52 protein-coding genes, 2 pseudogenes and 1 riboswitch (2 of these 55 cut by a window edge) are annotated in these 57671 nt (G+C 47.4%); of the genes and pseudogenes, 42 read left to right on the top strand and 12 right to left on the bottom strand.

Features of this window, described 5'->3' with window-relative positions; all coding sequences use genetic code 11:
• Nucleotides 1-420: the end of a phenylacetate--CoA ligase family protein gene (locus J2S00_RS13390; RefSeq protein ID WP_307340681.1), read on the top strand. Its footprint begins 741 nt before the window's first position; 420 of the gene's 1161 nt are visible here — the last part of the coding sequence; its start codon lies beyond the left edge, outside the window; the stop codon is at nucleotides 418-420.
• Nucleotides 421-806: 386 nt separating this feature from the next.
• On the opposite strand, the gene J2S00_RS13395 is transcribed toward J2S00_RS13390, so the two are convergent.
• On the bottom strand, nucleotides 807-1007 hold the full coding sequence (locus J2S00_RS13395) for a hypothetical protein (RefSeq protein ID WP_307340684.1): 201 nt from the start codon (nucleotides 1005-1007) through the stop codon (nucleotides 807-809).
• A gap of 225 nt (nucleotides 1008-1232) precedes the next feature.
• Nucleotides 1233-1565: a hypothetical protein gene (locus J2S00_RS13400; RefSeq protein ID WP_307340687.1), complete on the bottom strand. Its 333-nt coding sequence runs from the start codon at nucleotides 1563-1565 to the stop codon at nucleotides 1233-1235.
• Between the two features lie 139 nt (nucleotides 1566-1704).
• Between J2S00_RS13400 and J2S00_RS13405 the strand changes: the two genes are divergently transcribed.
• From J2S00_RS13405 to J2S00_RS13490, 18 genes are all read left to right on the top strand, one after another.
• Complete coding sequence (locus tag J2S00_RS13405; RefSeq protein WP_307340689.1) at nucleotides 1705-2004, top strand: enoyl-CoA hydratase/isomerase family protein; 300 nt, start codon at nucleotides 1705-1707, stop codon at nucleotides 2002-2004.
• 106 nt (nucleotides 2005-2110) lie between these two features.
• Nucleotides 2111-2341, top strand: coding sequence for an AMP-binding protein (locus tag J2S00_RS13410; RefSeq protein WP_307340691.1), 231 nt, complete (start codon nucleotides 2111-2113; stop codon nucleotides 2339-2341).
• A gap of 129 nt (nucleotides 2342-2470) precedes the next feature.
• Nucleotides 2471-3853 carry a short-chain fatty acid transporter gene (locus tag J2S00_RS13415; RefSeq protein WP_307340693.1) on the top strand — a complete coding sequence of 461 codons (1383 nt, stop codon included), beginning with the start codon at nucleotides 2471-2473 and terminating at the stop codon, nucleotides 3851-3853.
• Nucleotides 3854-3971: 118 nt separating this feature from the next.
• Nucleotides 3972-4997: a carbon-nitrogen hydrolase family protein gene (locus J2S00_RS13420; RefSeq protein WP_307340695.1), complete on the top strand. Its 1026-nt coding sequence runs from the start codon at nucleotides 3972-3974 to the stop codon at nucleotides 4995-4997.
• 13 nt (nucleotides 4998-5010) lie between these two features.
• A complete protein-coding gene (locus J2S00_RS13425) occupies nucleotides 5011-6354 on the top strand; it encodes a nitrilase-related carbon-nitrogen hydrolase (protein ID WP_307340698.1) in 1344 nt (447 codons plus the stop codon).
• Between the two features lie 31 nt (nucleotides 6355-6385).
• Nucleotides 6386-6889, top strand: a complete 504-nt coding sequence (locus J2S00_RS13430; RefSeq protein ID WP_307340701.1) for an amidase family protein — start codon at nucleotides 6386-6388, stop codon at nucleotides 6887-6889.
• 194 nt (nucleotides 6890-7083) lie between these two features.
• Nucleotides 7084-8526, top strand: coding sequence for a sigma-54 interaction domain-containing protein (locus tag J2S00_RS13435; protein ID WP_307340704.1), 1443 nt, complete (start codon nucleotides 7084-7086; stop codon nucleotides 8524-8526).
• A gap of 239 nt (nucleotides 8527-8765) precedes the next feature.
• Nucleotides 8766-9530, top strand: coding sequence for an SDR family NAD(P)-dependent oxidoreductase (locus J2S00_RS13440; RefSeq protein ID WP_307340709.1), 765 nt, complete (start codon nucleotides 8766-8768; stop codon nucleotides 9528-9530).
• A 56-nt stretch (nucleotides 9531-9586) separates the two neighbouring features.
• Nucleotides 9587-11200 (top strand): class I adenylate-forming enzyme family protein, encoded by a 1614-nt coding sequence (locus J2S00_RS13445; protein ID WP_307340712.1) that lies wholly within the window; start codon nucleotides 9587-9589, stop codon nucleotides 11198-11200.
• 20 nt (nucleotides 11201-11220) lie between these two features.
• The gene (locus J2S00_RS13450) at nucleotides 11221-12426 is read left to right on the top strand and encodes an acyl-CoA dehydrogenase (protein ID WP_307340715.1); all 1206 of its coding nucleotides are present in this window, start codon (nucleotides 11221-11223) and stop codon (nucleotides 12424-12426) included.
• Between the two features lie 11 nt (nucleotides 12427-12437).
• Nucleotides 12438-13505 carry a phosphotransferase family protein gene (locus J2S00_RS13455; RefSeq protein ID WP_307340717.1) on the top strand — a complete coding sequence of 356 codons (1068 nt, stop codon included), beginning with the start codon at nucleotides 12438-12440 and terminating at the stop codon, nucleotides 13503-13505.
• A 4-nt stretch (nucleotides 13506-13509) separates the two neighbouring features.
• Nucleotides 13510-14280 (top strand): 2-phosphosulfolactate phosphatase, encoded by a 771-nt coding sequence (locus J2S00_RS13460; protein WP_307340719.1) that lies wholly within the window; start codon nucleotides 13510-13512, stop codon nucleotides 14278-14280.
• A 234-nt stretch (nucleotides 14281-14514) separates the two neighbouring features.
• The gene (locus tag J2S00_RS13465) at nucleotides 14515-15669 is read left to right on the top strand and encodes an iron-containing alcohol dehydrogenase (protein WP_370875878.1); all 1155 of its coding nucleotides are present in this window, start codon (nucleotides 14515-14517) and stop codon (nucleotides 15667-15669) included.
• Nucleotides 15670-15685: 16 nt separating this feature from the next.
• A complete protein-coding gene (locus tag J2S00_RS13470) occupies nucleotides 15686-16087 on the top strand; it encodes an acyl-CoA thioesterase (protein WP_307340723.1) in 402 nt (133 codons plus the stop codon).
• 24 nt (nucleotides 16088-16111) lie between these two features.
• A complete protein-coding gene (locus J2S00_RS13475; RefSeq protein WP_307340725.1) occupies nucleotides 16112-16861 on the top strand; it encodes an SDR family NAD(P)-dependent oxidoreductase in 750 nt (249 codons plus the stop codon).
• Between the two features lie 29 nt (nucleotides 16862-16890).
• Nucleotides 16891-17733: a 3-hydroxyacyl-CoA dehydrogenase family protein gene (locus tag J2S00_RS13480; protein ID WP_307340727.1), complete on the top strand. Its 843-nt coding sequence runs from the start codon at nucleotides 16891-16893 to the stop codon at nucleotides 17731-17733.
• Between the two features lie 32 nt (nucleotides 17734-17765).
• The gene (locus tag J2S00_RS13485) at nucleotides 17766-18536 is read left to right on the top strand and encodes an SDR family NAD(P)-dependent oxidoreductase (RefSeq protein ID WP_307340729.1); all 771 of its coding nucleotides are present in this window, start codon (nucleotides 17766-17768) and stop codon (nucleotides 18534-18536) included.
• A gap of 84 nt (nucleotides 18537-18620) precedes the next feature.
• Entirely contained in the window at nucleotides 18621-19607 is a 987-nt protein-coding gene (locus J2S00_RS13490; RefSeq protein WP_307340937.1) for a quinone oxidoreductase family protein, read from the top strand.
• A gap of 65 nt (nucleotides 19608-19672) precedes the next feature.
• Here the strand turns inward: J2S00_RS13490 and J2S00_RS13495 are convergent, their stop codons facing one another.
• Nucleotides 19673-21592 carry a sigma 54-interacting transcriptional regulator gene (locus J2S00_RS13495; RefSeq protein ID WP_307340732.1) on the bottom strand — a complete coding sequence of 640 codons (1920 nt, stop codon included), beginning with the start codon at nucleotides 21590-21592 and terminating at the stop codon, nucleotides 19673-19675.
• Nucleotides 21593-21937: 345 nt separating this feature from the next.
• On the opposite strand from J2S00_RS13495, the gene J2S00_RS13500 reads away from it, so the two are divergent.
• The 4 genes from J2S00_RS13500 to J2S00_RS13515 all read left to right on the top strand — a co-directional run bounded on the left by J2S00_RS13500 (nucleotide 21938) and on the right by J2S00_RS13515 (nucleotide 26650).
• Nucleotides 21938-22723 carry an enoyl-CoA hydratase-related protein gene (locus J2S00_RS13500; RefSeq protein ID WP_307340735.1) on the top strand — a complete coding sequence of 262 codons (786 nt, stop codon included), beginning with the start codon at nucleotides 21938-21940 and terminating at the stop codon, nucleotides 22721-22723.
• Nucleotides 22724-22735: 12 nt separating this feature from the next.
• Nucleotides 22736-23920 carry a CaiB/BaiF CoA transferase family protein gene (locus J2S00_RS13505; RefSeq protein WP_307340738.1) on the top strand — a complete coding sequence of 395 codons (1185 nt, stop codon included), beginning with the start codon at nucleotides 22736-22738 and terminating at the stop codon, nucleotides 23918-23920.
• A gap of 63 nt (nucleotides 23921-23983) precedes the next feature.
• Nucleotides 23984-25141, top strand: coding sequence for a tripartite tricarboxylate transporter substrate binding protein (locus J2S00_RS13510; protein ID WP_307340741.1), 1158 nt, complete (start codon nucleotides 23984-23986; stop codon nucleotides 25139-25141).
• 69 nt (nucleotides 25142-25210) lie between these two features.
• Nucleotides 25211-26650: an amidase gene (locus tag J2S00_RS13515; protein ID WP_307340743.1), complete on the top strand. Its 1440-nt coding sequence runs from the start codon at nucleotides 25211-25213 to the stop codon at nucleotides 26648-26650.
• A 179-nt stretch (nucleotides 26651-26829) separates the two neighbouring features.
• On the opposite strand, the gene J2S00_RS13520 is transcribed toward J2S00_RS13515, so the two are convergent.
• The gene (locus J2S00_RS13520) at nucleotides 26830-27033 is read right to left on the bottom strand and encodes a hypothetical protein (RefSeq protein ID WP_307340747.1); all 204 of its coding nucleotides are present in this window, start codon (nucleotides 27031-27033) and stop codon (nucleotides 26830-26832) included.
• Nucleotides 27034-27336: 303 nt separating this feature from the next.
• Between J2S00_RS13520 and J2S00_RS13525 the strand changes: the two genes are divergently transcribed.
• The 9 genes from J2S00_RS13525 (at nucleotide 27337) to J2S00_RS13565 (ending at nucleotide 36416) form a co-directional block, all read left to right on the top strand.
• Nucleotides 27337-29016 carry a 2-oxoacid:acceptor oxidoreductase family protein gene (locus tag J2S00_RS13525; protein ID WP_307340750.1) on the top strand — a complete coding sequence of 560 codons (1680 nt, stop codon included), beginning with the start codon at nucleotides 27337-27339 and terminating at the stop codon, nucleotides 29014-29016.
• A 16-nt stretch (nucleotides 29017-29032) separates the two neighbouring features.
• Entirely contained in the window at nucleotides 29033-29863 is an 831-nt protein-coding gene (locus tag J2S00_RS13530; RefSeq protein ID WP_307340754.1) for a thiamine pyrophosphate-dependent enzyme, read from the top strand.
• A gap of 62 nt (nucleotides 29864-29925) precedes the next feature.
• Complete coding sequence (locus tag J2S00_RS13535) at nucleotides 29926-31020, top strand: Glu/Leu/Phe/Val family dehydrogenase (RefSeq protein WP_307340756.1); 1095 nt, start codon at nucleotides 29926-29928, stop codon at nucleotides 31018-31020.
• A 30-nt stretch (nucleotides 31021-31050) separates the two neighbouring features.
• Nucleotides 31051-31809 (top strand): SDR family NAD(P)-dependent oxidoreductase, encoded by a 759-nt coding sequence (locus J2S00_RS13540; RefSeq protein ID WP_307340939.1) that lies wholly within the window; start codon nucleotides 31051-31053, stop codon nucleotides 31807-31809.
• 147 nt (nucleotides 31810-31956) lie between these two features.
• A complete protein-coding gene (locus tag J2S00_RS13545; protein WP_307340759.1) occupies nucleotides 31957-32310 on the top strand; it encodes a EutQ-related cupin domain-containing protein in 354 nt (117 codons plus the stop codon).
• A 63-nt stretch (nucleotides 32311-32373) separates the two neighbouring features.
• On the top strand, nucleotides 32374-32535 hold the full coding sequence (locus J2S00_RS13550) for a hypothetical protein (RefSeq protein ID WP_307340761.1): 162 nt from the start codon (nucleotides 32374-32376) through the stop codon (nucleotides 32533-32535).
• Entirely contained in the window at nucleotides 32532-34058 is a 1527-nt protein-coding gene (locus J2S00_RS13555; RefSeq protein ID WP_307340764.1) for a sodium/proline symporter, read from the top strand. The genes J2S00_RS13550 and J2S00_RS13555 overlap by 4 nt, the downstream gene beginning before the upstream one ends.
• Nucleotides 34059-34352: 294 nt before the next feature.
• The gene (gene ystJ / locus J2S00_RS13560) at nucleotides 34353-35624 is read left to right on the top strand and encodes an NADP-dependent malic enzyme (protein ID WP_307340766.1); all 1272 of its coding nucleotides are present in this window, start codon (nucleotides 34353-34355) and stop codon (nucleotides 35622-35624) included.
• Between the two features lie 132 nt (nucleotides 35625-35756).
• Nucleotides 35757-36416 carry a GntR family transcriptional regulator gene (locus J2S00_RS13565; RefSeq protein ID WP_307340769.1) on the top strand — a complete coding sequence of 220 codons (660 nt, stop codon included), beginning with the start codon at nucleotides 35757-35759 and terminating at the stop codon, nucleotides 36414-36416.
• Here the strand turns inward: J2S00_RS13565 and J2S00_RS13570 are convergent.
• From J2S00_RS13570 to J2S00_RS20085, 3 genes and pseudogenes are all read right to left on the bottom strand, one after another.
• A complete protein-coding gene (locus J2S00_RS13570; RefSeq protein ID WP_307340773.1) occupies nucleotides 36413-36736 on the bottom strand; it encodes a hypothetical protein in 324 nt (107 codons plus the stop codon). The genes J2S00_RS13565 and J2S00_RS13570 overlap by 4 nt on opposite strands.
• A gap of 24 nt (nucleotides 36737-36760) precedes the next feature.
• Nucleotides 36761-37120, bottom strand: a complete 360-nt coding sequence (locus J2S00_RS13575) for a hypothetical protein (RefSeq protein WP_307340777.1) — start codon at nucleotides 37118-37120, stop codon at nucleotides 36761-36763.
• 310 nt (nucleotides 37121-37430) lie between these two features.
• Nucleotides 37431-37604: pseudogene (locus tag J2S00_RS20085) on the bottom strand (type II toxin-antitoxin system antitoxin); the annotation flags it as partial.
• Nucleotides 37605-38264: 660 nt separating this feature from the next.
• Here J2S00_RS20085 and J2S00_RS20035 point away from each other — a divergent pair.
• Together J2S00_RS20035 and J2S00_RS20040 are read left to right on the top strand one after the other, a co-directional pair.
• Nucleotides 38265-38657, top strand: coding sequence for an IS110 family transposase (locus tag J2S00_RS20035; protein ID WP_307340783.1), 393 nt, complete (start codon nucleotides 38265-38267; stop codon nucleotides 38655-38657).
• A 93-nt stretch (nucleotides 38658-38750) separates the two neighbouring features.
• Nucleotides 38751-39037, top strand: a pseudogene (locus J2S00_RS20040) (transposase); the annotation flags it as partial.
• A gap of 522 nt (nucleotides 39038-39559) precedes the next feature.
• Here the strand turns inward: J2S00_RS20040 and adhP are convergent.
• Nucleotides 39560-40576, bottom strand: coding sequence for an alcohol dehydrogenase AdhP (adhP, locus tag J2S00_RS13595; protein ID WP_307340786.1), 1017 nt, complete (start codon nucleotides 40574-40576; stop codon nucleotides 39560-39562).
• Nucleotides 40577-40796: 220 nt separating this feature from the next.
• Here adhP and J2S00_RS13600 point away from each other — a divergent pair, with 220 nt between their 5' ends.
• From J2S00_RS13600 to J2S00_RS13615, 4 genes are all read left to right on the top strand, one after another.
• The gene (locus tag J2S00_RS13600; RefSeq protein WP_307340789.1) at nucleotides 40797-41945 is read left to right on the top strand and encodes an iron-containing alcohol dehydrogenase; all 1149 of its coding nucleotides are present in this window, start codon (nucleotides 40797-40799) and stop codon (nucleotides 41943-41945) included.
• A gap of 12 nt (nucleotides 41946-41957) precedes the next feature.
• The gene (locus J2S00_RS13605) at nucleotides 41958-43268 is read left to right on the top strand and encodes a sensor histidine kinase (RefSeq protein WP_307340791.1); all 1311 of its coding nucleotides are present in this window, start codon (nucleotides 41958-41960) and stop codon (nucleotides 43266-43268) included.
• Nucleotides 43237-44664 (top strand): sigma-54-dependent transcriptional regulator, encoded by a 1428-nt coding sequence (locus tag J2S00_RS13610; RefSeq protein ID WP_307340792.1) that lies wholly within the window; start codon nucleotides 43237-43239, stop codon nucleotides 44662-44664. The genes J2S00_RS13605 and J2S00_RS13610 overlap by 32 nt, the downstream gene beginning before the upstream one ends.
• A 212-nt stretch (nucleotides 44665-44876) precedes the next feature.
• The gene (locus tag J2S00_RS13615; protein WP_307340793.1) at nucleotides 44877-45992 is read left to right on the top strand and encodes a polysaccharide deacetylase family protein; all 1116 of its coding nucleotides are present in this window, start codon (nucleotides 44877-44879) and stop codon (nucleotides 45990-45992) included.
• Nucleotides 45993-46060: 68 nt separating this feature from the next.
• Here the strand turns inward: J2S00_RS13615 and metH are convergent, their stop codons facing one another.
• Genes metH through J2S00_RS13635 form a run of 4 tightly spaced genes read right to left on the bottom strand, consistent with a single transcriptional unit; the run spans nucleotide 46061 to nucleotide 53663 of the window.
• Nucleotides 46061-49507 carry a methionine synthase gene (metH, locus tag J2S00_RS13620; RefSeq protein WP_307340795.1) on the bottom strand — a complete coding sequence of 1149 codons (3447 nt, stop codon included), beginning with the start codon at nucleotides 49505-49507 and terminating at the stop codon, nucleotides 46061-46063.
• Nucleotides 49488-51350, bottom strand: a complete 1863-nt coding sequence (locus tag J2S00_RS13625; protein ID WP_307340798.1) for a bifunctional homocysteine S-methyltransferase/methylenetetrahydrofolate reductase — start codon at nucleotides 51348-51350, stop codon at nucleotides 49488-49490. Before J2S00_RS13625 ends, metH begins: the two co-directional genes overlap by 20 nt.
• Nucleotides 51334-52521 carry a cystathionine beta-lyase gene (metC, locus tag J2S00_RS13630; protein WP_307340800.1) on the bottom strand — a complete coding sequence of 396 codons (1188 nt, stop codon included), beginning with the start codon at nucleotides 52519-52521 and terminating at the stop codon, nucleotides 51334-51336. The genes J2S00_RS13625 and metC overlap by 17 nt, the downstream gene beginning before the upstream one ends.
• A 14-nt stretch (nucleotides 52522-52535) precedes the next feature.
• A complete protein-coding gene (locus tag J2S00_RS13635; RefSeq protein ID WP_307340802.1) occupies nucleotides 52536-53663 on the bottom strand; it encodes a methionine biosynthesis PLP-dependent protein in 1128 nt (375 codons plus the stop codon).
• Between the two features lie 100 nt (nucleotides 53664-53763).
• Nucleotides 53764-53891, bottom strand: a riboswitch (SAM riboswitch).
• Nucleotides 53892-54321: 430 nt separating this feature from the next.
• Here J2S00_RS13635 and cysP point away from each other — a divergent pair.
• The 4 genes from cysP to cysC form a co-directional block, all read left to right on the top strand.
• Nucleotides 54322-55404: a sulfate permease gene (cysP, locus tag J2S00_RS13640; RefSeq protein WP_307340807.1), complete on the top strand. Its 1083-nt coding sequence runs from the start codon at nucleotides 54322-54324 to the stop codon at nucleotides 55402-55404.
• Between the two features lie 2 nt (nucleotides 55405-55406).
• Nucleotides 55407-56123, top strand: coding sequence for a phosphoadenylyl-sulfate reductase (locus J2S00_RS13645; RefSeq protein WP_307340811.1), 717 nt, complete (start codon nucleotides 55407-55409; stop codon nucleotides 56121-56123).
• Between the two features lie 81 nt (nucleotides 56124-56204).
• A complete protein-coding gene (gene sat, locus J2S00_RS13650) occupies nucleotides 56205-57353 on the top strand; it encodes a sulfate adenylyltransferase (RefSeq protein ID WP_307340813.1) in 1149 nt (382 codons plus the stop codon).
• Nucleotides 57354-57438: 85 nt separating this feature from the next.
• Nucleotides 57439-57671 carry the 5' portion of an adenylyl-sulfate kinase gene (gene cysC, locus J2S00_RS13655; protein WP_307340815.1) on the top strand. The gene runs 367 nt beyond the window's last position, so only the first 233 of its 600 coding nucleotides appear in the window; its start codon is at nucleotides 57439-57441; the stop codon falls past the right edge of the window.

Consider the following 57671-nt stretch of genomic DNA (forward strand, 5'->3'; position numbering starts at 1 on the left):
CACATGACTGGGGAGCTCGTTATCAGCCGTGCCTCACAAGTCTATCCCTTGGTTCGTTTCGGAACAGGAGACCTCTCCCGCTGGGTGGAACGGGGCCAGCGGATCGCCGGTGTCCTGGGCCGGGTTGGTGACAGTTACAAGGTCAAAGGTATGTTTGTCCACGCCCATCAGTTAAAAGAGGCAATGGAGCTGCTGCCTGATGTCGAGTATTATCAAGCGGTCATTACCCACGAGCATGGTCAGGATCAACTGACAATTAAAGTGGAATTGAAAAGCGATTCTCCCCTCCCGTCAGATGAACAGTTATCAGGTTGGACACGTTCTGTACAGGAAGTGATACGAGTCAAGCCTAGGCTGATTGTCACAGCGAGAGGGACACTCTTCAGGGTAGAAAAACCATTTGTCGATCATAGGACTTAGAGGGGTTGGGTAAAATTCATCTGCTGCCGCACAAGGAGGAACTGGAAAAAAGGAAGTTGCAAGATAAGTATGAATAGATATTTCCTCTACATTACAGGCGAAGTATATACGATTAGAAGAGGACGTTAGAAAAAAAGGAGTTGAAAAAATAAACGGAAAAATGAAAGCGGTTTTTGTTACTAAACACGGCGGTCCGGAAGTGTTGGCATATAGATAGAGAAACTCAAAAGAAGCGGCAGAAGCCCAAAAGCTGATTGAAGAACGCCAGCATACGGGCAAAGTGATTTTATTGCCTGAAGCGTAAAGGATGAAATTGTAAAATAATACAAAACACTGAAACACACCAAAAAACGAGACTGCGCTAGGACGCAAGTCTCGTTTTTTGCTTATTTTACCATCGACATAATCATACCCGGTTCTTCCAGCCATTCTTCGATAGATGAACGGTCAGAACAAAAAATTTTGATACAAACGCCCTGTTTGTAGACATTAATACAGGAAATGTAGTCGGAAAAGGCATAAACTTCTGCCACAAGTCCTTCAGGTAAGGTCACTCGCCTGGCCAAGTCGCTTCCTGAGTGGGTCAAGGCTCACACCTCCTTTATGATACTGTATGTGTGCAGCAGCCATACTTTGTGGTAAAGGATTGTTTTAGTTTATGCTGATCATTATTCTTTATGATACTGATCTTTTAACTTGACTCTGTTCCAAGCTGTTATAAATTCAGAATTTAAATATAATTTTGTGAGTAATATCATACCTTATATTTAACCGAATTGCAATGAAAAAAGTGTTGATCTAGTTGATCTAAATTATTTGGTTAATTGAAGCGGTTGTTTCTTAATTTTTTCTTGATAAAGAACCATCAGCAGTATGACAATGAACAGGGCGAGAAAGGACAATGGGAATCTCTGGCGGATTAAGGGCTTGCTTTTTTGCAGCAGCGCCTCTTTTTTGTCCGCAGGAATCACCCCTTTCTCCATCAGCCGGTCAAACGGTGTTTTGGCCTGGTCAAATTTGGAACCGTTAAATGTTTTCTGCTTAGGCTTGGGTGAACGCCACTTGGCAATCCGGCAGGCCAGCGTGGCCCGGCTGATGGCGGATAACTCTTGGCGGATATCATCGTTTAATGTCAGCATTGACAAAATAGATCTTTGATGTTATTTTAAACCTACATTTTAACTTACGGGTTGTCCCATTATTCCTGTGATGGATAAGATTTTTTATCCTATAAATTTTAAGAATAATCTACCTTGGTAGATATGTCAGAAAAGAGGGGAAGCAATGAATCTTGTCAAACTCTCCCAAGTGACGGACAAAGTAGTTTATCTAGGTTTAAACCGAACTGAAAAAAAGAATGCCCTCAACCGTGAACTGATGGCTGAGTTCAATCAGGACCTTGATTATATTGAACAGAGCCATGAGATTGGTGTTGTGGTTATTGAGGCAAGTGATGATGCCTTTTCGGTGGGGGCCGATATAAAAAAGAGGTCAGCAACTACACTTATGGAAGCGCTTTCGCTTCTTACCTGCAACTGGCGCATTGCTTCCGATAAAACCATACTGGGCATGCCCGAAGATTAAAGAAGAAGCGTCGGCTAAAGAGGCTGAAGCATTAGCTGTAGCTAAGCTGTTTGAGACGGTGGAAGCGCAGCAGGGTTTACGTAAGTTTATCCGGAGGTGAAGCAGAATGAATATGACCATTGCAGCTATGTTTCTTAAATCGTTCCGTCATTTCCGGGATCGGGAATGTGTTGTTGAGGGAGAAAAGAGATTGACTTATGGAGAGATAGAGCGCCGAGTGCACAGACTGGCGACAGTGTTTCAAAGCCGAGGTTTACAAAAAGAAAACCGGGTGGCCATTCTCTCTGCCAATCGCCAGGAGTGTATCGAGCTTGAAGTGGCCGTGAGAATGAGGTGATTGTCACAGAAATTAACCTCAGGCAAGTAGTGGAGCAACGTCGTACCATTCCCTATCTCCGAGATCTGAACACTGTTCTACTCAAGAACCACTATTCCTAATATCAATGATAATACTAGAGGTGATGATATGAAGCCAGAACAACAACAACCACAGACACCCCGAATCAACGGTGATGACAATCCCATTGCCAAACTGGGGGGCTTTTTTGCCAGAATTGCCGAAAAATGGTTGCCTGATGCTTTTGTCTTCGCTGTTCTCTTAACGGCAGTGGTCTTTTTGGGTGGTATTTTTATCAATAAAAAGACTCCTTTTGAGATGATGACCTACTGGGGAGATGGCTTTTGGGAACTAATCACCTTTACTGGGCAAGTGATCACCACCTTCGTCATGAGTTATGCACTAGCCATAACCCCTCCGGTTAACCGTCTGTTGCAAAAAATTGCCGGGATATGTAAAACACCTGGACAAGCTATTGTTCTTGTCACTTTTACAGCCTTAGGCGCTTCCTTAATCAGTTGGGCTTTTGGACTGGTGGTAGGCGGTATTATGGCCAAAATGGTGGGCCAAAAAGTGAAAGACGTGGACTATCGTGTTCTTGTGGCCGCCGCTTACTCTGGATATGTCATTTGGCATGGAGGTCTCTCTTCATCCTCCGCCTTATTCGTGGCTACAGAAGGTCACGCCTTTCAGGATATAGTGGGTATCATTCCTACATCTGAAACGCTGTTGTCAACTCTAAATCTGTTCCTTATTATCACTATCAGCTTAACTCTGCCCTTTGTGATGAAATTGCTCCATCCCAAACGGATGGAAGACCGTTTTATCATCGATCCAAAATTGTTAGAGGATAAAGTAACAGATGAATCGACAGAAGAACCTGGAAAATTTGTAAACGACCGATTGGATAACAGCCGGGCTATTACCACCCTGGCCGGACTTTTAGGTTTGATTTATCTGGGTTATCACTTCTTTATTAAAGGTGGCAGTCTTGACTTAAATACGGTTAACCTGATCTTTATCACCTTTGTCTTACTCTGCTTTAGCAATGTGCGTGCCTTGGGGAAAGGAATGGTACAAGCTTCAGGCAGTGTGGGTCAGCTGGCTCTGCAATATCCTTTCTATGCCGGGATCATGGGCATGATGACCGCTTCCGGTCTGGCTGCCTGGCTTTCCGAGCTATTTGTCAGCATTTCCACCGCCAAAACCTTACCCTTGTTTACCTTCTTGGCTGGTGGTCTGGTCAATATGTTTATTCCCTCCGGTGGGGGACAATGGGCTGTTCAAGCGCCTATCTTCTTGCCGGCCGCCCTGGAGTTAGGTGTGGAACCCTGGAAAATTGTTTTGGGTGTGGCCTGGGGTGATGCCTGGACCAACATGATTCAACCCTTCTGGGCTGTGCCGCTATTGGCCATTGCCGGGCTCAGAATCCGGGATATCATGGGCTTTACCACCGTCACCTTGCTATGGACCGGTCTGATTATGATCATCGGTTTCCTGATCTTTGGTTAATGTGCACATGGCTTCATCATTTAATAAACTCGTTTCATTATTTAAATGGGAAACCTGTTGTTCTACGGCAGCAGGTTTCTCATATTATTCTAATCAAATGAGAGAAAGGAGTATGAAAATGGAAACAAAATATATAGCTGCAGCCGTTCAGGCTTCTCCTACCATCATGGACAAACAAGCGACTATTGATAAAGCCGTCGCCTTGATTGAAGAGGCGGCTCAACAGAAGGCCCGGCTGATCTGTTTCCCTGAATGCTTTGTCTCCGCTTATCCCAACTGGTCCATCGACCTGCAAATTCCCACCGAGTGGCCCAATCTGTTTGCCGATTTTGTGGAATCTTCCATTGAGATACCGGGCCCTGAGGTGGAACAGCTGGCCAAAGCAGCCAAAAAGGCCAATGCCTATGTGGCCATTGGGGTGAATGAACAAAGCGGATTGTATCCCGGGCGTCTGTTCAATACCATTCTTTTCCTCTCACCCGCTGGTGAAATTATCGGTATTCACCGCAAAATTTTCCCCACCAACCGGGAGAAGCTGTTCCATACCATGGGCGATGGAAGTACAATGAATGTCTTTCAGACCGAAATCGGCCGTCTGGGTGGGCTGATCTGCTATGAGCATTTGCAACCCTTATTGAAATATACGATGTTCAGTAAAGGTGAGCAGGTTCACTATGCCTCCTGGCCGGGCTGGCCCGATTTCAAGGCCCAAGGGGGACGCAGCAACCGTCACGTGGTCGATATCGCTTCCAGGGCCTATGCTTTGGAAGGGCAAGTTTTTGTCGTCTGTTCATCCATGTATGTACCAGAAGAACAGATTCCCCAACATATTCAAAATGCTAGTTGGTCCTATTTCGGTGGCAGCTGTATTATTGCACCAGATGGGGAATACGTAACTGAACCGGTCTATGGCCAAGAAACCATTGTTTACGGGGAAATCGATTTGCGCAAAATTTTGGTCCGTAAGGCGGCGGTGGATACAACCGGTAAAGATAGCCGCTGGGACATGGTCAATCTTCGCCTGAGGGAAGAGCCCGATGTGGCCCTCAATGGCGGACAGTTTACCTCGCCCCGTCCGGATAAAATCTTACCTTATGGTACAGGTCCGATTAACCAGGAAAATGAAGAGGGAGAAGAAGAGTAGAGGAGGGCGGATGATGACGTTTACGGTCCTTGGTTTACAAAGCGGTCCCAATCAATGGGGCAAAAGCTATGCCGAACGAATCGCTGAGCTCAATCAGCATCTTGAACAAGAGTTGAATCGTGGCCGGGCCGATCTGGTCGTGCTGCCGGAACTGATGACGGTCCCTTATCAATGTACGGTTTATGACGATAGTTACTTTGAGGCGGCTGAACAGCTCCAAGGTCCTACTTTCCAGTGGCTGGCTGAGAAAGCCCGCCATTATCAAACCACGTTGATCGGCACCATTTTTGAACAGGCCACTGAAGCAGAGGGTGTCCGTTATTACAATACGGCCCTTGTCGTTTCCCCGGAAGGGCACTTGGTGGGCAAATACAGGAAGACGCATATTGCCAAACTAGCATTACCCTCTTTGACCACCGACGAAAAATACTACTTCTCTGCAGGGGATGAATTGCCTGTCTTCACCATCGGCGAACGTAAAGTGGGTATTTTGATCTGTTTTGACCGCTCTTTCCCGGAAGCAGCTCGAGCTCTCGCTGTTCAAGGAGCGGAGTTAATTGTGATTCCGACCGCCTCCTCCGGCGCTGACCGGGCGGGTATGTGGCTTCAGGATTGTGCGGCCCGGGCCCGGGAGAATGGCCTGTTTCTGATCGGGGTGAATAAGGGTGGCACTGAGATTTTCCTAGATCAAGAGGGTCAGGAACACAGGAATCACTATTTTGGTCTGTCCTGCGCTTTTAACCCCAGAGGAGAAGAAGTGGTGCCCCCGTTGAATGATGGGCCTTGGCAAGCGCTCAGGGTTGAAGTGGACTTTAGCCAAGTAGAAGAGACCAGAAGCATTCTCAACTTTTTGGCAGACTACCGGCCTCAACTCTATCAACGCTACAACACCGGGCCATTGCTGGAAGAGGTACAGATTGTACGCCAAACAGAGCTAAACCGAGAGACTGAACCGTTGTTTATGCCACGGCAAGGGGGGGAAGCGAGTGAGCCACACGCTTTTGATGCCACAGTGGTTTCTAGATTAAAGCAGGCCGGTGCCGTCTTGTTAGGTAAGACGACAACAACAGAATATGCCTTTTTCGGAGGGGCTCCAAAGACGCGCAATCTGTGGAATACGGCCCACACCCCAGGGGGATCCAGCTCCGGTTCGGCGGCGGCCCTGGCTGCCTCAATGGCTTTGTTCACCTTGGGGACCCAGACAGCCGGTTCCCTCTTACGTCCAGCGGCGTATAATGGTTTAACCACTTTGAAAGCCACCTATGGTCGTATTAGCAAAGTATCAAAGGCATGGTGGTTGGCATACCGGAGAGCTTTTTCTTTGAGGACATCGAGGAGAATGTGGCCCGTGCTGTAGAGCAAGCGATCAATGTGCTTAAAGATCTGGAGTGAAATTGGTCTCAGTTAAGCTACCTTCCTCTTTTGAATCGGCGATAGCCGCCCATAAGCTGGTCATGTGTGCCGAAGCGGCTGCCTATCATCAGGATGCTTTTCGCAAGAAGGCCGAGTTATATCATCCCCAAATGAGTGAGTGGATTGAAGCAGGCTTGAAGACCTCTGCCGTCGATTACTTGCGGGCGCAGCGGATCCGAGCGGAATATAGGGAGGAGTTAAACGGCTTGTTGCAAGAGGTTGATGCGTGGTTAACGCCCACTGCGCCCACGCCGGCCCCTGAGGGACTCTCTTTCACCGGTTCACCTATATTTAATCTGCCCTTTACCAATGCCGGGGTACCAAGTCTAAGTGTTCCCATTGGTTTTACACCAGATAGAGGCTTACCCCTGGGCATGCAAATGGTGGCCCGTGCACTGGGCGAGGAGAGTTTGTTGGCTCTAGGTAATGCCTATCAACAGGCTACTACATGGCATACAGAACGGCCACAGCTAAACTGAACGGATTACTCTAATCCAGAAATAGAGATCTTGCCCTTCTTATGGGACTCTCTCACTAGTCCATAGTTGTGTTTGCTTACTTCTTCAGGTACGCTTTGAAATGATTGAGGACTCGTCAAGTTCGTTTTAGCTCTTCAACTTGAATTATCACGCCCCCTGAAATCATCCTATATTAAAGTGGGGAGGTGTACCGTGTGAGTAATCACCAACTACTTAGATCTGACCAATCTGATCGTGAGGAACTTAACCAGGCTCTTAAACATGCTGATCAGTTAAATAAACAATTAGAATTAATCATCAATTCCAGCTATGACGGTATTTATATTTCGGATAGTGAAGGAAACGGTCTTAAAGTGAATGATGCCTATACCCGTATCACAGGCATTAGAGCAGAACAATTACTTGGGAAAAATATGAAAGATGTTGTTAAAGAGGGACTCGTCTCCGAATCGGTCACCATGAAAGTGTTGGAAACGAAACAGCCGGTTACCATTATGCAGCGGGCCGGCGGGAAAGAAGTTCTGGCCACAGGCAGTCCCGTTTTTGATGAAGAAGGGAACATTATCAATGTGATCACCAATATCCGTGATCTGACCGAGTTAAACCGCCTGAAAGAAGAACTGGAGAAAAGCAAAGCCTTGAATGAGAAATACCGCCGGGAGCTCCACCAGCAGCGTCATCAACAGCAAGAAAGTGTGTTGGAACAGTTGGGGGTGGTGGCCCACAGCAAGGTGATGCAGGAGGTGATCGCCCTAGCCCAGAAGGTGGCTACGGTGGACTCCAGTGTGCTTATTTTAGGTGAATCAGGCGTGGGCAAGGAAGTGATTGCCCAGGTGATCCATTATACCAGCAACAGAGCCGATCAGCCTTTTATCAAGGTTAATTGCGGGGCCATTCCCAAAAATCTGTTGGAATCGGAGCTGTTTGGTTACGAACGGGGGGCCTTTACCGGGGCAGACAGCAGGGGCAAAGCCGGCCTGTTTGAACGGGCAGATGGAGGGACCCTTTTTCTAGATGAGATTGGCGATATGCCCCTCGATCTGCAGGTTAAATTACTGCGTGCCTTGCAAGAATTTGAGATTACCAGGGTGGGCGGCAGCCAAACCATTAAGGTCAATGTGCGGGTCATCTCAGCCACCAACAAGGATCTGGAGCAATTGATCAAAGAAGGGCAGTTTAGGAAAGATTTGTATTACCGTCTCAACGTGGTGCCCATCTACATTCCGCCCATCAGGAACAGAAGCAGTGATATTGTGCCGCTGATCTATTTCTTCCTGAACCGGGTGAATAAGAAATACGGCTTAAATAAGGTACTCAGCAAGCAAGCACTTCAACTGTTGCAGGCCTATTTTTGGCCCGGAAATGTGCGCGAAATCCAAAATATTGTTGAGCGGTTGGCCGTGACCACCGAAGAAGATGAGATCTCTATCGATGACCTGCCCTTTTTCATTAACCAGGATCACAGGAGGCAGGAGCAGCGCAGTTTAAAGAGTATGGTGATGAGTTACGAGAAGGAGATTATTCAGCAGAAATTGAAAAAATATAAAACAACACGGAAAACAGCGCAATCCCTGGGCATCAGTCAGTCGGCTTTAGTTAAAAAAATGAAACGGCTGGGTATCAAAACTGAAACATAGCTTTTTATCCGGGACAGGGAGTGATGAAAAAAGTAATCAGTGATGAATTTATGACTCAAAACCCCGGATCTGTGTCAGGGTATGGTCGTTTGGGGTGATGAATTTTTTCATCGCTTTTTTATTTTCTGGATGAGACCAAACACGGATGAGCCGCGGAGTAGACAGATTATTCATGTTGGCATGAAAATTGCTTAACTAAAAAGCAAAGGGAAAAATTAAGCAGGGTAGGGAGGATGATCATGAGTTTGCCCACTTTTCAGTTAGATGGAAAAATAGCTTTGGTCACAGGGGGGAGTAAAGGAATCGGTTACGGGATGGCCGCAGCCCTTGGTCACTATGGGGCCAAGCTTGCCATAGCAAGCCGTGGTGAACAGGACCGGGAAAGAGCAGTACAACGCTTGTCAGAACAAGGGATTGAAGCTAAAGGTTATGCTGTCGATGTGACCAGCCGACAGAGTGTCAGGGAACTGGTGGATCAGGTGGTGGCTGACTATGGCACCATCGATATTCTGGTCAATAATGCCGGCATGAATATCCGTAAACCGCTGGTCGAAGTAGAGGAAGAGGATTGGGACAAGGTGGTCTCCACTAATTTGAAAGGGATTTTTCTGGTAGGGCAGGCTGTGGCCCAACAGATGATCAAGCAGAAAGGGGGTCGGATCATCAATATCTCCTCCATTTTTGGATCAGTGGGTGCCTCCTTTCAAACCAGCTATGCCGCCAGTAAAGGGGGCATCAACCAACTGACCAGAGTTTGGGCCGATGAACTAGCCCCGCACGGGATTACCGTCAATGCCATTGCTCCTGCTTATATCCGCACACCGATGACAGCCGCCTGGATGGATGATGAGGAACGTTATCAATGGATTGTAGAGCAAACGATGTTAAAGCGGGTGGGTGAACTCCACGATTTGGCCGGACCCGTTGTGTTCCTGGCCTCAGATGCTTCAGCTTATGTGACGGGACAGATCTTACATGTGGATGGAGGCTGGACAGCCCGTTAAAACAGGTTTGTTTTAGGTACCGTTTTTATAACACAGGAGAGGAGTAGGATAGGCGGATGACAGAAAAGCGGGAAATCAGACGTCAAATCAGCTTTCAAAGACATCTCAAAGTTTTTGCCACCAGGCCAGCCAACTTGACCGATATGCTGGCCCAAACGGTACAGCGCTATCCGCATCAAGAAGCCTTGGTGATGAATCAGGTCCGTCTCACTTATAGAGAGCTGGAGGAACAGGTGGTGCAGGTGGCTGCGCAACTCTCCACCGTGTACCGGATTCAAAAAGGGGATCGCGTCGCCGTTTTGCTGGGTAACTGTATTGAGTTTGCCCTCTTGCTCTTTGCCTGTGCCCGCTTAGGGGCCATACTGGTGCCTCTCAACACACGTTTGAAAGAGCAAGAGGTGTCCTTCATGCTGAGTCATGCCGAGGTTAAACTGCTGGTGACTGACTGGGAATTTGTCGGCAAAGTAGAAACGCTCAGGGAGCAATTTGGTCAGAACCTGCCTCATCTACAATATTTTATCCTGGTTAACAACAATGAAGAGCAGCTGACTTTGAAATATAGCTATACAACTTTTCAAAATTTACTTCAACCTGGGCCAAGCATCACACCGGCACAGGTTGGGGAAGAGGATCCACTGTTAATTATGTATACCTCGGGGACGACGGGGCTGCCCAAAGGGGCTGTCTTAAGTCATCTGGGTGTGATTCACAGCGCTATCAACTATGAACAAAGGTTGGAGACTGATCAAGAGACCAGAACGCTGATTGCCGTCCCTCTCTTTCATGTGACGGGATTGATTGGTCAATTGCTGCATATGATTTTGGTGGGAGGGACCTCGGTTTTGATGCGTCGACATCAAACGGAACCCTTTATCCGACTGATGGCCGAGGAGAAAATCTCCTTCCTCTTCAATGTACCGGCCATCTATGTGATGGTGCTTAATCATGAGCTCTTTCCCAAATATAAGTATGATTCGGTAAAAATCATCGCTTACGGCGGCGCGCCCATGTCTCCCGAGACCATTCATGCTCTGCGCCAGGCCTTTCCGGGTGTACGACTCCATAACGCCTATGGGGCCACGGAAACGTCTTCTCCCACCACCATTATGCCCCGGGAGTATCCAGATACCAAATTAAGTTCGGTGGGGCTGCCTGTTTCGGTGGCGGAGCTGAAAGTGGTTGATGAAGAAGGCCAACTTTGTGGTCCCAACGAAGTGGGCGAGTTGTGGATCAAAGGGCCTATGGTGGTGGCCGGATACTGGCGCAATGAAGGAGCCAACCGGCAAAATTTCGTCGACGGCTACTGGTTATCCGGTGACTTGGCCCGAATTGATGAGGATGGTTATGTTTATATCATGGATCGCAAAAAAGATATGATTAACCGGGGAGGTGAGAAGGTTTATTCAGTTGAGGTGGAAAACATCCTCTACAGCCATCCTCAAGTTTTCGAGGCGGCTGTAGTGGGCCAACCACATCCTGTCCTGGGTGAGGAGGTGGTTGCTTATGTGGTGCCTAAGCCCGGCGCGGAGCTAGCGGCTGAAGAGATCATTGATTTTCTGGCTCAGCGGCTTGCTGATTATAAAGTGCCTAAAAAAGTTTTCTTTCTGGATGAGTTGCCCCGTAACCCCGGAGGTAAAGTATTAAAAGCCCAACTTAAAGATCACGCATAAGCTGAAAGGAGATAAGAACCATGCACTTTGAATACTCGGATAAGGTGAAGAAGTTACAAAAAGAACTGCAGGAATTTATGCATGAAGTGGTTTACCCTAATGAGTCAGTTTTTGAAGAACAGTTAGCGAACAGTGAATCTCGGTGGCAAATTCCGCCTGTGTTAGAAGAGATGAAGGCCCAAGCCAAAGCGGCCGGTTTATGGAATCTCTTTTTGCCGGAGAGTGAATATGGAGCTGGGCTGACCAATCTGGAGTATGCACCGTTGTGTGAGATTATGGGTCGCTCTCTTATCGCTCCGGAAGTGTTTAACTGTAACGCCCCCGATACGGGCAATATGGAGGTCTTGGTGCGTTACGGAAGCCCAGAACAGAAGAAAAAATGGCTGGAACCCCTCCTGGAAGGTAAGATCCGTTCCTGTTTCTCCATGACGGAACCCCAGGTGGCCTCCTCTGACGCCACCAACATGCAAGCCCGCATTGAACGGGATGGAGACGAATATGTGATCAACGGGCGCAAATGGTGGTCCACAGGTGCCGGTGACCCCCGCTGTAAGGTGGCTATTGTGATGGGCTTATCCAACCCGGATGCTCCCCGCCATGAGCGGCATTCCATGATTCTGGTTCCTCTGGACACACCGGGGGTCAAGATTGTGCGCATACTTCCCGTATTTGGCTATGACCATGCTCCCCATGGCCATGCGGAAATTGAGTTTAACAATGTGCGCGTCCCTGCTGAAAATATGATTTGGGCTGAAGGTAAGGGCTTTGCCATAGCCCAAGGCAGACTTGGCCCCGGCCGGATCCATCACTGCATGCGTTCTATTGGGGCAGCGGAGCGGGCCTTGGAACTGATGTGTAGACGCGTCGTTGACCGGGTAGCTTTCGGCAAGCCCTTAGCGGAACAAGGTGTGATTCGGGAGTGGATCGCTGATTCCCGCATGGAAATCGAACAAGCCCGTCTGTTGACACTGAAAGCCGCTTATATGATGGATACCGTGGGCAATAAGGCGGCCCAGAAGGAGATTGCCATGATCAAAGTGGTAGCCCCCACCATCTCCTTGAAAGTATTGGACCGTGCCATTCAAGCCTTTGGTGCGGCAGGTGTCTCTGAGGACTTCCCCTTGGCTGCCCACTGGGCCAATCAGCGCACCTTACGTTTGGCCGATGGTCCGGACGAGGTGCATCGCCAAGCTATTGCCAAACAGGAACTTAAACCGTATTTATAAGGGGGATCAGTATGTCAACCGGAGAGATCATACCTGTACGTCAGGGGGAGGAACTGGATATCCCCAAACTGGAAGCCTATTTGCGCCAACACCTTGAGCTGGAGGATGCGCCCCTGGAGGTGAAACAGTTTGCCGCCGGGCGTTCCAACTTGACTTACCTATTACAGGTAGGTAGTTGGGAAGCGGTTCTCCGGCGTCCTCCGCTGGGGCCAGTACCCCCCAAGGCTCATGACATGGAGCGGGAGTCCCGTATTTTGAAACTGTTGCACCCTGTCTTTCCCTTAGCGCCCAAGCCGTATATTTTTTGCCAGGACAAGCAAGTGCTCGGTGCCCCTTTCTTTATTATGGAGAGGCGCAAAGGGGTGGTCGTGGATACGGAACTGCCTGCTGAACATCAACACAATCCTGCAGTGGGAGCCCGTATTTCAGAGCAGATGGTGAAGACGTTGGCCGAACTGCACAGTGTGGACTATGAGCAGGCCGGTCTAGGCGAAATCGGTTATCCGGAAGGGTTTTTGGAACGGCAGGTGAAGGGTTGGATCAAACGCTATGATCAAGCCAAAACGGAGGAGATTCCCCATGTGGATCAGCTTACATCATGGTTGCTTGACAATCTGCCTCCCTCGCCGCCACCAAGTATGATCCATTACGATTTCAAATTGAATAATGTCATGTTTGACTTTGCCTTAGAAAAGATTGTCGCCATTTTTGACTGGGAGATGTCCACCATTGGCGATCCCCTGGCCGATTTGGGCTGTGCCCTCAGCTATTGGATGGAAGCCGATGACCCTGACGTGCTTAAATACGGCTTTGGTGATCCGCCGGTCACTGTACAGCCTGGTTTTATGAGTCGAGCCGAGTTTATCGAAGCGTATGCCCGACAGAGCGGGCGGGATGTGGCCAATATGCACTATTATCTGACCTTTGGTTACTTCAAACTGGCCGGGATCTGTCAGCAAATCTATTATCGTTGGAAACGGGGTCAAACTCAGGATGAACGGTTTAGTGAGATGAACCGTTTTGTGCGTGGGTTGATTGAAGCGGCACTCGTCCAGGCCAACAGCTCGGATTTGAGGTGACTCAATGGGTAAAATTCATCTGCTATTTTGCAAGGAAGAACTGGCTGAGCACAAGTTGCCTGATAAAGTGGTGATTGTGCTGGATATCCTGTTGGCCACCAGCACCATTGTCACCGTGTTAAAACATGGTGCTCCTGCGGTGATTCCGGTGTTAAATGCCGAGGAGGCGAAACAGAAAGCACAAGCCCAAGCTGCTGGAGCTTCGCTTTTGGCTGGGGAATACAAAGGGGAACCTTTGGAGGGTTTTCTCTACCCCGGCCCGGTTTTCTTAAAAGATAAAGTGTCAGGCAAGCAGGTTATCTTGTCCACAACCAACGGCACTGTGGCGATCCGTAAATCGAGCAGCGCCCAAAAAGTATATATTGGCGCCTTGCTCAATGGTGCCCATCTGGCTCAAACGGTGGTCAACAACCATAGGGAAGAGACTATTCTGATTGTCTGTTCCGGTTCAGCGGGCGCGTTCAATCTGGAAGATTTCTATGGTGCCGGTTTTATCATTAACGCGCTTCTGCAATATGGTTCTGAAAACTGGGAGCTGACCGATGCGGCCCAGGCGGCCTGCCTCTTTTACGAAAGCAGAAAGGGTCAAGCCAGAGAGATTTTAAAGCGTTCCCGTGTGGGGCGGATGTTAGCCCGCCACGGTTTTGATGCTGACGTCTGCTATGCGGCCCAAGAAAATGTAACCTCCATTGTGCCCTGTTTGACATCTCAGGGAACTATCAGAGTGGTTGAACCATCTGTGATGGGCAGGATGAGCAAGCAAACTAAGGATTAAGTGCACTCATTTTTCTTGGAGGCCAGGTTAACCATGTGGATTAGCCTGGCCTGACTGTCAATGATGCATGTTTGAAACAGAACTGATTAAAATATGAAACAATCAGCAGAAAGAGAAAGCATGACACTCATATCTAATATTGGCATGAAACTTGCAAAGAAAAGATTGTGAATAGATTGAAGCTTTCCCGTCCTCATGGTAATCAAAGGAGGTTGAACATTGGTGGCAACATTTATGTCCCCTGTCAATATCATCGCCGGACCGGGCACCCTGCAATCTTTGCCCCAGGAAGCCCAACGATTAAAAGTGAACAAAGCGATGATCTATGCCGATCCCGGAGTGGTACAAGCCGGGTTGGTTGAGCAAGTGACGGATGTTTTGCAACAGGCGGGGTTAGAATTTGAAATATACAGCAATATTGTTCCAGAGCCGCCCATTGACGTGGCTGATCAAGCCGTTAATGCGTTAAGGGAGAGCGATGTCGATTTTGTGATTGGTATTGGCGGCGGCAGTTCCCTGGATATAGCCAAAACGGCAGCCACTTTATACGGTAACCCAGGTTCAGTTAAAGATTATTTAAATTTAACAGGAACCAAGACGATTCAGCACAAAGGTTTGCCCCGCATCCTGATTCCCACCACTTCGGGTACGGGTGCTGAAGTGACTGATATCGCTGTCTTCTCTTTGGAAAAGACCAAAGATGTGATTACCCATCCGTTAATGATGGCCGATACCGCTTTGGTTGATGCGGAGCTGACTTATAAGCTGCCGGCCAAAATTACGGCGGCTACCGGGGTAGATGCCTTAACTCATGCAGTGGAAGCATTTATTTCCATGCAGGCCACACCATTGACTGATACTCTGGCTTTAGAGGCGATGCGCCTGATCAGCAACAATATCCGCCAGGCGGTGTGGCAGGGAAAAAACAATCCTGAGGCACGGCAAAAGATGGCCTGGGGCAGCCTGATTGCCGGTTTAAGCTTTTATAATGCCGGTGTATCGGGGGTTCACGCCTTGGCTTATCCGCTGGGAGGCTTGTTTAAAATTCCCCATGGAGAGTCCAATGCCGTCCTTTTGCCCTATGTCTTTGACTATGTCTGGCCATCTTGCCTGGATAAAATGGTGAGAATGGCTGAAGCTTTTGAGGTGTATGAGCCGGGTGTTTCACCACGTCAAAATGCCCTCAATGCCGTGCAGGCTTTGTATGATTTGGTCCAAGATGTAGGCATTCCCACATCCTTGAAAGATTTTGGTATTCAGGAAAAGGATCTGCAGCTTTTGTCAGAGGAAGCGATACAGCAGAAACGGTTGTTGGCGCGCAGTCCTAAACCTTACACCGTAGATGATATTTTGGCCATCTATCAACAAGCCTATGTCGGCCGCTCTTAGAAAGGAAGCCAGAATCATGTATGAAACAAGAATCGAACCCCGTGTTTCGGAAACAGATGGTGCGGGTCACATTAATAACACGGTGGTGCCCATCTGGTTTGAAGCAGGACGCAAGGAGATCTTTAAACTATTTACGCCTGACCTCAGCTTTAAGAATTGGAGAATGGTGATCGTTAACATCAATGTAGACTATATTAGACAACTTTATTACGGACGGGAAGTGACCGTCAAAACCTGGGTTAAAAAAATTGGCAACTCCAGCTTGGTCCTTTATGAAGAGATTTGGCAAGATGGTGACGTGTGTGCCAAAGCCCAGACCACGTATGTCAATTTTAATTTTGAGATCCAAAAAACGGAACCGATTCCCAGCCATATCCGGCAAGAACTGGAGAAACATTTGCTTGAAGAACAGGAATAAGTTTACCGCTAAGGGGGAAAAGAGATGCATCGTTTAGATGGCAAAGTGGCCCTTGTTACAGGTGCCAGTTCTGGTATTGGAAAAGCGATCGCCCTCTTGATGGGTGAACGGGGAGCCAAAGTAGCGGTCAACTATCATTCCAATGAACAGTCGGCCAACGAGGTGGCGGAAAGCATACGTGACAAGGGTGGTACCGCCATGGTGGTCCAGGCCGATGTGACCGATCGAGATGCGGTGCGGCAGATGGTGGACCGTGTGATCCGTCAGTTTGGGCAGATTGATATCTTAATCAATAATGCAGGGTCAGTCCTCAAACGCAGTACTTTTTTGGACTGTTCAGATGACTTATGGCAGCAAACCATTGATTTAAATATCAACAGCCTCTTCTATTGTTGTCAGGAAGTGATTCCCTTTATGGTGCGTCAAGGGGGAGGTAAGATTATCAATATGTCCTCTGTTGCCGCCAGACTGGGGGGTGGTGGGGATTCGATCCATTACGCCATGGCCAAAGGGGCGGTCAACACGATGACCGTAGGTTTAGCCAAGGAGTTTGCCCCCCACAACATTTTGGTCAACGCCGTGGCCCCCGGGGTGATTGATACCCCTTTTCAAGCCAAATATTCATCACCCGAGCGGATCGAGCGGGCCATTAAGTCCAATTTGATCAAACGTTTGGGCACAGCGGAAGAAGTGGCCGAGCTGGTCTGTTTCCTGGTTTCAGATGCGGCCAATTATATTACCGGTGAGATCTATACCATCAGCGGAGGACGTTAGGATAAAGTAAGGAGAAGGAGTGAGAAATTATGGCTAAAGTGGTCGTGTTGGGTGCCGGAACAATGGGGGCTGGCATCGCTCAGGTAGTGGCCACCAGCGGTCACCAAGTCTATTTGAAGGATATCAATCAAGAGGTTGTGGACAAAGGGTATCAGGGCATTGCCGAGCGACTCCAGCGTCAGGTGCAGAAGGGCAAGCTGACCGAGAGTGAGCAAGGGGAAATTTTGGCCCGGATTCAGCCCTGTGTCCAGTGGCCAGACGATCAGTTTGATTTTATTATCGAAGCGGTGATTGAAAAAATGGAGGTGAAAAAACAGGTTTTTCAAGAGATGGAAGAGGTGGCCACATCTCAGACCATCATTGCCACCAACACCTCCTCTTTGAGCGTCACCGAACTGGCTGCCCAGCTTACACATCGTGAACGGGCCATCGGCTTACACTTTTTTAACCCGGCCCCGATCATGCCTTTGGTTGAAATGATTCCTACGGCAATTACCAGTGAAGAGACGTTAGTCCGCAGTAAAGAATTTATCACTTCGTTGAATAAAAAGCCGATCCAGGTACAAGATTCCCCCGGCTTTGTGGTGAACAGGTTGCTGGTGCCCTTTATCAATGAAGCCGCTTTTTTGTTGATGGAAGGCACCGCTTCGGCTGAGGATATTGATGAAGGGATGAAACTGGGGGCGAATCATCCTATTGGGCCGTTAAGACTGGCTGATATGATTGGCATTGATGTGGTTCTCTTTGTGATGGAAACGTTATTTGAGGAGTTAGGTGAAGATAAGTATCGGCCCTGTCCTCTGTTACGTCAAATGGTGAGAGCAGGAAAGCTGGGCCGCAAAAGCGGAGAAGGATTTTTTACCTACGAATAAGCAGCAAACAAACTACTAGAGGGTGAACAGACGTGAACATTTTAGAGGAATTTTTTAGCTTGCGTGGCAAGAACGCCATTATTACCGGTGCCAGCAAGGGGCTGGGTAAAGGGATCGCCGAAGCTTTCGCTGCGGCAGGCGCCAAGGTCTATATGGTCAGTCGCAGTGAAGACAAACTGCGCCAAAATCAGGAAGAGATCCGCCAATTAGGCGGGGAAGCCTATTATTTGGCAGGGGATGTCAACGATCCCCATTTTATTGAGGAAGTGGTTACCCATGTTGACCAAAGCGACGGGAAAATAGATATCCTGGTGAATAACGCCGGTGTAGCCATACCCGGTCGTGTGACCGATATTACTGCGGAACAATGGGATCAAACAATGGAGACCAATCTTAAGTCCGTCTTCTTTTTCTCCCAGGCCGTGGCCAAAGTGATGAAACGGGAGCAAGCGGGACGGATTATCAACATGGCCTCCGTGCTGGGCGTTGTGGCTGACCATAAAGTGTCACCTTACTGTATAAGTAAAGGCGGCGTGATTCAAATGACCAAAGCCTTTGCTTTGGAATTGGCCAAATACAACATCCAGGTCAATGCCCTTGCTCCCGCCTTTATCCGTACAGATATGAATGATAAAGCCTTTGAAAATGAAAAATATATGAACTATATCCTGAGTAAAACCCCTTTGGGACGGTTGGGGCAGGTCAATGAAATAGCTGGTGCAGCGCTCTTTTTGGCTTCGCCTATTGCCAGTTATATGACAGGACACATCTTGCATGTCGATGGGGGCTGGACGGCTCAATAACTTATTTTTATAATTTAATGAATAGAGTTAAAGAGTTGAGTACAATAAAGCGAGTGAAAAGGGGTTGGAAACATGTCAGGAAAGATGAACGCGGTGATTGTTACCAAGTATGGGGGCCCTGAAGTGCTGGAATATCGGGAAATTGACCGGCCCACGCTAGAGCCTACTGAAGTGTTGATTAAAGTGGAGGCGGCCAGTGTCAACTTTGCCGACATCAAAGCCCGTTCCGGCAATTACCATGGTGCTGAAGCCCCTCCTTTTATTCCGGGACTGGACTGTTCCGGGGTGATTGAAGAGGTTGGGCGAGAAGTGACCCAGCTCAGGCCGGGGCAGCGGGTGATGGCCTTTCCCAGCACAGGTTCATATGCCGAATATGTGAAGGCCAAAGAAGTTTTAACCTACCCGATACCTGACAATGTCGACTTTGAGACCGCTGCGGCCTTCCCCACTGTGGCCATCACCTCCTATAACCTGCTGGTTAAAATGGCCCGCATTCAAGCAGGGGAAAGCGTGTTGATTCATTCAGCTTCCGGTGGCGTAGGCACCACAGCTACTCAACTGGCCAAATTGCTTGGTGCTGGACTGGTGATCGGTACAGTGAGCAGTGATGAACGGATGGAAGCCGCCATCAAAGCCGGTGCTGATCATGTGATCAATTATCGTGAACACGATTTTGTGCAGAAAGTGAATGAGCTGACTGATGGTCAAGGAGCCGATATCATCTTAGATTCTTTGGCTGGCGACATGTTTGAGAAAAGTATGGACTGTTTGGCCAGATTTGGCCGGATTGTCAACTTTGGTAATGCCAATGGGAATGTAGGCGGCCGGTTCCAGACCAATGGTTTGCACGCCAGCTGTCGCTCCGTCATGGGGTACAGCACCGGTACCTATCGCAAATATCGTCCTGAAGAATTAAGAGAACCGGCCCAAAATGTGCTTAAATTCTTAGAACAAGGACAGCTGCATATGTATATCAATAAGCGCTTTCATTTGAAAGACGCGGCAGAAGCCCAACGTTTGATCGAAGCACGCCAAAATACCGGTAAAGTGATTTTGTTGCCCAAGGCTTAAAATGGGATAGAATACAGCCGTACCAAAAAACGAGACTGCTTCTATGAACAGTCTCGTTTTGGTGCTTATTCGGCCTGCAGTTTTCTCCATAAAGTGGTGCGGCTGATCCCCAGCCGCTTGGCTGCTAGTTCTTTATTACCCTGACACAAGTTTAGCACATGTCGAATATAATCTTTCTCCAAACTTTTAAGCTTATTCTCCAACGGCAGAGTTTCCGCCTCAATCGAGCTCTTGGCCCGGGTCGGGTAAAGGGCTTGGCGCATCTTCTCCACCGCGGTCTGTTGATCCAGTTGTTCACCATCACAAAAGACGATAAAACGTTCTAACACATTTTCCAATTCACGGATATTGCCAGGCCAATCATGAGCATATAACAGGGCCATCATCTCTTCGTTCTGCACGTACTGATCCAAGTACTCAGCCCCATGCCGCTTCAGGAAATGGGTCAACAACAGCGGAATATCATCGAGCCTTTCCCGCAACGGGGGCACATGCAAGACTAAGACACCGATCCGATAGTAGAGGTCCTCCCTGAATGTCCCCTTTTGGACACACTCTAACAGATCTTTGTTGGCCGCGGTAATGATGCGTACATCGACAGGAATATTTTGATCACCCCCGATGCGCATCACCTCTTTTTCCTGAATCACTCTTAACAGTCTCGATTGCAGAGGGAGGGGGAGTTCACTGATCTCATCCAAAAAGATGGTTCCTTTATGGGCCAGTTCGAACAGACCCGGTTTACCGCCCTTTTTGGCCCCGGTGAAGGCCCCTTCCTCGTAGCCAAACAGTTCACTGTTTAATAAGCTTTCCGGCAGCGCGGCACAGTTGACGGCGACAAAAGCCTGGTTGCGTCGATCGCTGGCATTATGAATCCCCTGGGCAAACAGTTCCTTCCCTGTACCTGATTCCCCTTGGATTAAGATGGCTGAATGGGACTGACTGTATTTCTGGGCCGTAGTCAATGTGTTTTTCAGAGGTGTGCTTGAACCGATAATATCAGCGAAAGAATAATGGGCGACCAGGCGCTTCTGGTTTAATTTTTTGCGGATTTGAAGCTCTTTCTTTTGCAGGTCGGCAATGTCGTCCAAAATGGCAATAACACCGAACCGCTCGCTGTCTTCCATGGTGATGGGCACGATTTCGGCTTCGATTTTTTTGCTGTTCTGATTAATGATACGGTTGATGGACTGTTGTCCGGACAATTCTTGAGCTTCAACAGATAATTGGGGAAACAGATCTGTCAAAGTCTGTCCGATCATCTCTTTTTTGCTCATCCCCAGCAGTTGTTCGGCAGACGGGCTGCAGACCGTCACCTTCAGATTTTGGTCTGTGGCGATTACACCGCTTGAATTAAAATCAACAATGGTTTTAAAGAACAGCGATTGTTCCATCTCCTTGCGGTAGGCTTCCAAGGTGTTTAAGGCATAGCTTAACGCTTCTCTCATCGCCCGCTCAGAGTAATAAAAATAGCCCCTTAGACCATAATTTTCCGCCTCATTACAGATCCAACTTCCTCCTACCACGCAGGGCACTCCTGCTTGTTGTAAACTTTTAAGCTTCTCTGTGGCCTCCAAATAAGACTGATAGGTTTCTTGGCGCACCTTCGTTTTAAGCAGATGGGCTGTGTTATCAATTTCTGGAATGTTCTCGTGAAAATTAAGCACAATAATTTCATCGGTATCAATGTCTTGAATGGTTTGTAAAAAATCAAAACCTGTGACCTTGACGGGGATGACCAAATTGTCTAACTGCTTGCTAAAGGAGATGGCACTGCGGTCCCCGCTGATTAAAATATTGTAGGGCTCCAACACCGATTCTAAAATTTCCAGAGATTGATTGGTGTCAGCAATAGCCTGTAAAGGCAACTCTGAAATTTCTATATCCACCCAATCCGGAATGTCCATGGCACTTATGACAGAGCGGGCTAAATTGGCTAAATGCGGCCATCCGGCAATGACGATTTTTGGATTTAATCTTTTCATAAGGTTCCCTCCTTGCAGATGATGTAGAAGGATGGGATGACTTTATTATACCATAAGACCCATAAAAATTAGCTTAAACTTAAAAGTTTGTTTCAAAATAGAAATTTTAATGTTACAAATATGAAACATTTATCCATGCCCCACAATTTTTCTACGCTTTGATCTGCGGTATAAAGAGATTTATCCCAAAGATTTTTGGGGATCGAAATTCCTTGATTTTATAAGGTTTTCGACGCTAAAAATTAAGCTTAATCTCAAAGGGAAGAAAATTGGCATCGCTTTTGCATAAGAGGAAAGTAAGATGGGGCACTTCAATCCACGTGTAAAGGAGTTGACTTCTTAGAGATGGCAACAGAGCACCTGTTTTTAGAAAAGCAAGGACATGTGGCTACATTGTATTTAAATCGTCCGGAGAAAAAAAACGCCCTCACCTATGAAATGTGGGCAGCCATTCCCGGGTTCATTGAGGAAGTAGAAGCCGATGATGAGATTAAAGTTTTAATCATACGCGGGGTTAATGGGGAAGCTTTTGCTGCGGGGGCAGATATCAGTGAGTTTGAAACCTTACGCTCCACCCCTGAAGGCGCCATGAAATATAACGAAAAAGTTTTGGCTGCAGAGGCCGCCTTATACAACTGTTCTAAACCAATCATTGCCATGATTCAGAAATATTGTATCGGCGGGGGTTGTGAAATTGCGGCAGCATGTGATTTAAGATTTACTTCTGAAAATGGAATCTTTGGCATTACACCGGCGAAACTAGGTTTAATCTATGATTTATCTGCCACTAAAAATGTGGTCGATCTGATTGGCCCTTCCCGTGCCAAAGATATTCTCTTTTCCGGCCGATTCTTAGATGCCCAAGAAGCTTTTGCCTATGGGCTTGTCGATCATGTCTATCCCGATGAGGAGATCGTGGAAAAAACATATGCTTATGCCGAAATGGTGGCCAGCCGGGCTCAAAAAACAGTGAAAGGGGCCAAAAAAATTATCCGCGAGATACTGAATGGGGCCACGGAAGAGACGGAAGAGATCAAGCAGATGATTTTGGATTCGTTTGTTTCCAGTGATTATAAAGAGGGTGTACGGGCCTTTTTGGAGAAAAGACAACCGCAATTTAAAGAAGTTTAAGGGGGTGAAACGATGGGCGCTTTAAGTAAAATGAAGGTGATTGACCTCACCCAGGTTTTATCAGGCCCATACTGTACCATGGTTCTTGGTGATATGGGGGCTGAAGTGATCAAGGTGGAAAAGTATCCCCACGGGGACGATACCCGTCAGATGGGTCCCTTTATCGAGGGGGAAAGTGCGTGTTACATGATGGTTAACCGCAATAAAAAAGGGATGCGGGTCAATCTTAAACATGAAAAAGGGAAACAGATTTTATACCGCTTAGTGGAATCGGCCGATGTCTTGGTGGAGAATTTTCGCCCCGGTGTGGCCGCTAAATTGGGGATTGATTATGAAACATTGAAGGAGATTAATCCGGGACTGATCTACTGTTCCATTTCGGGTTATGGTCAGACCGGTCCTTACCGCAATAAAGGCGGCTTTGATATTATGGCGCAGGGCTTGTCCGGGATTATGAGTATGACCGGGGAACAGGGAGGAGAACCGGTTAAAGTGGGCATTGCCATTCATGATATCGCTGCAGCGATGACTGCTTTGTATCATATTCTAGTTGCTTATATTCACAAATTAAATATAGGCGAGGGCCAATATATTGACATTTCTCTGGTGGATTCTGGTTTAGCTTGGACCGTGTGGGAAGCTGCGGCCTATTTTGGCGCAGGAGAAATACCGCGGCCCAATGGAACCAGGCACCGCGTTTCTGCTCCATACCAAGGTTTCCGTACTCAAGACGGTTCTGTTTTGGTGGGAGCAGCCAATCAGAAGTTGTGGGAGAAATTTTGTCTTAATGTGGTGGGAAAACCGGAGTGGATTACTGATCCTCGTTTTAGAGAGGGGGTGGATCGTCAAGCCAATGTAGATACATTGGCCCAGCTGATACAAGAGATTTTCATCACCAAACCTTCACAGTACTGGCTGGACAAAATGGAAGCGGAAGGTATACCCTGTGGTCCCATTCTCTCTTATGATCAAGCCTTGCAGAACGAGCATATTCTTGCCAGGGACATGGTTCAAGAGGTGGAGCATCCCGTGGCAGGGAAAGTGAAAACCTTAGGATTTCCTGGTAAATTATCGGCTACTCCGGGCCACATCTACCGTCCGGCACCAACGTTAGGCCAGCACAGTGAAGAGATTTTACAATCCCTTCGTTTTTCGGCAGAGGAAATCAAACAGCTACAGGAAGAGGATGTCATTTAATCTCCTTTGCCTATCAAATAATTGATTATTAATAAATATCATATAATACAAGGGGGAAATGAAATGAAAAACAGTAAACTGTGGTTGATCACTTTGGTTCTGGCTTTAGGTTTGGCTATGGTTTTGACAGGATGCGGAGGCGGTACATCCAGCGAATCGTCTGACTCTGATCAAGGGGAAGGCAATGACGCTGGTCAAGAGGCTCAAAACCTTAGTCAGGAAGAGGTAATTGCTGAAATTGATCGTATTACTGATGAAGTGAATGCTGGCAATCTTACTTTAGAAGAAGGTATTGAGGAATTAAAAGCTGTTATTCCCAAGCCTGAAGGCTATCCGGAACGCAAAATTGAATATGTGATTGCTTGGGGAGAGGGTGGCGGCTCTGACTTATATGCCCGCCATATTATCGAAGATGCTCAAAAGATTTTAGGTGTGGATATTATCCCTAATAATATGCCTGGTGGTAACGGTGAAGTTGGTTTGGCTTATGTTTTGTCCCAGCCTGCTGATGGATATACACTGTATGGCGCCGTAGCCACGCAAGTGGTGAACGAAGCTTTGGAAGAACAACCTCATTCATTTACTGAGGATACTGATTTCATCATTCGTAATCAAGGTGCTACAGAAGTATACTGGGTTAAAGCAGACAGTCCCTTTAAAACTTTTGACGATGTAATCGCTGCTGAGAAGGAAAATCCTGGCTCAGTAACCATGATTGGCGGAGGGATTGAGGATGAAATCCGTTTGGCTGAGCTGAATAGCCAACTGGGCACTGAGATTGTTAATATCCCCAGCCAGGGCTCCGGAGAGCGTGTAGCCAGCTTGCTGGGTGGGCACGTAGATATCTTGCATGAAACAACCGGTGCAGTTATTGATTTGTACAAAGACGGTCAGATCCGACCCATCTTACTTCCTAATGAAGCTTTTAGAGAAGCTTTTCCCGATGAGGAAGTCCAAACTGTAGAGGACATTGGGGTAGACATTACAGTGAGTCGTTGGAGAGGTATTAATGCACCTAAGGGTCTTGATCCTGAAATCAAGCAATATTTGCACAATGTGTTCTATGCTGCTTCAAAATTACCTTTCTATAAAAACTACCATGAAGAAAACTTTTTCCACTTAACGGAAGGTTACCTTAACTCCGAGGATTATGAAGATTCCGCCAAAGAAGAAGTGAAAGTGATCAGAGAGATATTGGAAGAAACCGGGTACGTAGAGTAAAATAAGTTAAAATAAGGGGACAGGCTCCACAGGGAGTTGTCCCCTATTTCTTGGTAAGGAGTGAGTCAGGTGAGTCTACCTACACATGTCACGGATATGTCTGCTGTTGAGCTGGCCCGTTTGATCGGCACCAAGCAGATTTCACCGGTGGAAGTGATTGACCAATTTTTAGACCGCATTGAGCAGGTCAATCCCCATATCAACGCCTTTTGTACCATCTTAGCGGAGGAAGCGCGGTCAGAAGCTCAAAAATTAGAACAACAACTGATGAGATCCGACGTCACCCTGGGTCCATTAGGCGGGGTTCCTGTGGCCATCAAGGATTTGACCCCGGTGGCCGGTGTGCGCACCACATTTGGCTCCCAAGCCTATGCCGATTATATTCCCACTGAAGATGCAGTTGTGGTTAAACGACTCAAAGCAGCGGGGGCGATCATTATCGGCAAAACGAACACACCTGAGTTTGGCCATAAGGGAACTACGGATAATCTTCTGTTCGGCACCACAAAAAACCCATGGAATGTAGAGCTTACATCGGGGGGTTCCAGCGGAGGGTCGGCGGCGGCTGTGGCAGCCCGCTTGGTTCCTGTAGCTGAAGGGAGTGATGGTGGAGGATCGATTCGCATTCCGGCCAGTTTCTGTGGCATTTTCGGTTTGAAACCCACCTATGGCCGCGTACCTTTTGGACGGGTAAAGGAGAACTTGTTTTCCACCCAACATCCTTATCAACATTACGGTCCATTAACGAGGACAGTGGAGGATGCGGCCTTGATGCTGTCGGTGATGGAAGGTTACACCCCGCAAGATCCGTTTGTGATGCCTACCTCATCTCCGGTCAACTTAAACAAGGCGCTTGAGAGCAAGCAACCTTTGCGGGTAGCCTATAGCCCTAACTTGGGTGTATACGAGATCGATACAGAAGTGAACACCTTGATCGAGAAAGCTGTGGCCCAGGTTGAACAACTTGGCTGTGTTGTGAAAGAGATCGAGCTTGGATTGGGGATGTCCAGGTCTGAGCTGAATCGAAATTTCTCAACGCTGTGGAATGTTCATATGGCCAGTCATTATCACGCTTTAGTCCCCGAGTATGGGGCCAAGATGTCACCTGGACTGCTTAAAATGATTGAGGCGGGCCAAAAAGTGAGTCTGATGGAGTATAAACAGATCGAATGGGTCCGCACTCAGCTGTGGGATAGAATACAAGATGTATTTGAGGAGTACGACCTGTTGGTCTCGCCTACGTTGGCTGTACCAGCTTTTGCTCATACATTAGCTGGACCGAGAGAGATTAACGGTCACAAAGTAAATCCCCATGTGGACTGGATGTTAACGCCCCTATTTAACTTAACGGGACATCCTGCCGCCTCAGTTCCGGTGGGCTGGACCCAGGATCAGCTTCCAGTCGGTCTGCAGGTCGTCGCCCCTCGCTTTGAGGAAGAAAAAATTTTGAGACTGGCTTATATGTATGAACAGGCCCACTCCTGGAACGCACGCCAACCTAACCTTTAGCATTGGCCTACCCTTATAAAATGTGTCTACTCCCTCTATCGATGCTGTTGCTTGGTGGTGAGGGATCCCTATTGGTTTAAGACAAAAACCCGGGTAACGAACACCTGCATCAAAGCGTGTTCCTTATCCGGGTTTTCTCTGTCAGATGATCCGATGGATTAACTTTTGGCCTCATCAGCTTATGGCTTGACCATGGCCATAATCAATCCCGGTTCTTCCAACCATTCCTCAACAGATGACCGATCAGAGCAGAAAGAGTGGATACAGACCCCTTGTTTGTAAACATTGATACAGGAAATATAGTCTGAAAAAGCATAAACTTCTGCCTCAAATCCTTCCGATAGGGCAATCCTTCTTGTCGTGTGGTGATTATGTGCGGACACTATTACACCTCCCTTGGAATATTAGCAGCCATTCATTTAGGTCCAGAGTGAGAAAATACATATCATCTAGTGTATGCATGAGAAATTTTAATATGCATGCTGGCGGGGTATAATGTTTCAATTTATGCACAATTGTGTAATTTTTATCTTAAGCGATGAGAACCATTAATTCAAGGGTATTTTTCAAAAATAAATGTCAAAAAATTATTGACAATAAAGAATAGTTGCTATAATATCTAATACATCAGATATTAGTTAATGGCTCGTTACATCATTATGACTTTGATCAGAAGGGGTGGAAAAATGAAGAGTATAGCAATATCTGGATTAACAGGGCAAGGAATAGAAACGGCAGGAGAGATTTTATCGTCTGTAGTGAATTCCTTGGGTTACCGACATAGAACATGGCGGGATTTTTCTACCATTATTCGTGGTGGACATACTTCATTTGAAATATATATTGCAGACAAAGAAGAAGGCTTGCTCCCTACAAGGGTTAAACATTTAAATTTGGCTGTTGTTTGGAATGACGAAGGTGTTCAGCATTATCAGCATAGAGTTAAAGAGAAAAATAGGATGTTTGGTTCCAGCAAAGCGAAGGGGATTTTGCCAGAAAATCAAGTCGACGTCCCTAACCTTGGATTTAATGTGTGGAGTCTAGGCCTAATAGCAGCTTATTTAGGTATTCCTCTGGAACTTTTAAAATCGGAGGTGAGCACAAGATTTAAAGGTAAATCAAATGAGGAACTATTGGTTCAAGGATTTCAACTGGGAAAAACCATTGAAACTGATCAGCCATTGGTTCCCTTAGATTCAGAAAATGTGATTTTATCGGGAAATGATGCCTTATGCTTGGGGGCAATTGCTGGGGGAGTAAGACATTATTATGGCTATCCCATTACACCGGCTTCGGAAATCCTAGAGAACTTTTTTCGTTGGCTTCCGCCGCTAGGAGGTGCTGCTTACCAGTTGGAAGATGAGATTGCCGCTATCCATGCCGCGATTGGCTGTAGCTATGCGGGTGAACGTACATTTGTAGCCACTAGTGGTCCAGGGCTTGCTTTGATGACAGAGGGTCTGAGCTACACAGCTGCCACGGAGATACCGTTAGTGATCGTAGATAACCAACGTGGTGGACCCTCAACCGGGATGCCCACTAAAACAGAACAGAGTGATCTAATGCATCTTAGACATGCAGGACATGGGGATTTTGCTCGGATTTTATTGACGCCAACCAACATTATTGACTGCATTATCACGATGCAAGAAGCTTTGAATCTAGCTGATTATTATCAATGCCCGGTGCTTCTAGCACTCGATCTTGATCTTGCTGTCAGAAAGGTCTCTATACCTTGGTCAGCAGTTGAAAGGGCGCTCCAAAGTATTCAGCTGAATAGAGGTCCAACTATCACTGATCTTAACACTTCTTTAGAAGGGTATGTTCGATATCGTCCCCCAGCTGAAGGTGTTCCACCTCTGCGGTCGATACCCGGAGTTGCAGGTGGTGCCTATGTGGCCAGTGGGGATGAACATGATGAAAGAGGATGGATGGAACCTGATTTTGGTGAGGTAAGGCAGACACTTCATAAGAGACGGACCTTTAAAGCTGACCATATCGAGTACGATCGCCCTTTTACAACACTAGGGGATCCAAAAGCCCCCGTGATGATCATCGGTACAGGCGCATTGGGAGAATTGATTGAGACTTTGGTTGGGGATCGTTCAGCAGATTTCCAAGGGTTGCTTATACGCCAACTGTCTCCTGTGCCATGTGAGGCCTTAACAGAAGCTTTAGCCCATGTTGAGCAGGTGATTATCGCCGAATACAATGCAACAGGGCAAATTCGTACTATACTAAGCGAAGTGTTATCAGATAAGCAGGTTCTATCATTGCTCCGTTTTGATGGCGAACATTACACCTTGGAAGAGTTTTCAGAGTCAATTGACAGACTTTTAAAGGAAGTGGAAGTTAAGAACAAGTGATTCAGGGAGGTTAAGGATGAGTACAACACTAACGGCAAAAGATTATTCAAATGGTAATAAGCCAACCTGGTGTCCAGGTTGTGGTGATTATTCTGTCTTACGGGGGATTCAAAAAGCCTTATTATCACTAGGTATCAGACCCGAAAAAACAGTCTTGGTTTCTGGGATAGGATGTAGTGGAAAAATTGCACACTATTTCGGTGGTTATGCCATTCATGTGACTCACGGGAGGACTTTGCCCACTGCACAAGGAATCAAAACAGCTCGACCAGATCTTACGGTGATTGCGGCCGGTGGAGATGGTGATGGATACGGGATTGGTGTCGGGCATCTGGTTCACGCCGCCAGGAGAAATCTCCCCATCACGTACATCGTGATGGATAACTCTGTATATGGTAACACAAAAGGTCAAACATCCCCCACGAGTCCATTGGGTTATCAGTCCTCCACATCGCCTATGGGTAATCAAGATATGCCGGTAAATCCATTATTATTAGCTTGGTCTGCTGGGGCCTCCTTTATTGGTCAGGGTTTTTCCGGAGATTATAAACATCTTGAAGATCTATTTAAGAGGGGTATTCAGCATCAAGGCTTTTCACTTATCAATGTCTTTAGTCCCTGTGTCGTTTTCAATAAAGCCCAAGGCTATGATTATTATAAGAACAACATCGTTTATCAAGACCATCCTGCTCCTTCAGCTGAAGAGTATATTTCCAATTTGATGCAATCTCCTAAGAGAGTTGGTGTTCTGTGGGAAAAGGAAATAAAAGAGCGGAATCTTAGGAATCAGCCAGTGTACCAAACTCATCAAGAAGTCATTTCCTATCTGCGGACCAACCTCGCTTAGCACTGGGGATTCCCTGGATAACCACTCTTTTAGTAAAGAATAAATCTAAGAGGTGATGAATAGTGGATGGAAAAATTTTTGAATACCTAGAAAAGTATGATTATGAAAATCTATTCTTCCTCAATGACAATCAAACGGGGCTCAAAGGGGTGATCTGCATCCATGACACCACACTTGGACCAGCTACTGGTGGCTGCAGAATGTGGACCTATGCCAATGAGTGGGACGCAATCGAGGATGCGCTCCGCCTTGCTAGGGGGATGACCTACAAATATGCTGCCGCTGGTGTTGATCTCGGGGGTGGCAAGGCGGTTATTATTGGAGATCCAAAAACACAGAAAAGTGAGGCACTTTTTCGTTCATTGGGACGGTTTATCAATCGTTTAAACGGTATGTACATTACCGGACTAGATGTTGGTACTACGTTAAGGGATATGGAAACAATCAGACTTGAAACACCTTATGTTGTGACACTTCCCAGAGAATTTGGCGGTGCAGGACAAATATCCAACTATACTGCATTAAGTGTTTTCCAATCCATGAAAGCTTGTGCTGAGGAGAAATTTGGTGTCAATAGTCTTGAAGGCCTTCGGGTGGGTGTTCAGGGTGTCGGTAGTGTGGGTTACCATGTGGTCAAATTTCTGGCCGAGGAAGGTGCGCACATTACAATAGCTGATATTGATCAAGAAAGGGTCAAAGCCGTAGCTGAAGAATTTGGGGCAAAAATAGAAAAGCCCGACCGTATTCATGCCCTTGATCTTGACATTTTTTCTCCATGTGCTCTCGGCAAAGTGATCAATGACCAGTCTATAGAGGAGCTTAAGTGCAAGGTAATTGCAGGCTCAGCCAATAATCAACTTGCGGAAAGCAAACATGGTGACTATTTAGATCAAGCAGGAATTCTTTATGCCCCAGATTATATTGCTAATGCCGGAGGTACGATATTTGATACTGATCGATTAAAACCGGGTGGCTTTAATGAAGAGCGGGGAGTCCAAGCTGTAAAGAGGGTTTACGAGACCATGAAGCAGATTATTAAAATCTCTAAAGAAGAACAGATTCCTACATATAAGGCCGCTGATAGATTAGCTGAAAGAAGAATTGCCAGTGTAGGAAAAGCTAAACAGTTACGAAAAGCTGTTAACATTTCAATGTGATCATATGAAAAATAGGAGGAAGTGATATTGATGCGTTTAAAAGGCAAAGTTTGTGTGGTCACTGGTTCTAGTATGGGGATTGGTGAGACTATCGCCGAGCGGTTTGCTCAAGAAGGTGCTAAAGTTGTTGTGAACTCCCGAAGTGAAGAACGGGCCCAAAAAACCGCTTCAAGGTTAAAAGAAATGGGGTATGATGTGACACCTATTGCAGCAGATATGTCTATTAAACAACAGGCGGATATGCTGGTGGAAAAAACTGTGGAGCAATATGGTAAAATTGACGTTTTTGTTAATAATGCTGGGATCAACCGTATTGCGCCTTCATTAGAATTGAGTGAAGAAGATTGGCGTGCGGTGATTGATACTAATCTGACGGGAGTATTTTTTGGGTCACAAGCTGCTGGAAAGTATATGCAAGATAGAGGGGGTTCAATTATCAATATGACTTCTATCTTTGGTCAAGTGTGTGTCCCCATGAGAGCAGCTTATAGCTCAGCCAAACATGGAATTATTGGATTGACAAAGGTTCTTGCCGTGGAGTGGGCAGAAAAAAACATTCGTGTAAATGCTGTAGCTCCCGCATATATCAAAACTCCATTAGACGAGACTGACCAGGAAACCGGGGGTTACGATGATAGTGATGTGATCAGACGTACTCCATTAAGGCGCTTTGGTTCAACAAAGGAAGTGGCTGATGTCTGCCTCTTTTTAGCTTCTGATGAGGCCAGTTATGTTACAGGTTCAGTGTATAATGTCGATGGTGGTTGGGTAGCCTATGGCGGGTGGTAGAACGGATTAAGATACCCTAAAATTCAACACTGGAGTAGACTTCAACAAGAAAGGTGGTGATAAGTGTCTTGGATATTTTGGTACCATCGCACAAAATGTCGACTTTTAGGCAAATAGTTGCAATATGAACAGCGAGGAGGAATGACGGTGAACGTCAGTTTGTTTAAGGAAGCGGATTATCAGTATGAGCCTTTGGAGGGAACGATTGGTGTTGGTTATGCTGAAATTACCCGTTTCGTCAGGGATGAGATTTCATCTACATTGGGCGGCGGAATAGTTAAAATGAAGACATGTAAGTTTCCATGGACGGTAAGATATGATGAAGTGATCTATGTCATTGAAGGAGAGGTCATTATTCACTTTGATGGCAAAAAGTTGGTAGGTCAAAAAGGTGACTCATTCTTTATTGAAAAAGGTTCTCCTATTGTATACGAATCTCTTTCTGAAAGTTCATTTTTCTTTTCTTTATACCCCGCAAACTGGAGGAAGAAGGAAGTTTAGAAATATACCCTAATTTTTCTGAAGAATATATATTTTTAAAACCATTATCTGGGAGGCGGTAAGATGACATTTGGGATTTTTATAAGTCTAATAGGCTTTCCTATTGCTGTCTTGATTGTTACTTTCTTGTGTTATTGGGATATTGAGAGGAAGTACAAAGAACAAAACAAATCGGGACTAGAACGTGGCCCTGTGTCCAGTGAAGAAGGAGGGATATCTTCATGAGTACGCATCCCCTAACCATCACTGTTTTTATCTTATATCTCATCATGCTAATCGTAATAGGCATTGCCAGTGCAAAGAAAAGTTCTGGAGGATTGATAAGTTTCTTCCTAGCTGGAAGAGGTTTGGGAAAGTGGACTGTAGCGCTAAGTGCTGTCAGTTCTGGACGTAGTAGCTGGCTGGTTTTAGGAGTAACCGGAATTGCTTATTTAAACGGATTACAAGCCGTGTGGACGGTAGCAGGTTATATCTTTGTGGAGATCTTTATGTTTTTCTATGCTGCCAGACGCTTTAGGAAGTACAGTGAGCAGAGTGGGAGTATAACCATTCCCGATATCTTAGAAACCAGGTATCAGGATAAAACAAGGGTGTTAAGAATAACAAGCTCTTTAATCTTAATTTTCTTTATGATTGCTTATGTTGGCAGTCAAATTGTGGCAGGAGGGACAGCGTTTTCAGGAGGTTTAGGTCTCTCTCAAAATGGGGGCATGTGGTTAACTGCAATAATCTTACTCCTGTATACGATGCTTGGCGGCTTTCACGCTGTATCTAAAACCGATTTGGTGCAAGCGATCTTTATGCTTCTCTCTCTCGTTATTTTGCCCATCATCGCTATTATAAATATTGGCGGGTTTGGGCCGGTCTTAGAGGCCATGTATGCTCAAGGGTCAAGTTTTACAGCCCCATTCTCGTTTGCTATTGGTACAATCATTAATTTGGTTGGTATTGGTTTGGCTAGTCCCGGCAATCCACATATATTGGTCCGTTACATGTCCTTGAAAAGTCTTAAAGAAATGAGTCAAGCGGCTATCATTGGAACGTTATGGAATTTGGCTATGGCCTATGGGGCTATTATGATCGGGTTTGTCGGTCGAGCTTACTTTCCGGACATTAGTATGCTACCTAATGAAAACCATGAAGCCATCTTTACTACATTGGGTCAAACAGTCCTTGATCCCTTTACCTTTGGTATCTTAGTTGTTGCGATTCTTGCCGCTATCATGTCCAGTGCTGATAGCCAATTATTAGTTGGTTCAAGTGTGATCGTGCGCGACATATATGACAAGATATTTAGAAAAGGGAAGGAAATCTCTGAAGCCAAATTAACATTATATAGTAGATTGTCCACTGTCGTTATAATGCTTTTGGCGGTTTGGTTGGCTTTTTCCTTTCAAGAGTTCGTTTTCTGGATGGTATTGTTTGCCTTCGGGGGACTTGGCGCATGTTTTGGGCCAGCCTTACTCTTATCCTTTTATTGGAAAGGAACAACAAAACAGGGTATTTTATGGGGTATGATTGCGGGCTTAATTACAGTTATATTAGTCAAGCAACAGCCTCAATGGACCTATGCTTTTCTACCAGATATAAAGGCCTTAGTGGGCAAAATTATGTTTGGTGTCACATATGAAGCTGTCCCCGGAGTGATTATAGCTACCCTGGTTATCATTGTCGTGAGTAAATTCACCAAAAAACCTGATAATGCGGTACAGATTGTGGATGATTTGTCCTCATATAGGATTGATTAAACAGGATGTTTGGCTCGAGATCAGAGCAGTTGAAAAGGTTTCTCACCTTAAGAAAGTAGAGGAGTTGCACGGTAAGATTTGGAGTCCGAATGTAAAGGTGCCTGTGCCTCACTTGATCGCAGTTTCTCATAATGGTGGCCTCATATTGGGGTGCCTTCCGTAATGAAGAAATGATCGGCTTCTTGAAAAGTTTGCCAGCAATAAGTGACAGTGGAATATATTTGTTTTATCAATTGTGGAACTTGCATGACTTTTACTTAGCTCTTAAATAGTTTTCTAGGGGGAGGATTCTAAATGAATACTAATGACAGCGATATGCTTCTATTGGATAAAACGCAAGAGGAGGCGCTTCTTTTACACAGCCAGTGTAAGGGAAAACTAGAAATATCCTCAAAGGTTAGACTTACTAATCAAAAGGATTTAAGTTTGGCATACTCTCCAGGGGTAGCTGAGCCATGCAAAGAAATATTTAAAGCACCACATAAGGTGTACGATTATACAATGAAAGGTAACATGGTCGCCATTGTAACCAATGGAACGTCTGTATTAGGGTTGGGGAATATAGGCCCTCAAGCAGCCCTGCCGGTTATGGAAGGAAAGTCCGTATTATTTAAAAGTTTTGCTGGAGTTGATGCGTTTCCAATATGTATAGATTCAACTGATATTGATAAGATTGTTTCCACTGTGAAAATGCTTGAACCAACATTTGGTGGTGTCAACTTAGAGGATATTTCGGCACCAAGCTGTTTTGAGATTGAAGAGCGGTTAAAAAAGGGGATGGGCATTCCTGTTTTTCATGATGATCAACATGGAACGGCCATTGTCACCTTAGCTGGATTGATAAACGCACTTAAGCTTACAAATAGATCATTAACAAATATTAGGGTTGTTGTCAATGGTGCGGGAGCAGCTGGTATTGCCATCATAAAGTTGCTTAAACATTTTGGTGTTAAAGATATAATGATGTGCGATTCAAAGGGAGCCGTCTTTGAAGGGCGACCTTATGGAATGAACGCAATGAAAAGAGAAGTGTCTCAATTTACTAATCTAGAGAAAAAACAAGGATCGTTACAGGATATTATTGTAGGTGCAGACGTGTTTATTGGAGTATCTGTCGCAGGTGCTCTTACCCCAGAAATGATTAAGAGTATGAACAAAGACCCGATTATTTTTGCCTTGGCTAACCCCATACCTGAAGTCATGCCTGATGTTGCCAAAAAAGCTGGGGCAAAAATCATTGCAACTGGTCGCTCTGATTTTCCGAATCAAATTAACAATGTGCTTGCTTTCCCCGGGATCTTCAGAGGTGCACTTGACGTAAATGCGTCTGAAATCAATGAACGAATGAAAGAGGCAGCAGTATATGCGATTGCTTCGCTTGTTAGCGATGAAGAGTTGAGGGAGGACTATGTGATTCCTTCTCCTTTCGATGGTCGTGTTGCACCTGCGGTGGCTTCTGCTGTAGCAAAAGCTGCTATGGAGACCGGTGTTGCTAGGAAAAAAGTTAATCCTATGGAAGTTCTGCAAAATACAAAACAGATGGCAACAATTAGTCGTGATGGATAATAGTGTGTGCAAGGGTATGGTTTCCCTATGATACTGAGTCTAGAAGAAAAGGCTAACATCGAGTATCATAAGACTAAAGGTATTCGCACCTGCGGTATTTAACAGGAATGACGGTTGAAAAGGTGATGGCCCATGGATTCCGAAATTAAAGTAGATAATCGGAATTTAAGTGAACAGATATATCTTTACTTAAAAAATAAAATAGTAAACAATGTGTTAAAACCAGGCGAAAGAATAGATTATAATGAGATATCCAAGGAGCTGGGCGTCAGCAAAACCCCTCTACGTGACGCCCTTCATCTTTTACAACGGGATGGCTTAGTTGAGGTGAGAAGTCGTTCTGGCACATTTGTAAATATTCCCCGCGCCAAGGATATAGAAGAAATTTTCGACATAAGAAAAGCTCTAGAAAAACAAGCTATTGAGACGGCCATCAAAAGAATACCCAAACAAGTGTTGGAGGAATTGTTGGCTAATGCCGAAACAGCTGAGAAAGCCATTGATGCTGGTGATTTTCAAACTTTTTTTGCCTCAGATCGACATTTGCATAAAACTCTGGTGAAATATTCCAACAACCAAAGGCTGATAAAAATAATGGAATCTCTTGAAGCACAAATCGCCTGGATTGGGGTTATTATTGCCAAGACCTCTGAAAGACCGCGTCAAGCTAACGAAAGTCACATACAAATTATCCATGCCTTATTAGACGGGGATACCAAACACGCCCAGCATCTCATGGAAAAACACATTGAAGAGATCAAACAGATGACTTTACACGATTTCCAAAATTAGATTCTAGTTTGCTTAAATGATCCCGCTACCGGCTGCTTTCTGATTTTTCCGTGGTAAAAGAGAATGAGCAGAATAACCACCAGCGTAGCCAGAAAGCCAGATAGTCCTGTTGCGCCGTTGATGAGATCGTTTCCGCCCCGGATCATGATCAAGGGCAAACCGAACAATGCGTTGATGGTGCCGTGTAAAATGGAAGCTGCAACAACAGACCCCGATTTAAAGCGGATATAGGTGTGCAAAATGGAATGTAAGACACAGAAAATGATCATCATGCCCACCTCGATCACCCGATGTTCGGGGTAATTGTGGCCAAAGAGCACGATAAGTGGGGCATGCCAAATCCCTCAAATGACGCCAATAAACAGTGAAGCTTTCCAAAAGCCCAGCGGCTGGCAAGCTTTTAGTAAATATCCTCGCCAGCCTAATTCTTCACCAAAGGCAAAGAGAGCATTGATGGTTAAGCCAGCGATTAAACCTTGTATCAGTCCCAGCCAGAAGGGATGGATGGCAGGCATCTGCTCTTTCATTTGGGCCAGTTGTTCTTCACTTAATTGACCTTCCAGTCTTTCAAAAAAGCCACCCATGTCCGGCGAGTAGTGAACCTGGGGAAAGAGCAGGTTGACCCCCGGGGTCAGGATCACAATGACGACAGGTAAGAGCCAGGCGACGATAAAATACCGATTGATTCGAAAGGAGATACCCAAGTCTTTGATCCTAGCCCTATCTTTCTTTAGTCAAGACAATAGCTGCGCTCATAGGGAACAGCATATAACCCATGGCCAATACGGTCACTGCGCCGGGGCTGGGTGTTGGAAGAAGCAGTATAAACAGAACAACCAAAGACCAGCTGAGGACAAAGGTCAGCCCAATGAAACGCTATACTTTGCGCCACTGTCGTGCGTCAATCTTAACTCTCCTTTCCGTCACTTTTCCGATGACGGTTATTTTTTCTGGTTGCTCCTCCTGTAATTCTGGTTTCTCCTGTTGCAAGTCGATGGTGGCTGTATATCTGCCTTTTGAACCGGGGAGGCGCCCGGCCTGCTTGGCCTGCTCACGTAAAAGATACTCTATATGCGCGTTGACACTGCGGGACTCATCCTGGGCCCATTTTTGCAAGATCTCATATAACTGAGGATCAAGTCGGAGGGGGAAGCTCTTTTTTTCGGCATCGAACCCCTTGCTTAATATAAACTTCCAGCATTAACCACAGGTTGAGTCCCTCGTTCAGAGATGATGGCCACCATCAGGTTATTTCACTAAGCCATTCTAATCCTCCTCGTATAATTTGTTTAGAAGCTTCTTTTGAGGCAATTTCCAGTTGATCCGGACAACTAGAAATGCCTCTATCCAAATTTCCAGATCCCGATTCTGTAATGAGATGGCCTGTGTGCTTTCTCATCCCAAATTTCATTTAGCTTTACCCTTCTTTTTCATCCCTGCGGGATGAGAAAGCCACAGCGTAGCTGCTTGCCCTTGACCGGAGCCTGATGGCCTGCCCTCTTAACAACTTCATATCGTCATGGTTTCCAGATGTGTCGTGACGCATCGTAGTTGGAACTATTTTTTATGGAATCTCAGACTTGCCTGTGGGACAATGGGATCGACAAGCTTTTCTCAGGATATTTCTGATCCTCCTTGCGGACCTCTTGAGGTACTGCTTTGAAAGCCTGCTACCCATGATCCACCATTAATTGACTAACCGCTGGTTGCGCCTTTTTCATGAAGGGGAGTAGCGCCCGTCATTGTCTTCATGAAAGATGAGTGCTGATGACGAGGCTGTTCTAGGTGGTTCCCATGGGCACCCAGGTCTGAGATTAGTTTGATTAATGTGGTATTGGAGGTGAAACGATGTCGAAAATGCTGGTTGGTATAGACGTGAGCTTACGCTCCCACCATGTGCAATGCATGGATGAGGCGGGAAGATCACTGGCCTCCTTTTCTGTTTCTAATGATCAAAACGGGGCAGACACCCTCATTAAACGGATGTTAGAAACCTCCGAAAAGGTAAATAGCCATATTCTTCAAATTGGTATGGAAGCCACATCAAACCTTGGATGGTATTTGGCTCATTACTTAAAAGATCAACTTCAAGGTTACGAGCCTAAACTAAAAGCTCAAATATACGTCTTGAATGCAAGGAAGGTCGCTCGCTTTAAAAAAGGCTATGATCACTTGCACAAGAACGACCGGATCGACGCCTGGGTCATTGCAGACCACCTGCGTTTTAAAAGAACATGGTAAAAACCGTTTTGCTAACCCTGAAGAGATCGCTAAATATTTACAGAAGATCGCACGATCTTCATATCGATTAAACAAAGTCATGGCGGATCCTGTTATGCCGGGTTAGTGTGGAACCAGCATCAATCTGGTGAGTTTGAAGCCGAAGAGACAGCGCGAGCCCAGACAGGCAATAAGTACCTTCGGTATTATCTCGTTCAAGTAGCTGATAAAGTCCGTCACCATGATTTCGAATACAAGTCCTTTTACCAAAAGAAGTTTGACGAAGTTCCTAAGCATCAACACAAACGAGCCCTCGTCCTTACCGCAAGAAAATTGGTAGGTTGGTATATGCGCTACTAAGCACCAACAAACTGTACACACCACCTGAAAGGAGAGATTAACTTATCTTTACCAATTTCTTCTTCATTTTCCACCTCACCTTGGCAGAATACTTGTTTTGAAAATTCTGATTAAGAGTGAGTTCTATTTGGTGTACCCTTTTTTAGGGAAAAACACAGTTTTTCAAAAATTATTTTCCAATTTTCTTGGATAAAGCTCTTGACTTATTACCGCTGAGCTTAACAATGATGCGATATTATATTTAATGAGATCACTTTTATATAAAACTATAAATACAATTTCTGATGACCGGATATGCTATGATGTAGATATAAAAACCGTTGGAGCGGGAGGGAAAAAGAGTATGAATGGAGGGAATGTTGCTTCCAGGGAAGACATTCTTGAGCAATTCCCTATACAGTAGGTTGGCAGAGGAGATTTATCTGCGTATTAAACGTTATTATCCCTTGATGAAAAAATGGTTAGAACAAATGATGGACAAGGCTTAAAGCAAAAAGACAAAATAAGGCTGTTCCAGGTGCATGGGCACGCGGAACAGCCTGTTGGACTTCTGAGCCATGTGCCTAGGAATCCAGTGTCAGTACCACGCGGCCGTTGATTTGGCCGTTCTGCATCCGGTCAAACACCTCATTGATTTTTTCTAAAGGCTGGGTTTCGATAATTGCTTTCACTTTCCCTTGAGCCGCAAACTCCAGGGCCTCTTTCAAGTCTTTACGGGTGCCGACAATCGATCCTTTGACGGTGACTCCATTTAAAACGGTATCAAAAATGGGAATGGGCAGTTCTTCGTTTGGCAGACCGACCACGACCAGCGTGCCGTCCCGCTTGACAGAGCGGTAGGCTTGTTCGAAAGCTTTACCGGTTACTGCTACGCTAATGGCTGCCTGCGCTCCTCCAACCTTGTTGTGGATTTTCTGTGCCGGATCGGCCTCTTTGCCGTTAATGGCCAGATCGGCTCCCAGCTTTTTGGCCAGATCGAGCTTATCGTCCTGGATATCTACCGCAATCACATTAAATCCCATCGCCTTGGCATACTGCAGGGCAATGTGGCCCAAGCCCCCAATGCCGTAAATGGCCACCCAATCCCCGGGCTTGGCTTCAGACACTTTCAGTGCCTTATAGGTGGTCACCCCGGCGCAGAAGATCGGTGCAGCTTCTTCAAAGCTTAATCCGTCCGGAATCTTGGCTACATAGGCGGCAGGTGCCTTGCAGTATTCTGCGTAGCCTCCATCAACGGAATAACCTGCATTCAGTTGATGGGGGCACAAGGTTTCCCTTCCTGTCAAACAGTAATCGCACTCTCCGCAAGCAGAATACAACCAGGGAATGCCGACACGGTCACCTGCTTTGACAGAAGTAACGCCTTCGCCCACGGCTTCCACAACACCCACCCCTTCATGGCCGGGTATCAAGGGCAGTTTGGGCTTGACCGGCCAATCGCCATGAGCAGCATGAAGATCGGTATGACATACGCCGCAGGCTTTGATCCTGACCAAAATTTCCCCGTAACCGATATCAGGAACCTGAACATCCTGAATTTCTAATTTTTGATGAAATTGATGCACAACAGCAGCTTTCATCTTCATCCCCCCAGTGATTGTAGTATTCACTCTCATCATTTGCAATTTAGATGCCAATTTTTAATTGGGTTTAAATTGCGTATTTGTTACTGATTTATATGAGGTTGCTGCCAATTTTCCGGCTGGGAGAGCCGAAAAAACGGCCACAGGCCAAATTTTCGTTCTTTTTCAAATTCACTTAAATTATGTATAATAGTTTCACAAGAGGAGGAGTGAGAGGGTGCGCATTTCCAAGTTTATGACACCGGAAATTATTTTCGGGTCAGGTTCGATTAATCAAGCCGGGGACAGTTTGCGCCGTCTGGGCGCAGAGAAAGTCTTTGTGGTCAGTGATCCGGGCGTTGTACAAGCCGGTTGGGTAGAGCGGATAATCGGGTATTTGGAAGCATGTGGCTTGCAATATCATTTGTGGACCGATGTGACACCAAACCCGAAAGATGATGAGATTGACAGAGGGGTTAAGGAGTATGTGAACAGCGAATGCAATGCAGTGCTCGGCATTGGTGGGGGCAGTCCCATTGATGCGGCTAAAGCGGTTGCTATGTTATCTACCAATGCGGGGAATATTCGCCACTATGAAGGAGTGGATCAGATTTCCTGTCCGTTGCCTCCGATGGTGATGGTGTCTACGACCGCTGGATCAGGATCGGAGGTTTCACAGTTTTCGATTGTGACGGATACCAAGCGGCGTCTGAAGATGACCATTATCTCCAAATCGCTGATTCCCGATATAGCCATTATCGATCCGGACACCTTGGTGACCAAAGATGCCCGGTTAACTGCCAACACCGGGATGGATGCCTTAACACATGCCATAGAATCGTATATTTCTTTGGCAGCCACCCCTTTAACCGAAAGGTTGTCCCTGTATGCCATCCAGCTGATTGCCACTTATTTAAGGCCATCCACGGCCAGCCGTTCTAATCGCGAAGCAAAGGAAGCGATGGCCATGGCCAGTCTGCAGGCAGGGATCGCCTTCTCCAATGCGGTGTTAGGCGCGGTGCATGCCATGTCCCATCAGCTGGGTGGCTTGCTGGATACGCCTCATGGAGAAGCGAATGCCATTCTGCTTCCCTATGTGATGGAATACAACTATATTGCGGCTCCTGAAAAATATGGCCATATTGCGGATGCGTTTGGGGAGCATGTGGCTGATCTCAGTCCGAGTGAAGCGGCCAAACGGGCGGTCAAAGCAGTAAAAGAACTGGCCAGAGACCTGGATATCCCCGAATCTCTGGCCAAATTGGGTTTAAAGGAAGAGCATATCAGAAAGCTGAGTCAAAATGCGGTACAAGATGCCTGTATGATTACCAACCCCCGCGACATGAACGTGGAGGATGTGGAAAAGATCTTCCGCCAGGCCTTGTAGGAGGAACGCGCCATGCATGAAAAGCAGGAGTTAATCGACCGGTTGACAGGCATCCGCTCTTCACGGAAAAGTTATTACAACGAGCTGAACAAGGCTGTAAGAGAACTTTCGCGCAAAAATAAGCAGCTGAAAGTAATCAACCAGCTGACGCGTATTCATGTTCATCTGTCCTGGGAGGAGACCAGCCTCTATATCGCTTCCCGGTTGAGCCAGGCGATCCCTTTTGATTACTTCGCCCTGAGCTTGCTGGAGGGAACGGATTTGTCTTGCTATATCACCGTCTCCGTTACCCGGAACACGCAGGTGCGGACCTGGAAGTTGACCGGTCCGAATAAATCACACAAAGATGCCTTGTCCTGTGTGAATCAATTATTGGAAGACGAGCATGAGCGTTGCGGAACCACAGTGCCTTTGCCCATTCAGGCCGGAAAAGTGCTGGGTTTTCTGACCCTCCTTCATCAAGCGAGAGAGGATTTTGTACCGGAAGATGAGCAGTTTTTCCGGCAGATTGCTGAACATGTCAGTGTATCGGTGGAAAACATTTTGCTGTTTAAAGATGTGAGTGAGAAGGTTAACATAGAAGCCCAATTGGTCCAATCAGCTAAACTGGCGGCGATCGGGGAGATGGCGGCAGGTGTCGCCCATGAGTTGAACAGCCCGCTCACAGCGATACTGGGCAATGTGCAGCTGCTTATGCGGCAGATTAAGGAGGAACGCCAGGCAAAAATGCTCAGGGATATCTATCAATGTGGCTTAAGGAGCAAGAAGATCATCCAGAACCTGCTTGTCTTCTCCCGGCAGGAGGAGTTTCAATTTGAAGATCTGTCGCTCCACCCTTTGATAGAGGATGTGCTCAGTTTGATCGGCTACCAATTAAAAGTGTCGGGCATCAGTGTGGTGCAAAAATTGGCCAAAACGCTTCCCCTTGTTCACGGCAACCGTTATCAGATTGAACAGGTGCTGATTAACCTGTTGTTGAATGCGAGGGATGCCCTGCAAGAGCGAGTTGATCCGCAAATTGAGATCCAGACGGGGACCGTGAGGGAGGAAGGAAAAGACTTTGTCTATGTTGCGGTGCTGGACAATGGGACAGGCATTGAAGAGAAACACCTTCCCCAGATCTTTAATCCGTTTTTTACAACCAAAGGGCATCAGAAAGGGACGGGTTTAGGTTTGTCGGTTAGTCTGGGCATTGCCGAAGCTCATCAGGGAACATTGCGCGTGGACAGCCAAAAAGGGGAATATACAAAATTGACCTTATTGCTGCCCGTCAAGGAGGGAGAGAAAGGAGATGTGCCAGAAGCAGGTCTTGGTCGTGGATGATGAAACGGAGGTTACTGCTTTCTTTCGCTATTTTTTAGAAGAGAAGAGTGTGAACATCCTGGAGGCCAACAGCGGCAGGGATGTTGGGCGGCTGTTACAGGAGCTGACAACCCCCATCCATATTGCTCTTGTGGATATGAAACTGCCGGATGCCAATGGGTTGGATTTGCTGCGGAGTATCAAGCAATGCTGTCCTTCCTGCGAAGTTGTGATCATGACCGGATACAGCACCGTTAAGTCGGCTGTACAGGCCATTCAGGCAGGGGCCAGGGATTATGTGGAGAAACCTTTCGATGACCTGGATGATCTGGAAAAGATGATCGACTCCATTCTGGAGCAACCCTCCGTGCAGGACAGTGAGGTGGCCTTGGCAGCCGCCCAATGCGGGATTGTCTGCTCTCCTTCCGGCCCGATGGGCAAGGTGCTCTCCCTCGCCGACAAACTGGCCAAGAAAGCAATCAATATTTTGATTGAAGGTGAAACGGGGACAGGCAAGGAACTGATGGCCCGTTTCATCCATCAATTCAGCCAGCGTGCCCAGCATCCTTTTGTGGCCATTAACTGTGGTGCGATACCGCAGGCCTTACTGGAAAGCGAATTGTTCGGACACGAAAAAGGGGCGTTTACCGGAGCAAGCCGGACCAGGAAAGGGTACTTTGAGCTGGCCAACAATGGAACACTGTTCCTGGATGAAATCGGCGAAGCTTCGGCCGGAATTCAAGTCAAACTTTTACGGGTTCTGGAAACAGGGGAATATATGCGGGTGGGCGGAGAGGAGATTCACCGCACCAATATCCGTATCATTTCAGCCACTAACCGTGATTTAAAGGAGGAGATTGAAAGGAAGCGGTTCCGTGTCGATCTCCTGTACCGCCTGGAAGGGGTCAAGCTGGTGCTTCCACCCTTGCGGGAAAGGGCTGAAGACATTCCTCTGATCGCCAGATATCACCTGCAGAAAAAGTTTGGAGAAGAGTACGACATCGCCCCTGAAGCCGTCGAAAGGCTGCAAAACTACCACTGGCCGGGAAATATCCGGCAGCTGATCAATATATTAAATCAAATCATCGCCATCTATGAGTGCAGGCTGATCCGGGAGGAACATCTGCCAGGGTATATTCTGGACTCCACACCATCTGCTTCTCTTGGCAGTCAGGCGGACGACTTCATCCGCAGGGAAACAGAGACTTTTATCAAGCGGATTGTTGATTCGGTCGGCTCCGTTGAAGACATAAACTTTGGGCATGTGATGCAACAGATGAAGGACATTGAAGTACAAGTGGGCAGGCGAATCATCAAAAAGGGGCTAGCTGAGTTGAACGGCAACCGCAAATTATTGTGTGAGAAGCTGAATCTGACACCCAGAAGATTGCGGTATATTTTAAATGAGAAGTCATGATTCGATGGCTGATAAGGGGGCTGTCCCACGTGCCATGCAGCTGGGACAGCCCTTAGTAAGTACGGGAATATGGAGGCGGATGTAAGAAATTACCTGGCAACGATCAATAGAACCTGGAAAAAATGTAAACAAGGAAATTTTTCTTCGGATCTATCGGGTTGTGATGGCCTACGAAACTGACAGAGCTAAAACACTAAAAGAGGAGAAAAGTGATGCAAAACAAATATTTAATACCACATAGCGGAGTAAAACGTTGGACGAGATTAAGTATTGTTATTCTGCTGCTGATGCTGTTATTGGTCAGTGTCTCAATGCCTGTTGGGGCACAAGAATCCAAGTTGCCGGAAGCACCGATTTATGTGGATGGCCAACCCATTAAGACGAAATATATGGTGAGAGATGGACATTTAATGGTTCCTGCCCTATTTCTCAAGCATACCGGAACAAGAGTCGATTGGAACAGCAAATATCGTTCAGTTGTCTTTCGGTTAGGAAATACTTTGTTCGCTCTTCCTGTCGGGAAAAAATATATGGATTACTATGTACCTGAAACGGGTGAATGGAAACGGGATACGCTTTCGGCAGTATCCATGGAGATGAAGGAAGGCCTATTTGTTCCGCTATTGGATGTGGTGAAAAAGTTAGGTATGGAAGTCACCTATGAACCTCAATTTAAGCGAACATACATTCGTACTGGAACACCACGCCCCCCAGCCCTTATTTACAGTGGAAATACCAAAGAAAAGCTAGTTGCACTTACCTTCGATGATGGCCCCGATGGGCATTACACGCCACAAATTTTAGATATCCTCAAGGAAAAAGGGATTCCGGCCACCTTCTTTATTATGGGGCGACAAGTGGAATATTTCCCAGAGGTGATGAAGCGCATTGTAAAGGACGGTCACGCCCTAGGAAATCACACCATGACACACCCAGATCTACGCGGTGTGATGACGTCTGACGTTATTGAAGAAGTCAGGGCGACTCAGCAGGTGATGGAAAAAACAGTTGGACGTAAGCCTGACTTATTCCGTCCTCCTTACGGTGCGTTGACCAGGTCGGATAGGTTGATTCTGCATGATATGGGCTTCAGGGTGGTGATGTGGTCTGTGGACACGCTCGATTGGCGTGGAATGTCAGCTGATGATATTTTATCCATCGTTCACAGGGATATTTCTCCAGGTGGTATTATTTTGCAACATAACCTGCTGACCACACCTGGCTTATTGGATGGTACAGTAGAGGCGTTGCCCCAAATGATTGATCAATTGCACGCAAAGGGATACAAATTTGTTACCGTTCAAACGCTATTAGACCATAGTCATTGAAAGAAGGACATATGAGAGACGAGGCTGCTCCAGGTGCATGGGCACGTGGAACAGCCCCTTTGATTTAATTACAACACATTAAAGTAACGGGCTTCTGGATGGGCAAAGACAATGGCGGTGACGGAGGCTTCGGGCTCCATCATAAAGCCTTCGGTCAGGGTGATGCCGATCTCTTCCGGGCGAATCAGGCGGAACAGCTTGGCTTGATCCTCCAGATTGGGACAGGCCGGGTAGCCGAAAGAGTAGCGCTGTCCCTGATACTTGGCTGAGAAGCGGTCCTGCATGGTGAAGTCGGGAGGATCGGGAAAGCCCCATTTGTCCCGTATCACTTGGTGCATGCGCTCGGCAAAACCTTCGGCCAGTTCCAGCGCCAAGGCCTGCAAGGCATGACTGCGCAGGTAGTCTCCCTTTTCTTTTAGTTTAAGGGCCTGTTCACGTATGCCTTTACCAGCGGTTACGGCAAAGAAACCAACATAATCCACCTCTCCGCTGTCCACCGGTTTTAGGTAATCAGCCAGACAGAGGTAAGGTGCTTTGGCCTGGCGGGGGAAGTGGAAGCGTTCAAGCACTGTTTGGCGGTCAGCGGGATCGTAAATCAACACATCGTCTCCCTCGCTCTGGGCCGGGAAAAATTGATAGACCCCATGGGCCGAGATCAGACCATTAGCTTTGGCCTCGGTCAGCAGAGAATCTACGAGCTCTTTTAATTCCACGGCCCGCTCATCCCCTTCTTCCAAGAGGCGGGCCACTTTGCCTTTGAGACCCAAATGGTGGCCCAACAACATCTGCATATTAATGTAGGGTTGAATATGGGCAATGGAATAATCTCTGAGCACATGTCGTTCCAGGTCTGACGGGACAAAGACCGGTACGTCGGTGGAGACTGTAGAGCGTACTTTGACGACGGTGGCGGTTTGAGTTTGTTGGCCGGCTGTGTGCTCTTCTCGTGTTGCCCGTCTGGTTTGTTTCTCTTGTTTTTCGATCATGATTTTTTCCCGTTCCTGATTACTTTGCAGTCGGTTGGCCAGTGACAAGCCGTCCATGGCATCTTTGGCGTACAAAACCAATCCCTCATATTCAGGGGCAATTTTGTTATCGGTGAACTGCCGGCTTAAGGCTGCTCCACCCACCAGGATCGGCACAGCGATATTGGCCGCACGCAGATCTTGGGCGGTGAGCACCATCTGCTGAGCGGATTTAACCAACAACCCGGACAAGCCAATGACGTCGGGCTGCTCTTGGCGGACCACTTCGATCAGGGTATTCGGAGCCACATTGATGCCCAGATCGATCACTTTGTAACCGTTGTTGCTCAGAATAATATCCACCAGGTTTTTGCCAATGTCATGGACATCGCCTTTGACCGTGGCCAGGATCACTTTGCCTTTGCCGCTGTCATCCGTTTTTTCCATATGGGGCTCCAGATAGGCAACAGCCGCTTTCATCACTTCCGCACTTTGCAACACTTCCGCCACGATAAGCTGATTGTCATTGAACAAGCGGCCTACCTCAGTCATGCCTTCCATCAGGGGTCCGTTGATAATGTCCAGCGGCGTGGGGAATTTGGCCAAGGCTTGATCCAAGTCAGGGTACAGCCCTTCTTTGGTGCCTTCCACCACGTAATTGGCCAGCCGCTCTTCCAGACTCATATTGGTGGTTGGCTTTTTCTCCTTGGCTTTCATGCCCCGGAAGTGAGCGGTAAAATGGGCCAGGGCCTCATCGGTCATATCAAAGATCAATGTTTCAGCCAGTTTCACCTCTTCCTCAGGGATGGAGGCGAAGCGCTCCAATTTTTCAGTATTGACGATGGCGTAATCCAGTCCGTCCTGAGTACAGTGGTACAGGAAGACAGCGTTTAATACTTCCCTCCCGACTGGAGGCAAGCCAAAGGAGACATTACTGATCCCCAGAATGGTCAAACATTCCGGCAGGGCTGCTTTGATCATACGCAAGCCGTCAATGGTGGCCTTGGCGGAGCCGATATATTGTTTGTCCCCTGTTCCCACCGGGAAGACCAGCGGGTCAAAGATGATGTCCCGGGGGTTAAGAGCGTATTTGTTGACCAAAAGATCGTAGGAACGCTGGGCAATGCGCAGTTTATCCTCCGCTTTGACCGCCATGCCCTGTTCATCAATGGTGCCCACCACCACGGCGGCCCCGAAGCGTTTAATCAGGGGAACCACCTTTTTAAACCGCTCTTCTCCATCCTCCAGGTTGATCGAATTAATAATCGCTTTTCCCTGGCAATAAGTAAGCGCTTTTTCAATCACTTTTTCATCAGTGGAGTCGATCATCAGGGGTACTTTCACTTTATTAACGACGTGCTTCAGAAACTGCTCCATATCGGCCTGTTCATCCCGGTCCGGGTCAGCCAGACAAATGTCAATCACATGGGCGCCGCCCTTCACCTGGCCCCGGGCAATCTCCGCCGCTTCTTCGTATTTCCCGTCGGCTATGAGACGCTTAAACTTGCGGGAACCAATCACATTGGTCCGTTCCCCGACCAGGAGCGGACGCATGCTCTCCTCATAAATGAGCGGTTCAATGCCGGAGACGGCATGGGGATGATCACCTGGGATTTCCCGCGGTGCATATGGCTTTACTGCCTCGGCAATCGCTTTAATGTGCTCTGGTGTGGTACCGCAGCAGCCGCCAGTGATATTGAGCCATCCTTTTGCGGCGAAAGCGGCTATCTTTTGCGCCAGGGATTGTGGGGATTCATGGTAATTCCCTTCTTCGTCCGGCAAACCGGCATTAGGGTAACAAAAGACAGCAGTGGTGGCCAACTGGGACAAGGAACGGAGATGATCGGTCATAAATTCAGGGCCAGTGGCACAGTTGAGACCGACGGCAGCAGGCTGCATGTGTTCCAGTGACAAGTAAAAAGCTTCAATGTTTTGACCAGCCAAGGTGGTGCCCATCGGTTCAATGGTACCAGAGACTAAGAGGGGGACTTCCCGGCCCAATTCTTTAAACGCTTGGCAGATGCCAATATAGCCCGCTTTGACGTTGCGCATATCCTGGCTGGTTTCCAACAGTAACAGATCCACACCGCCCAAAAGTAACCCTTTCGCTTGTTCGGCGTAATGGACAATCAACTCTTCAAACGTGGTGCCGCCAGTGACTGATAAGCTTTTGGTCGTTGGGCCCATGGAGCCGGCCACAAAGCGCGGCCACTCAGGAGTGGCATATTCATCAGCCACTTTACGGGCAATCTCCGCTGCCGTGCGGTTGATTTCCAAGGCCCTGTGGCCCAGATTGTATTCGTTTAACACCAAGGCCGTTCCGCCAAAGGTGTTGGTCTCAATAATGTCTGCCCCTGCTTCCAAATAAGAACGGTGAATCCATTCCACAATGTGGGGAGCGGTGAGATTAAGATACTCATTACATCCCTCATATTCCTCACCACCAAAATCTGCGGCGGACAGATCCGCCTGCTGCAACATAGTGCCCATCGCTCCGTCGATGATGAGTATTTTCTTTTTTAATTGCTGTTCAAACAATGTGCTTGCCATGGTGCAGCTCCCTTTCTTGTTCAGTATGTTGCTTGGCATGAATATAGGTCACCAGTTCCACAGACATCTCATAACGCATAAACGGAGTGATAATATAGATGCCGTTAAACAGGTTATAGGCCGTGTCGATCAAAGATTTGGCGATGGAGATCCCTTCTTGCTGGGAAAGGTGCGGGTCATGAGCCACACTTGCCATGCGCTGGCGGATCTCATCAGTTAATTTAATACCAGGCACTTCATGGTGGAGGAACTCAGCGTTACGTGAACTGGTTAAGGGCATGATACCAATATAAATGGGTACCGGCAAATGTTTTGTTGCTTCTCGGATCTTATGCATGTGCTCATGGTCATATACCGGTTGGCTGATAAAGTAATCGGCTCCCGCTTCTATTTTTTTCTCCAAGCGGCTCACGGCTCGCTCCAGATGCCGGACATTGGGATTAAAGGCTGCAGCAACAGAGAAAGTAGTCTGCTGTTTTAACGGTTTGCCGGAAAAGGACAATCCCTTGTTCATTTGCTTGATCAGTTGAATCAGTTCAAAGGAAGACAAGTCATATACAGAGGTGGCTCCCGGAAAATCGCCGATCTTGGTTGGGTCTCCTGTTACAGCCAGCACATGATGCATGCCCAAACAGTGGAGGCCCAGCAAATGGGACTGCAATCCGATCAAGTTGCGATCCCGGCAGGTGATATGCACCAGCGGCAGCAGATCGAAGTGCTGCCTGATCAAGGCAGCCATGGCCATATTGCTGATCCGGGGTGAGGCCAGCGAATTGTCAGCCATGGTTAAGGCATCAATGCCCGCTTCCTTCAGGGCTTGGGCTCCTTCCAAAAAACAGTCAATGTTCAGGTGTTTGGGGGGATCCAATTCCACAATAATGGATTTGCGCCTTCTCACCACATGCTGCAACTGTTCCTGTCCGCCTTGCGATACTGAATGCGCCTCAATCTCGATCGGTTTGGGTTGTACTTCTTTTTCGGTGATGGGCTTCACATTTTTGAGTGTCTCAGCCATTGCTTTGATGTGAGCGGGGGTGGTGCCGCAACACCCGCCAATCAATCTCACGCCTTGTTCCACGAGCGCCCGTGCCTGCTGGGCAAAATAGTCCGGCTCCGATTGATAGATAAACCGGCCGTCGATATAATCGGGCAGACTGGCATTGGGATAGGCGGACAGATAGGCCTGCTTGGGCAGAGGGATGTTTTCCAGGGAGCGCAACATATGGTGGGGACCCAGGCGGCAGTTGGCTCCGACAATATCAGCTCCGAGCTCTTCCAGTTGGTTAAGGGCTTCACTTAACGAAAGGCCGCCTTGCAGCACACCCACCTCATGCAGAGATACTTGGGCGATAATGGGCAATGTCGTTTCCTGTCTGGCAATCTGCAAGACCGTTTTTAACTCTTCCAGATCATAATAGGTTTCCAATAACAGACCGTCTACCTTCTCATGCAACAGCCAGTAGAGCTGTTCGCGGAAGCTGCGTTTAATTTCCTCCAGCGTGATGGCTTTTTTTCCTGCCCCGCGGATGCCCCCAATGGTCCCCAAAACGTAGGCCCGGTCCTGAGCCGTTTCCTTGGCCAACCGCACAGCGTGCAGATTGATCGATTTTACCGCATCTTCCAGTCCATAGCGGGACAGTTTTGTATAATTGGCGGCATAGGTGTTGGTTTGCAGCACTTGGGCGCCGGCCTCCAGATAAGCCTGGTGAATGTTTTGAATTTGTTCGGGCTGGGAGATATTCAACTCTTCATAACAGTGGCCGACACCATACGAATACAGCAGCGTGCCCATGGCACCGTCGGCAATCAGCAAGCCGTCTTTTAAATCATCCAGTAGAGCCAATGTTAACGCTCCCTTCCTTTCTTAGGGCCGCAAAGGCCCGTTCAAAGTCATCAATTAAATCGTGTACATCTTCCAAGCCGACGGAAAGGCGCAACAGACCGTCGGTAATACCCCGTTTCTCCCGTTCAGCCTTGGGCATGGCGGCATGGGACATTTTGGCCGGATAGGATAAAATCGATTCCACTGCCCCTAAGCTGACGGCAAAGACCGGAAGTTGCACATGCTGGGCAAAGGTTTTGACAGCCTCACCGTCTGTCAGGCGGAAAGAAAGGACCGCTCCGGCCCCATCCGTCTGCAGCATCTGTATAGGGTAGCCGGGATGGTAAGGCAGCCCAGGATAATAGACCTCCAATACCTCGGGCACCTTTTGTAAGTATTTGGCCATCTCATAGGCGGAAGCTGTAGACTGCTTCAAGCGGACCGACAAGGTTTTCAGCCCCCTGAGCACCAGCCAGGCATCCTGCACGCCCAGGATGGCCCCGAAGGCGTTTTGTAAAAAAGCCAGCTGTTCAGCTAGCGCCGGTTCCTTGACCACAACCAGTCCGGCGACCACATCACTATGGCCAGCGATAAATTTGGTGGCACTGTGAATGACCACATCAGCTCCCAGTTCCAGGGGCCGTTGCAAGGCCGGGGTCATCAGTGTATTGTCCACAAAGGTCAGGCAGCCGTTCGCTTTAGCCAATTTAGCCACTGCCTGAATATCCGTAATTTTGAGCAAAGGATTAGAAGGTGTTTCCACATACAGCACTTTCGTATTGCTGCGGATATGGGAGGCCACCTGGTCCAAATCGGTCATGTCCACAAAGGTGTACTCGATGCCAAAGCGGCTGAGCACCTGGGTGACCATGCGGTAGGTGCCGCCATATACATCTTCACAAATGAGGACATGATCGCCCTTGGACAAGAGCAGAAAGGCAGTGGAGATGGCGGACATGCCTGAAGCAAAGGCAAAGCCTCTTGTGCCCCCTTCCAGTTCAGCAATGGTTTCTTCCAGTGCTTCCCGTGTCGGGTTGCCCGATCGGCTGTAATCATAGCGGCCAAAACGGTCAATATTTGGCTGGTGATAAGTTGAGGCATGGTGAATGGGCACACTGACGGCCCCTGTGTGGGGATCCCATTTATGTTTGTTGTGCAACAGGCGGGTTTCAAAACAAAATTCTTCACTCATCTCGGCTGACCTCCTCATCTGGCTTGTTCCACTTGCCCAGATTTTAAAGCAGCAAAGGCTTGCTCCAAGTCGGCAATCAAATCGTCCACATGCTCCACACCCACGGAGAAACGCAACAAGCGGTTACACACCCCGTATGCCGTGCGCACCTCTTCAGGAATGTCGGCGTGGGTTTGGGTGGCGGGATAGGTGATGAAACTTTCTACCCCTCCCAAGCTTTCAGCAAAGGTAATTAATTGAAGGTGCTGCAGGAAGGGATTGACCCATTCTTCTTTTAAGATGCGGAAGGAGAGCATCCCTCCCCGGCCCGGATACAGCACATCGGTCACACAGTCATGCTGCTGCAAATAGGCGGCAATCTGCCGGGCATTGGCCTCATGCTGTCTCATGCGTAAGGCCAGTGTCTTCATACCACGCATCAACAGCCAGGAGTCCAGGGGGGAGAGGGTGGCACCGATGGCGTTATGATAATGAAACAAACGTTCACATAATGCTTCTCCCTTGGCCACAATCAGTCCGGCCAGCACATCGTTGTGTCCGCCCAAATATTTGGTGGCGCTGTGAATGACGATATCTGCCCCTTGTTTGATGGGCTGCTGCAAAAGTGGCGTGTAAAAGGTGTTGTCCACGATCAGTAACAGGCCATGTTTTTTAGCCACCCGGCTGACCGCACTGATATCTGTCTCCTGCATAAGCGGATTGGTCGGTGTTTCAATAAAGATAGCTTTGGTGCGAGGGGTGATTCGTTTTTCAATTTCCTCTGTACATCGTGGATCAACATAATGGAAGTTCAGCCCCCAGCGCTTCCAGCCTTCTTCAAACAAGCGGTACGAGCCTCCATAGAGATCCTGGGAAACGACCCACTCGTCCCCTTGCCCAAACAAGGACAAAATAATCTGAATGGCCGCCATACCTGAACTGGTGGCAAATCCCCGGTCGCCACCCTCCAAATCAGCTATAGCCTGCTCCAGAATGGCCCGGGTCGGATTGCCTGTACGGGAGTAATCATAGCCCGTAGACTGGCCAATGCCGGCATGGCGGTAGGCGGTTGAAAAGTAGACCGGAGCCGATACCGTCCCGGTTTCTTTCTCACTGCGGTTTCCGATTTGAACCAGCTGAGACTCTAGTTTCAATTGGCTCATCTTAGCTCATCCCCACCTTTGCTCTGCTTTGATGAAATAAAAAAGCCTTCTTCTGATAAGAAGAAGGCAAGACTAAGCGGGTTTCCGTTAGTTTGTCTTCCTCTTATCTTTCAAGTTGAATCAAGACAACTTGACTCAACTTGCTGGAATTAGCACCTGGCCAGCAATACAAGCTGGCTGGTTGCTGAGGTTTCACAGGGCCAGTCCCTCCACCTCTCTGGATAAGAAAAAGAACAACACTCGTATTCAGTTATGTATGACTATTAAAACAACTATATAACTAATTTATTGATTTGGCAATAGGAAAATGTAAAAAAATTTAGCAATCCCGGAATGTGGTTAATTGACGCCCACGGGACAGTGTCGTTCAATGATCTGCTTTTTCAGTGATTTCCTATCAAAAATGATCACCGATTTAGGTGAAAATTTATAACCTATTTATCAGAGGGCATTTTAGGCTCATGTCTATCCTTTTGCAGCGGCCCCAAGTTTTTGACTTCTTTTCTGAAATTAGGAATTGACAGACAGCGAGGGATTATATATGATACTTTAAAACAGCAAAATTCCATAATTCATAGTTGATTAATGTGAATTGTGTTATTAACCGTGTTGGCACGTATCATGTATAGAACCGAAAGAAAGGTAAAGGTGAAAATCGATGCTGTTAACCTTTATCGCCATTGTCATTGCCTTGTTTTTTGCCATGAATATTGGGGCCAGCGGAGCAGCGGCCACCATGGGTGCGGTGTATGGTGCGGGAGCGGTCCGCCAGAAGACGCTCGCTTTGCTGCTTGTGGCTCTAGCAGTCTTTTTGGGTGCAGTCTTGGGCAGCGGAGAAGTGGTGAAGACGATCGGCAGCGGGATTATCCCCACTGATATCCTCAATGTGCCGATTGTGCTGATTATTTTGGTTGGAGCAACCAGCACGCTGTTTATCGCCAATCTGCTGGGTATTCCTTTGTCAACCAGTGAAGTGACTGTGGGATCGATCGTTGGCGTCGGCATTGCCTTTCAGGCCTTGTATGTCTCCAATCTGCTCTACATTGTCTCGTTTTGGATCATTGTGCCGGTAGTTGCCTTCAGTGTGGCTTACGTATCAGGCAAAGGGATTCTGTGGTTTGAGAGACGCTATCCTGACCTGAAAAAGGGAGGCAAATGGCGCAAAGCTCTTATTGCCCTCCTCATCTTCACCGGGTGTCTGGAGGCTTTTTCAGCAGGGATGAATAATGTAGCCAATGCCATCGGCCCTTTGGTAGGAGCGGGACTGTTGGATGCAACGCAGGCCATCTGGCTGGGTGGGGCCTTCGTGGCACTGGGAGCGGTCTTGCTCGGCGGAAGGGTACTGGAGACCAACGGCAAACGGATTACCTCCCTCTCTCTGCTGCAAGGCAGCGTGGTGTCAGGAACAGGAGGTACATTGGTGGTCTTGGCTTCACTGCTGGGCATCCCAGTTCCGCTTACCCAGGCTACCACATCGGCCATTTTGGGTGTGGGGACCGCAGAGAATGGTTTCCGCTTATGGCAAAAGAATGTGATCGTTCAAATTATCAAGGTGTGGATTGTGTCACCTATTCTTTCGCTGGTGGTTTCATACACCTTGGTTCATATCATCCTGGAGCCTAATCCATATGTTGTTATTGTTGTTTTGAGTGTGTTTGTAGGTACATTTGGCACGCTCAGTTTATTAAAAACCATCCGGCAAGACAAGAAATCGATTCATGAACAAGGAGGCGGGATTTAACCATGGGTGTTACATTCTCTTACACGACCTTGCCTAAAGAGGAGCTGGCCGAGGTTAACCGGCAGCTGGAGCAAAAAGACACCCTGGATGTGATCAAGTGGGCTTACGACCAATGGGGTGATGAGTTGATTTACGCCTGCAGCTTCGGGGCAGAAGGCATGGTGCTGATCGATTTGATCAGCAAAGTCAAAGCCGATGCTAAAGTCATTTTCTTAGATACACACCTTCATTTCAAAGAAACTTACGGTCTGATTGAAGAGGTCAAACAGCGCTATCCCCTATTGCGAATCGAGATGATCCAGCCTGATCTTTCCCTGCAGGAACAGGAGAAACAGTATGGTGACCAATTGTGGTTACATAATCCTGATCAATGCTGCCGGCTACGTAAGATCATCCCTCTGCAAAAAGCGTTGACCGGGGTCAAAGCTTGGATGTCCGGACTACGGCGAGAACAGTCGCCGACTCGGGCCCACGTCCAGTTTGTCAACCTGGATCATAAGTTTCAATCGATCAAGGTTTGTCCCCTCATTCACTGGACATGGGAGGAGGTGTGGCTGTACATTAAAAGCTTTAACCTTCCCTATAATCCGCTGCATGATCAAGATTATCCCAGCATCGGCTGTGAACCTTGCACTCTGCCTGTGCAAGGAAAGGCTGATTCCCGGGCAGGCCGTTGGGCCCACTCAGCTAAGACCGAATGCGGGTTACACAGCCAATAAACATGGTCAGCCGTCCGAGTGAGTGCTTGTTTTACGGGTATATCACTTGTTTGACATAAAGCAGGAAAAGGAGGAGAGAGGATGAGTCTCAGTCAGCCTCATGGAGGAAGATTAATTAACCGTTACCAACCTGATGTTGATTTGTCTCTCATCAACAAACAGGTGGAACTGGACACAATTGCTTTGTCAGATTTGGAATTGATTGCGAATGGCGCCTACAGTCCCTTGGAAGGGTTTATGGGAGCAGATGATTATGTGCAAGTGATCCAGCACATGCGCCTGGCCAGCGGTGAAGTATGGAGCATTCCCATTACGCTTCCCGTCAGTGATGAAGCAGCCAGCACAATTAGGGAAGGCGATCTCGTCAAACTGACCTATGAGGGGACGGTATATGGATTAATCGAGGTGCAGGAGAAGTACCGTCCCGATAAAACGATAGAAGCCAAGCAGGTCTACCGCACCACAGATGTCGCCCATCCAGGGGTAAAAAAACTGTTTGAACGGCCCCCTGTCTATCTGGGAGGACCGGTTACGCTGGTTAAACGCCCGCCTAAGAAGCGCTTTGCTGAGTTTTATCTGGATCCTGAACAGACTCGTGCCCGGTTTAGGGAACTGGGCTGGCGCACAGTGGTTGGGTTTCAAACCCGCAACCCGGTCCATCGTGCCCATGAGTATATTCAAAAATGTGCCCTTGAGACCGTGGACGGTTTGTTCCTTAATCCCCTGGTGGGTGAAACGAAGGCGGACGACATTCCGGCGGATGTACGCATGGAAAGTTACCAAGTGCTGTTGGAAAATTATTATCCGGAGCAGCGTGTCTTTTTGGCTGTCTTTCCGGCCGCCATGCGTTATGCCGGGCCTCGGGAAGCCATTTTTCACGCCATGGTGCGCAAAAATTACGGTTGCACTCATTTTATTGTTGGGCGGGATCATGCTGGGGTTGGCAACTATTACGGCACCTATGATGCCCAACGCATTTTTGACCACTTTACACCTGCAGAACTGGGCATTACACCCCTGTTTTTTGAACATAGTTTCTATTGTTATCAGTGTGGGGGAATGGCCTCCACCAAAACATGTCCCCATAGTGAAGAACATCGCTTGATCTTGTCCGGCACGAAGGTACGTCAGATGCTCAGTCAGGGAGAGGTACCGCCGCCGGAATTCAGCCGCAAAGAAGTGGTGGAGGTCTTGATTAAAGGCATGAAACAGCTCTCATATTCTTCCTAAATGTATGGTCTGTCATAGCATGGCTGTTGCACTGGCCCGACAGCCATGCCAGTGAATGAAATATTGAAGCAAGGAAGTGAAAGCCATGTCTGACAAAAGCATCGTCTGGCATCAAACCAGCGTCAGCAAGCAGGACCGTCAAGCCTTGAATGGACACAAAAGCTGTATTATATGGTTTACCGGCTTGTCCGGATCAGGAAAATCGACACTGGCCAATGCCCTGGCCAAAGCGTTGCATGAACAGCAGGTGAGAACTTATGTCCTGGATGGGGATAATATCCGCCACGGGTTAAACAAGGATCTGGGCTTCTCACCGCA

Source organism: Caldalkalibacillus uzonensis (genome assembly GCF_030814135.1).
GTDB lineage: Bacteria > Bacillota > Bacilli > Caldalkalibacillales > Caldalkalibacillaceae > Caldalkalibacillus > Caldalkalibacillus uzonensis.

What these genes read in the sequence shown, in the direction of transcription:
- J2S00_RS13405 (WP_307340689.1), top strand. Translation starts at nt 1,705, where the DNA reads ATGAATCTTGTCAAACTCTCCCAAGTGACGGACAAAGTAGTTTATCTA.
- J2S00_RS13410 (WP_307340691.1), top strand. Translation starts at nt 2,111, where the DNA reads ATGAATATGACCATTGCAGCTATGTTTCTTAAATCGTTCCGTCATTTC.
- J2S00_RS13415 (WP_307340693.1), top strand. Translation starts at nt 2,471, where the DNA reads ATGAAGCCAGAACAACAACAACCACAGACACCCCGAATCAACGGTGAT.
- J2S00_RS13420 (WP_307340695.1), top strand. Translation starts at nt 3,972, where the DNA reads ATGGAAACAAAATATATAGCTGCAGCCGTTCAGGCTTCTCCTACCATC.
- J2S00_RS13425 (WP_307340698.1), top strand. Translation starts at nt 5,011, where the DNA reads ATGACGTTTACGGTCCTTGGTTTACAAAGCGGTCCCAATCAATGGGGC.
- J2S00_RS13440 (WP_307340709.1), top strand. Translation starts at nt 8,766, where the DNA reads ATGAGTTTGCCCACTTTTCAGTTAGATGGAAAAATAGCTTTGGTCACA.
- J2S00_RS13445 (WP_307340712.1), top strand. Translation starts at nt 9,587, where the DNA reads ATGACAGAAAAGCGGGAAATCAGACGTCAAATCAGCTTTCAAAGACAT.
- J2S00_RS13450 (WP_307340715.1), top strand. Translation starts at nt 11,221, where the DNA reads ATGCACTTTGAATACTCGGATAAGGTGAAGAAGTTACAAAAAGAACTG.
- J2S00_RS13455 (WP_307340717.1), top strand. Translation starts at nt 12,438, where the DNA reads ATGTCAACCGGAGAGATCATACCTGTACGTCAGGGGGAGGAACTGGAT.
- J2S00_RS13460 (WP_307340719.1), top strand. Translation starts at nt 13,510, where the DNA reads ATGGGTAAAATTCATCTGCTATTTTGCAAGGAAGAACTGGCTGAGCAC.
- J2S00_RS13465 (WP_370875878.1), top strand. Translation starts at nt 14,515, where the DNA reads ATGTCCCCTGTCAATATCATCGCCGGACCGGGCACCCTGCAATCTTTG.
- J2S00_RS13470 (WP_307340723.1), top strand. Translation starts at nt 15,686, where the DNA reads ATGTATGAAACAAGAATCGAACCCCGTGTTTCGGAAACAGATGGTGCG.
- J2S00_RS13475 (WP_307340725.1), top strand. Translation starts at nt 16,112, where the DNA reads ATGCATCGTTTAGATGGCAAAGTGGCCCTTGTTACAGGTGCCAGTTCT.
- J2S00_RS13480 (WP_307340727.1), top strand. Translation starts at nt 16,891, where the DNA reads ATGGCTAAAGTGGTCGTGTTGGGTGCCGGAACAATGGGGGCTGGCATC.
- J2S00_RS13490 (WP_307340937.1), top strand. Translation starts at nt 18,621, where the DNA reads ATGAACGCGGTGATTGTTACCAAGTATGGGGGCCCTGAAGTGCTGGAA.
- J2S00_RS13495 (WP_307340732.1), bottom strand. Translation starts at nt 21,592, where the DNA reads ATGAAAAGATTAAATCCAAAAATCGTCATTGCCGGATGGCCGCATTTA.
- J2S00_RS13500 (WP_307340735.1), top strand. Translation starts at nt 21,938, where the DNA reads ATGGCAACAGAGCACCTGTTTTTAGAAAAGCAAGGACATGTGGCTACA.
- J2S00_RS13505 (WP_307340738.1), top strand. Translation starts at nt 22,736, where the DNA reads ATGGGCGCTTTAAGTAAAATGAAGGTGATTGACCTCACCCAGGTTTTA.
- J2S00_RS13510 (WP_307340741.1), top strand. Translation starts at nt 23,984, where the DNA reads ATGAAAAACAGTAAACTGTGGTTGATCACTTTGGTTCTGGCTTTAGGT.
- J2S00_RS13525 (WP_307340750.1), top strand. Translation starts at nt 27,337, where the DNA reads ATGAAGAGTATAGCAATATCTGGATTAACAGGGCAAGGAATAGAAACG.
- J2S00_RS13530 (WP_307340754.1), top strand. Translation starts at nt 29,033, where the DNA reads ATGAGTACAACACTAACGGCAAAAGATTATTCAAATGGTAATAAGCCA.
- J2S00_RS13540 (WP_307340939.1), top strand. Translation starts at nt 31,051, where the DNA reads ATGCGTTTAAAAGGCAAAGTTTGTGTGGTCACTGGTTCTAGTATGGGG.
- J2S00_RS13550 (WP_307340761.1), top strand. Translation starts at nt 32,374, where the DNA reads ATGACATTTGGGATTTTTATAAGTCTAATAGGCTTTCCTATTGCTGTC.
- J2S00_RS13555 (WP_307340764.1), top strand. Translation starts at nt 32,532, where the DNA reads ATGAGTACGCATCCCCTAACCATCACTGTTTTTATCTTATATCTCATC.
- ystJ (WP_307340766.1), top strand. Translation starts at nt 34,353, where the DNA reads ATGAATACTAATGACAGCGATATGCTTCTATTGGATAAAACGCAAGAG.
- J2S00_RS13565 (WP_307340769.1), top strand. Translation starts at nt 35,757, where the DNA reads ATGGATTCCGAAATTAAAGTAGATAATCGGAATTTAAGTGAACAGATA.
- J2S00_RS20035 (WP_307340783.1), top strand. Translation starts at nt 38,265, where the DNA reads ATGTCGAAAATGCTGGTTGGTATAGACGTGAGCTTACGCTCCCACCAT.
- adhP (WP_307340786.1), bottom strand. Translation starts at nt 40,576, where the DNA reads ATGAAAGCTGCTGTTGTGCATCAATTTCATCAAAAATTAGAAATTCAG.
- J2S00_RS13605 (WP_307340791.1), top strand. Translation starts at nt 41,958, where the DNA reads ATGCATGAAAAGCAGGAGTTAATCGACCGGTTGACAGGCATCCGCTCT.
- J2S00_RS13610 (WP_307340792.1), top strand. Translation starts at nt 43,237, where the DNA reads ATGTGCCAGAAGCAGGTCTTGGTCGTGGATGATGAAACGGAGGTTACT.
- J2S00_RS13615 (WP_307340793.1), top strand. Translation starts at nt 44,877, where the DNA reads ATGCAAAACAAATATTTAATACCACATAGCGGAGTAAAACGTTGGACG.
- metH (WP_307340795.1), bottom strand. Translation starts at nt 49,507, where the DNA reads ATGGCAAGCACATTGTTTGAACAGCAATTAAAAAAGAAAATACTCATC.
- metC (WP_307340800.1), bottom strand. Translation starts at nt 52,521, where the DNA reads ATGAGTGAAGAATTTTGTTTTGAAACCCGCCTGTTGCACAACAAACAT.
- J2S00_RS13635 (WP_307340802.1), bottom strand. Translation starts at nt 53,663, where the DNA reads ATGAGCCAATTGAAACTAGAGTCTCAGCTGGTTCAAATCGGAAACCGC.
- cysP (WP_307340807.1), top strand. Translation starts at nt 54,322, where the DNA reads ATGCTGTTAACCTTTATCGCCATTGTCATTGCCTTGTTTTTTGCCATG.
- J2S00_RS13645 (WP_307340811.1), top strand. Translation starts at nt 55,407, where the DNA reads ATGGGTGTTACATTCTCTTACACGACCTTGCCTAAAGAGGAGCTGGCC.
- sat (WP_307340813.1), top strand. Translation starts at nt 56,205, where the DNA reads ATGAGTCTCAGTCAGCCTCATGGAGGAAGATTAATTAACCGTTACCAA.